Origin of the sequence: Marinobacter sp. ST-43 (assembly GCF_030541085.1) — a bacterium.
GTDB lineage: Bacteria > Pseudomonadota > Gammaproteobacteria > Pseudomonadales > Oleiphilaceae > Marinobacter > Marinobacter nauticus.
On the sequence record NZ_JASSVO010000005.1, the window covers coordinates 1 to 56912 of the forward strand.

At 58.8% G+C, this 56912-nt stretch carries 53 protein-coding genes, 1 tRNA gene and 1 pseudogene (1 of these 55 running past the window's edge); 31 read left to right on the forward strand and 24 right to left on the reverse strand.

The genetic code is table 11. The features are described from left to right. Positions 1 to 119: 119 nt before the first annotated feature. From QPL98_RS08900 to QPL98_RS08910, 3 genes and pseudogenes are all read right to left on the reverse strand, one after another. A pseudogene (locus tag QPL98_RS08900) lies at positions 120 to 398 on the reverse strand (integrase); the annotation flags it as partial. A 166-nt stretch (positions 399 to 564) separates the two neighbouring features. Continuing rightward, positions 565 to 1098, reverse strand: coding sequence for a GNAT family N-acetyltransferase (locus QPL98_RS08905; RefSeq protein WP_200365868.1), 534 nt, complete (start codon positions 1096 to 1098; stop codon positions 565 to 567). Beyond that, positions 1070 to 1372 carry a DUF1778 domain-containing protein gene (locus tag QPL98_RS08910; RefSeq protein WP_200365871.1) on the reverse strand — a complete coding sequence of 101 codons (303 nt, stop codon included), beginning with the start codon at positions 1370 to 1372 and terminating at the stop codon, positions 1070 to 1072. Before QPL98_RS08910 ends, QPL98_RS08905 begins: the two co-directional genes overlap by 29 nt. Positions 1373 to 2093: 721 nt before the next feature. Here QPL98_RS08910 and QPL98_RS08915 point away from each other — a divergent pair. Together QPL98_RS08915 and QPL98_RS08920 are read left to right on the forward strand one after the other, a co-directional pair. Continuing rightward, a complete protein-coding gene (locus tag QPL98_RS08915; RefSeq protein WP_228285573.1) occupies positions 2094 to 2501 on the forward strand; it encodes an HNH endonuclease family protein in 408 nt (135 codons plus the stop codon). A 630-nt stretch (positions 2502 to 3131) separates the two neighbouring features. Further along, positions 3132 to 3371, forward strand: a complete 240-nt coding sequence (locus QPL98_RS08920) for a hypothetical protein (protein ID WP_199453036.1) — start codon at positions 3132 to 3134, stop codon at positions 3369 to 3371. Positions 3372 to 3569: 198 nt separating this feature from the next. On the opposite strand, the gene QPL98_RS08925 is transcribed toward QPL98_RS08920, so the two are convergent. Next, positions 3570 to 3646, reverse strand: a tRNA-Arg gene (locus QPL98_RS08925). Positions 3647 to 3736: 90 nt separating this feature from the next. Next, entirely contained in the window at positions 3737 to 4282 is a 546-nt protein-coding gene (locus QPL98_RS08930; protein WP_303293109.1) for a YaeQ family protein, read from the reverse strand. A 78-nt stretch (positions 4283 to 4360) separates the two neighbouring features. On the opposite strand from QPL98_RS08930, the gene QPL98_RS08935 reads away from it, so the two are divergent. The 12 genes from QPL98_RS08935 (at position 4361) to QPL98_RS08990 (ending at position 15936) form a co-directional block, all read left to right on the forward strand. Continuing rightward, positions 4361 to 4726 carry a CidA/LrgA family protein gene (locus QPL98_RS08935; RefSeq protein ID WP_303293190.1) on the forward strand — a complete coding sequence of 122 codons (366 nt, stop codon included), beginning with the start codon at positions 4361 to 4363 and terminating at the stop codon, positions 4724 to 4726. Beyond that, on the forward strand, positions 4719 to 5441 hold the full coding sequence (locus QPL98_RS08940; protein WP_014420317.1) for an LrgB family protein: 723 nt from the start codon (positions 4719 to 4721) through the stop codon (positions 5439 to 5441). The genes QPL98_RS08935 and QPL98_RS08940 overlap by 8 nt, the downstream gene beginning before the upstream one ends. A 156-nt stretch (positions 5442 to 5597) precedes the next feature. Further along, positions 5598 to 7160: an ABC transporter substrate-binding protein gene (locus QPL98_RS08945; protein WP_011783994.1), complete on the forward strand. Its 1563-nt coding sequence runs from the start codon at positions 5598 to 5600 to the stop codon at positions 7158 to 7160. A gap of 81 nt (positions 7161 to 7241) precedes the next feature. Next, the gene (locus tag QPL98_RS08950; protein WP_011783995.1) at positions 7242 to 8291 is read left to right on the forward strand and encodes an ABC transporter permease; all 1050 of its coding nucleotides are present in this window, start codon (positions 7242 to 7244) and stop codon (positions 8289 to 8291) included. Beyond that, positions 8288 to 9220 carry an ABC transporter permease gene (locus QPL98_RS08955; RefSeq protein WP_011783996.1) on the forward strand — a complete coding sequence of 311 codons (933 nt, stop codon included), beginning with the start codon at positions 8288 to 8290 and terminating at the stop codon, positions 9218 to 9220. The genes QPL98_RS08950 and QPL98_RS08955 overlap by 4 nt, the downstream gene beginning before the upstream one ends. Positions 9221 to 9224: 4 nt before the next feature. Next, entirely contained in the window at positions 9225 to 10223 is a 999-nt protein-coding gene (locus QPL98_RS08960; RefSeq protein WP_023008397.1) for an ABC transporter ATP-binding protein, read from the forward strand. Then, positions 10220 to 11230 carry an ABC transporter ATP-binding protein gene (locus QPL98_RS08965; protein ID WP_303293110.1) on the forward strand — a complete coding sequence of 337 codons (1011 nt, stop codon included), beginning with the start codon at positions 10220 to 10222 and terminating at the stop codon, positions 11228 to 11230. Before QPL98_RS08960 ends, QPL98_RS08965 begins: the two co-directional genes overlap by 4 nt. 75 nt (positions 11231 to 11305) lie before the next feature. Then, a complete protein-coding gene (locus tag QPL98_RS08970; RefSeq protein ID WP_303293111.1) occupies positions 11306 to 12211 on the forward strand; it encodes a LysR family transcriptional regulator in 906 nt (301 codons plus the stop codon). 1 nt (position 12212) lies between these two features. Next, positions 12213 to 13502, forward strand: coding sequence for a Xaa-Pro dipeptidase (pepQ, locus tag QPL98_RS08975; protein WP_303293112.1), 1290 nt, complete (start codon positions 12213 to 12215; stop codon positions 13500 to 13502). 99 nt (positions 13503 to 13601) lie between these two features. Beyond that, a complete protein-coding gene (locus QPL98_RS08980; RefSeq protein ID WP_303293113.1) occupies positions 13602 to 13808 on the forward strand; it encodes a bacterioferritin-associated ferredoxin in 207 nt (68 codons plus the stop codon). A 116-nt stretch (positions 13809 to 13924) separates the two neighbouring features. Further along, complete coding sequence (bfr, locus tag QPL98_RS08985; protein ID WP_011784002.1) at positions 13925 to 14401, forward strand: bacterioferritin; 477 nt, start codon at positions 13925 to 13927, stop codon at positions 14399 to 14401. Between the two features lie 179 nt (positions 14402 to 14580). Next, entirely contained in the window at positions 14581 to 15936 is a 1356-nt protein-coding gene (locus QPL98_RS08990; RefSeq protein WP_303293114.1) for a phosphomannomutase, read from the forward strand. A gap of 175 nt (positions 15937 to 16111) precedes the next feature. Here QPL98_RS08990 and QPL98_RS08995 read toward each other — a convergent pair whose 3' ends face one another. Beyond that, positions 16112 to 17209 (reverse strand): phospholipase A, encoded by a 1098-nt coding sequence (locus QPL98_RS08995; RefSeq protein ID WP_303293115.1) that lies wholly within the window; start codon positions 17207 to 17209, stop codon positions 16112 to 16114. A 9-nt stretch (positions 17210 to 17218) separates the two neighbouring features. Next, the gene (locus tag QPL98_RS09000; protein ID WP_011784005.1) at positions 17219 to 17560 is read right to left on the reverse strand and encodes a hypothetical protein; all 342 of its coding nucleotides are present in this window, start codon (positions 17558 to 17560) and stop codon (positions 17219 to 17221) included. 197 nt (positions 17561 to 17757) lie between these two features. On the opposite strand from QPL98_RS09000, the gene QPL98_RS09005 reads away from it, so the two are divergent. Then, a complete protein-coding gene (locus tag QPL98_RS09005; protein WP_041654495.1) occupies positions 17758 to 18171 on the forward strand; it encodes a cytochrome c5 family protein in 414 nt (137 codons plus the stop codon). A gap of 50 nt (positions 18172 to 18221) precedes the next feature. Here QPL98_RS09005 and rep read toward each other — a convergent pair whose 3' ends face one another. Continuing rightward, positions 18222 to 20240, reverse strand: a complete 2019-nt coding sequence (gene rep, locus QPL98_RS09010) for a DNA helicase Rep (protein ID WP_011784007.1) — start codon at positions 20238 to 20240, stop codon at positions 18222 to 18224. A gap of 146 nt (positions 20241 to 20386) precedes the next feature. Here rep and QPL98_RS09015 point away from each other — a divergent pair, with 146 nt between their 5' ends. The 4 genes from QPL98_RS09015 (at position 20387) to QPL98_RS09030 (ending at position 26446) form a co-directional block, all read left to right on the forward strand. Beyond that, positions 20387 to 22120: an EAL domain-containing protein gene (locus QPL98_RS09015; protein ID WP_303293116.1), complete on the forward strand. Its 1734-nt coding sequence runs from the start codon at positions 20387 to 20389 to the stop codon at positions 22118 to 22120. Between the two features lie 52 nt (positions 22121 to 22172). After that, a complete protein-coding gene (locus tag QPL98_RS09020; protein WP_303293117.1) occupies positions 22173 to 24497 on the forward strand; it encodes a Tex family protein in 2325 nt (774 codons plus the stop codon). Between the two features lie 65 nt (positions 24498 to 24562). Beyond that, positions 24563 to 26119 (forward strand): glutamate--cysteine ligase, encoded by a 1557-nt coding sequence (gene gshA / locus QPL98_RS09025; protein ID WP_303293118.1) that lies wholly within the window; start codon positions 24563 to 24565, stop codon positions 26117 to 26119. Positions 26120 to 26230: 111 nt separating this feature from the next. Continuing rightward, entirely contained in the window at positions 26231 to 26446 is a 216-nt protein-coding gene (locus QPL98_RS09030) for a ribosome modulation factor (protein WP_222197665.1), read from the forward strand. A 30-nt stretch (positions 26447 to 26476) separates the two neighbouring features. On the opposite strand, the gene QPL98_RS09035 is transcribed toward QPL98_RS09030, so the two are convergent. Beyond that, a complete protein-coding gene (locus QPL98_RS09035; RefSeq protein WP_011784012.1) occupies positions 26477 to 26932 on the reverse strand; it encodes a flagellar basal body-associated protein FliL in 456 nt (151 codons plus the stop codon). Between the two features lie 102 nt (positions 26933 to 27034). Between QPL98_RS09035 and QPL98_RS09040 the strand changes: the two genes are divergently transcribed. Together QPL98_RS09040 and QPL98_RS09045 are read left to right on the forward strand one after the other, a co-directional pair. Next, positions 27035 to 27541, forward strand: coding sequence for a disulfide bond formation protein B (locus QPL98_RS09040; protein WP_011784013.1), 507 nt, complete (start codon positions 27035 to 27037; stop codon positions 27539 to 27541). A 105-nt stretch (positions 27542 to 27646) separates the two neighbouring features. Continuing rightward, positions 27647 to 28126 (forward strand): Rsd/AlgQ family anti-sigma factor, encoded by a 480-nt coding sequence (locus QPL98_RS09045; protein WP_014420335.1) that lies wholly within the window; start codon positions 27647 to 27649, stop codon positions 28124 to 28126. 92 nt (positions 28127 to 28218) lie between these two features. Here the strand turns inward: QPL98_RS09045 and QPL98_RS09050 are convergent, their stop codons facing one another. The 3 genes from QPL98_RS09050 to QPL98_RS09060 all read right to left on the reverse strand — a co-directional run bounded on the left by QPL98_RS09050 (position 28219) and on the right by QPL98_RS09060 (position 30000). After that, positions 28219 to 28950: an FKBP-type peptidyl-prolyl cis-trans isomerase gene (locus QPL98_RS09050; RefSeq protein ID WP_022992112.1), complete on the reverse strand. Its 732-nt coding sequence runs from the start codon at positions 28948 to 28950 to the stop codon at positions 28219 to 28221. Positions 28951 to 29086: 136 nt separating this feature from the next. After that, the gene (locus QPL98_RS09055; RefSeq protein ID WP_023011771.1) at positions 29087 to 29467 is read right to left on the reverse strand and encodes a hypothetical protein; all 381 of its coding nucleotides are present in this window, start codon (positions 29465 to 29467) and stop codon (positions 29087 to 29089) included. After that, complete coding sequence (locus tag QPL98_RS09060) at positions 29458 to 30000, reverse strand: DUF2390 domain-containing protein (RefSeq protein ID WP_011784017.1); 543 nt, start codon at positions 29998 to 30000, stop codon at positions 29458 to 29460. Before QPL98_RS09060 ends, QPL98_RS09055 begins: the two co-directional genes overlap by 10 nt. A 42-nt stretch (positions 30001 to 30042) precedes the next feature. Here QPL98_RS09060 and QPL98_RS09065 point away from each other — a divergent pair, with 42 nt between their 5' ends. Further along, on the forward strand, positions 30043 to 31989 hold the full coding sequence (locus QPL98_RS09065) for an ATP-binding cassette domain-containing protein (RefSeq protein WP_199453048.1): 1947 nt from the start codon (positions 30043 to 30045) through the stop codon (positions 31987 to 31989). Positions 31990 to 32001: 12 nt separating this feature from the next. Here the strand turns inward: QPL98_RS09065 and ppx are convergent, their stop codons facing one another. Then, a complete protein-coding gene (gene ppx, locus QPL98_RS09070) occupies positions 32002 to 33483 on the reverse strand; it encodes an exopolyphosphatase (RefSeq protein ID WP_199453128.1) in 1482 nt (493 codons plus the stop codon). A 318-nt stretch (positions 33484 to 33801) separates the two neighbouring features. Between ppx and trxA the strand changes: the two genes are divergently transcribed. Together trxA and mobA are read left to right on the forward strand one after the other, a co-directional pair. Continuing rightward, entirely contained in the window at positions 33802 to 34128 is a 327-nt protein-coding gene (trxA, locus tag QPL98_RS09075; RefSeq protein ID WP_014420340.1) for a thioredoxin TrxA, read from the forward strand. A gap of 57 nt (positions 34129 to 34185) precedes the next feature. Continuing rightward, complete coding sequence (mobA, locus tag QPL98_RS09080; RefSeq protein ID WP_303293119.1) at positions 34186 to 34776, forward strand: molybdenum cofactor guanylyltransferase MobA; 591 nt, start codon at positions 34186 to 34188, stop codon at positions 34774 to 34776. 171 nt (positions 34777 to 34947) lie between these two features. On the opposite strand, the gene QPL98_RS09085 is transcribed toward mobA, so the two are convergent. Genes QPL98_RS09085 through moaB form a run of 4 tightly spaced genes read right to left on the reverse strand, consistent with a single transcriptional unit; the run spans position 34948 to position 37458 of the window. Next, positions 34948 to 35394: a molybdenum cofactor biosynthesis protein MoaE gene (locus QPL98_RS09085; RefSeq protein ID WP_303293120.1), complete on the reverse strand. Its 447-nt coding sequence runs from the start codon at positions 35392 to 35394 to the stop codon at positions 34948 to 34950. Between the two features lies 1 nt (position 35395). Further along, complete coding sequence (gene moaD, locus QPL98_RS09090) at positions 35396 to 35656, reverse strand: molybdopterin converting factor subunit 1 (protein ID WP_303293121.1); 261 nt, start codon at positions 35654 to 35656, stop codon at positions 35396 to 35398. Between the two features lie 2 nt (positions 35657 to 35658). Further along, positions 35659 to 36873, reverse strand: coding sequence for a gephyrin-like molybdotransferase Glp (glp, locus tag QPL98_RS09095; RefSeq protein ID WP_022992120.1), 1215 nt, complete (start codon positions 36871 to 36873; stop codon positions 35659 to 35661). Positions 36874 to 36885: 12 nt separating this feature from the next. After that, entirely contained in the window at positions 36886 to 37458 is a 573-nt protein-coding gene (gene moaB, locus QPL98_RS09100) for a molybdenum cofactor biosynthesis protein B (RefSeq protein ID WP_011784025.1), read from the reverse strand. A 355-nt stretch (positions 37459 to 37813) separates the two neighbouring features. On the opposite strand from moaB, the gene rho reads away from it, so the two are divergent. From rho to QPL98_RS09115, 3 genes are all read left to right on the forward strand, one after another. Further along, the gene (rho, locus tag QPL98_RS09105; RefSeq protein ID WP_023011768.1) at positions 37814 to 39076 is read left to right on the forward strand and encodes a transcription termination factor Rho; all 1263 of its coding nucleotides are present in this window, start codon (positions 37814 to 37816) and stop codon (positions 39074 to 39076) included. 165 nt (positions 39077 to 39241) lie between these two features. Further along, positions 39242 to 40729 (forward strand): 4-hydroxy-3-polyprenylbenzoate decarboxylase, encoded by a 1488-nt coding sequence (gene ubiD, locus QPL98_RS09110; RefSeq protein ID WP_011784027.1) that lies wholly within the window; start codon positions 39242 to 39244, stop codon positions 40727 to 40729. A gap of 14 nt (positions 40730 to 40743) precedes the next feature. After that, complete coding sequence (locus QPL98_RS09115) at positions 40744 to 41736, forward strand: CDP-6-deoxy-delta-3,4-glucoseen reductase (RefSeq protein WP_023008379.1); 993 nt, start codon at positions 40744 to 40746, stop codon at positions 41734 to 41736. Between the two features lie 79 nt (positions 41737 to 41815). On the opposite strand, the gene QPL98_RS09120 is transcribed toward QPL98_RS09115, so the two are convergent. The 6 genes from QPL98_RS09120 to QPL98_RS09145 all read right to left on the reverse strand — a co-directional run bounded on the left by QPL98_RS09120 (position 41816) and on the right by QPL98_RS09145 (position 47873). Then, positions 41816 to 43057: a heme biosynthesis HemY N-terminal domain-containing protein gene (locus tag QPL98_RS09120; RefSeq protein WP_023008378.1), complete on the reverse strand. Its 1242-nt coding sequence runs from the start codon at positions 43055 to 43057 to the stop codon at positions 41816 to 41818. Beyond that, positions 43054 to 44169 (reverse strand): uroporphyrinogen-III C-methyltransferase, encoded by a 1116-nt coding sequence (locus tag QPL98_RS09125; RefSeq protein WP_206769614.1) that lies wholly within the window; start codon positions 44167 to 44169, stop codon positions 43054 to 43056. Before QPL98_RS09125 ends, QPL98_RS09120 begins: the two co-directional genes overlap by 4 nt. 10 nt (positions 44170 to 44179) lie before the next feature. Next, positions 44180 to 44992 (reverse strand): uroporphyrinogen-III synthase, encoded by an 813-nt coding sequence (locus tag QPL98_RS09130; RefSeq protein WP_041654503.1) that lies wholly within the window; start codon positions 44990 to 44992, stop codon positions 44180 to 44182. Next, a complete protein-coding gene (hemC, locus tag QPL98_RS09135) occupies positions 44973 to 45914 on the reverse strand; it encodes a hydroxymethylbilane synthase (protein ID WP_011784032.1) in 942 nt (313 codons plus the stop codon). The genes QPL98_RS09130 and hemC overlap by 20 nt, the downstream gene beginning before the upstream one ends. An 85-nt stretch (positions 45915 to 45999) precedes the next feature. Continuing rightward, on the reverse strand, positions 46000 to 46758 hold the full coding sequence (locus QPL98_RS09140) for a LytTR family DNA-binding domain-containing protein (RefSeq protein ID WP_303293122.1): 759 nt from the start codon (positions 46756 to 46758) through the stop codon (positions 46000 to 46002). Next, positions 46755 to 47873: a sensor histidine kinase gene (locus tag QPL98_RS09145; RefSeq protein ID WP_303293123.1), complete on the reverse strand. Its 1119-nt coding sequence runs from the start codon at positions 47871 to 47873 to the stop codon at positions 46755 to 46757. The genes QPL98_RS09140 and QPL98_RS09145 overlap by 4 nt, the downstream gene beginning before the upstream one ends. A 59-nt stretch (positions 47874 to 47932) precedes the next feature. On the opposite strand from QPL98_RS09145, the gene argH reads away from it, so the two are divergent. The 3 genes from argH to QPL98_RS09160 all read left to right on the forward strand — a co-directional run bounded on the left by argH (position 47933) and on the right by QPL98_RS09160 (position 52191). Then, positions 47933 to 49342 (forward strand): argininosuccinate lyase, encoded by a 1410-nt coding sequence (gene argH / locus QPL98_RS09150; protein ID WP_023008375.1) that lies wholly within the window; start codon positions 47933 to 47935, stop codon positions 49340 to 49342. A gap of 357 nt (positions 49343 to 49699) precedes the next feature. Beyond that, positions 49700 to 51589, forward strand: coding sequence for a DUF2235 domain-containing protein (locus tag QPL98_RS09155; protein ID WP_226610040.1), 1890 nt, complete (start codon positions 49700 to 49702; stop codon positions 51587 to 51589). After that, positions 51589 to 52191 (forward strand): DUF2931 family protein, encoded by a 603-nt coding sequence (locus tag QPL98_RS09160; protein ID WP_014420357.1) that lies wholly within the window; start codon positions 51589 to 51591, stop codon positions 52189 to 52191. Before QPL98_RS09155 ends, QPL98_RS09160 begins: the two co-directional genes overlap by 1 nt. A 72-nt stretch (positions 52192 to 52263) precedes the next feature. Here the strand turns inward: QPL98_RS09160 and QPL98_RS09165 are convergent, their stop codons facing one another. Beyond that, positions 52264 to 54708, reverse strand: a complete 2445-nt coding sequence (locus QPL98_RS09165; RefSeq protein WP_303293124.1) for an EAL domain-containing protein — start codon at positions 54706 to 54708, stop codon at positions 52264 to 52266. Positions 54709 to 54835: 127 nt separating this feature from the next. Here QPL98_RS09165 and QPL98_RS09170 point away from each other — a divergent pair, with 127 nt between their 5' ends. Then, positions 54836 to 56912: the 5' portion of a class I adenylate cyclase gene (locus QPL98_RS09170; RefSeq protein ID WP_303293125.1), read on the forward strand. It continues 773 nt past the right edge of the window; the window shows 2077 of its 2850 coding nt (coding positions 1-2077); the start codon lies at positions 54836 to 54838; its stop codon lies beyond the right edge, outside the window.

Genomic DNA, 56912 nt, shown 5'->3' on the forward strand with positions numbered 1-56912 from the left:
TGAGACTTCGGAGTAAGAAGAGAAACCCCGCGTCGCTACGCTCCGATGGGTGGCAGCCTTGCTCCGGTCCGGGTGGCAGGCTTCACGTGGAATGGGTGGCAACCTTCAGCGGTTTACGCAGTTATCTCAAACTGGACAGGCTGACTGGTTTTTTGCTGGATGACTTGCGCCCGATCCATAACCTCACCGTTTCTGGAAATATCTCGAACCAGAAGCTTCACCATATCGCAGGATCGGAGTTTGCAATCAATCGCCATGTTGAACATCGCCAGCTGGCGAATGTTCTTTGCAATCTCTAACCGAATGCGGATAGCCCATATTTGTTCGAGTTTGAGCGGTAACTTCTGGCCAACGAGCTTTCCCTTGTTCCAGGGAGCTTTGCTGATAGGAAATGTCATGACGTGGCCCTCTTGGAGGGTAAGGGCCTTTAAGTATGGCTCAGAAGATTGCTCTCTGCTGGCCAACCTGGTCGCAAAGCGGACATTCAGGCGGATAGGCCAATACTTGCCCGAGAGAAACTCCGTCTCTTTTCGGCAAGATCCACAGTAACAGGGCGGAACCCGGCTACTGTTCACCACCTGCGAGTGAGAGTTCAACTGCTTCCAAACATTGTTCAAAAGGTAGCCAAAGAGCTAAAGAGTCACCCTCAACGGCATCAATAGCAACGAACCCAAACTTTTCGTAGAATCCTTTCGAGTCGGCGTCCTTGGCATCTACCGCGCAGCCTATACCTCCAACTGAAATCGACGCATCAACAACTCGCCTCAGGCACTCGATCAAAAGGTATGCGCCTAATCCATATCCTTTCACAGAGTTATCAACCGCAAGCCGTGCCAGCCGGTAAACCGGCGGATCCGACGGAAATCGCTTTTGCAGGGGATGCCCTTGCGGGAAGACAAGGGTGCTGGGAAGAAGAGTGTAATAACCCAGAATCTCCGTCGGGTCGGCCTCATCTTCAATCAGCACATAAGTCCGTGTCGCCCTCTTCTGGCTGCTTTGCCGCGCAATTTTCTTCAAGAACTCGTTGAGTGCAGGTTTACCGCAGTCAAACTCTCGCCGATTGTGCTTTTTACTGATCTCTTCGGTTCTTAAAGTCACCAGCCAACTTCCTGTGGTTGAGTGCAGCTTCCCGAAGCTTTGGGTTAATCGGCTCAGGGTTATCCAGCAGCTCCAGCATAAGATCAGCACTTTGCCGGGAAACCTGGATTTGTAGCGCCTGACGCTCGGCCTCTTGTGCTTCTTTCTTTGCAGCGTAGATCAGGAACTGACTCAAGCTGCGGCCCGTTAACTCTGCTGCATGAGCAATAAGTCTCTGCGTTTCTTCATCGACACGGGCAACCAAGCGCGTGTCTTTACCTAGTGTGTTCATCATATACTTCACCGATGGTGGGATAGGATCGACTGGAACCCAAGAAAACCCTCTTCCTTGATAATAGTTATTCAAAGGACTCAATCCATGTGTGCCAGTCTGGCACACTTAACCACCTCGATCAACTTAGTATGCCAATTTGGCAAGTGGAATTTATCAGGTTCTCAGCTGCTGTGTTTTTCAAGATAGACGGCTTTGATTAGCTTGGAGTCTATGAGGGAAAAGCCCTGACCCAAATGTCCGCTTTTGTTTAATAGGAACTCTTTCATCCACCGACAGCTAGGTCATCTACGCTACGCATACTCTTACGTTACGGCAGACCTACGTTTTAAGTCGTGTCGGTGCGCCCGGTCGAAAGCCCCGCTCAACCCTGTGAAGCCAATCAGGCAGCGACTCTGGCACGTTCAGAATGGGTTGTAGCTGTTAATCTACGAAGACTTCTAGTGGCTCTGGGTTGCAAAATCGATCCAAGTCAGGCATTTAAACGCACGTATAGGTACCCCCGCCCTTTAGACCAGTCGGATTTATGAAAAGCGTTGTTGTATTTTCTTATATCGTCGTCTTCTTCGCCGTTTTCTCACTTGCTAACGACACTGCGGCTGCTAGCACCATAAAGCAGTCAACCAGTGGCCTGTGCCATCCGCCGCAAAGCAGCTGGTATGACCGGACTCGGACCTACAAGCCCTTCGATACCGTTGAGGCGTGCCTAGATGCTGGAGGGCGATTGCCCAAGGGGATCTCGTTAGCATCCCTGGATCAAGCCAAACGCTCCGATGACGCCTCCTCAGGCGCTATGGCGAGGTACCAGCGGTCGGCCTTTGGTCACGGTTGGGACGACGCGGATGGTGACTGCCGAAATAGTCGAGCAGAGGCTCTGATCGCCAGTTCTACCACTCAAGTTCACTTTGCGACAGATCGTGGGTGTCGGGTGGTTGCCGGTCGCTGGGTGAGCGCCTTCACTGGTAACGTCATCCAAAACGCCTCGAATATCGACATTGATCACGTGGTGCCACTTGCCTGGTCCTGGGATCGCGGAGCTCGCGAGTGGCCCGGAGAGACGCGATTGCGGTTTGCTAATGATCCTGTGAACTTGCTGCCGGTTGAGGCTTGCCTGAATCTGCAAGGGCGCTAAAGGGCCGGACGAATGGCTGCCACCGGCGGGTCAGTGTGGCTATGTGGCCCGGTTTGTTCGGGTGGTGAAGCTGTATGATCTCAAACCCTCGACAGCGGAGTCGGCCTGGTTTCAAGAGTTTCTCAAGGAGTGTAGCCGTTGAATCAGTCGCTCAGCATCACAAACCTCCACGGAATCGCGGGGCCACTGTCTCTATCCAACCAGGCTATTTTTCTGGTGCCGAACTTGCGCATCTGCTGGGCGTCGCTTGGATGACTATGAGCGACTGGTTAGCGAACATTCAAAGTAGTGTCGGTCACAGCCCGGAGTTACCTGGGTCCGTGATTGAATGGATTGGCCTGCTTCTGGGGCTCCATAAAGCCTTGGAGCGCCTGACACCGATGGATCATACAGAGATGGCGAAAGAGTGGTTCTTGAAAGCCGTCAATCTTTGGGGCCTCAACGGCACCCGGGTCATGCCCTTGCCTGAGCCAGTGCCATTCGTACATTCATCGGGCTGGGGCAGAGATTTGGGTAGCGCTAGAGCCACAGGTGATTCATCAGCTTGCTTACGAGCCTACATCTGAGCCCCCGTCTTCAAACAAAGAGTTCCGTTCCGGTGATTCGGACATATGGTCGAACGACCCTGAGATGACCAGCATGACCGCAGTGCCATACGCGAGGGACGGTTCATTTTTTTGTCGTAAAGGATCTTGTATTCCTGGTAAATACATCGTTCAAGGGAAACAGGATACTCAGGAGTTTTCCGACTATGACGAGGCACTCGATTATCTTCGAAATATGGCGGTCGCTCGCTGGGGTAGACCTTTATCTGCCAACCAATATGAAATCGTGAGTGCTGTCGAATGGAGAGCTCTCATCGAAGATTAGTAAAGTGACTTACGACTATCCGAGGAGGGTGTTTTCAAAAGTTTCCTGTGTCCGTGGTCGAACATAACTTTTTCAGTGCAAAGGTCAGAATTATCGCGCTCAGAATAATTCCCTCAAAACCGTAGACACACCATGGACACCATTTGGACACAGACAAATAAAAAAGGCCTGCGTTTTCACGCAAGCCTTTGAAAAGTATGGCGCGCCCGATAGGATTCGAACCTATGACCTTTGCCTCCGGAGGGCAACGCTCTATCCAGCTGAGCTACGGGCGCATTCGAAATAACGAGTGCTCGTCAATTTCGAGTGCGCAATCTTACGTGTGCCGGCGGCTTCTGTCCAGCCCCGGCCATCAAGCGTTTCGTTCAAATTCGAGGTAGCCGCTGGTCTGGCGTCAGGTTGACCAGATTTTGCTCGTTGCTGATGGTCACTTCGCCATCCTGGATGCTTACCTGCAAGGTCATGGACCGTTCTGCCAGGGCCGCCAGTGCGGCTGTTCCTTCTGCGGGAAGGTCGACAATAGTAAGGTTGCTAAATCTTTCCAGCTTGTTATGGTGCTTGTCCCACCACACCGGCACCGCACGCCCGCCGTAGGTATAGAGAATGACCTGGTTGGCCTTGTTGCAGGCCTTGCGCAGGCGGTCTTCCTCGGGCAGGCCCAGTTCCACCCAGAGTTCGATGTCTCCGGTCAGGGATTTTTGCCAGAGTTCCGGCTCGTCGTCTGTGCTCAGGCCTTTGGTAAATTCCAGGTTATCGTCGGCGTTGAGGGCGAAGGCCAGCAGCCGGATCATCATCCGCTCGTCAGTTTCAGAGGGATGGCGGGCAACGGTCAGATGGTGGTCGGCGTAGTAGTGCCGGTCCATATCGGCGATATGGTGGGTGGCTTTGAAGATGGTGGCTTTCAGTGCCATTGAATGAATAGTCCTGTGGTCTTTGGGCGGATCAGGGCGTTAGTGTAGAGCATATTGAGCGTGGCGGGGCATAGCAGCATGGTGTTGTTGCGGGGTTTTCTGGTTCTGGTGGTGTTTTTTCTGCTGGGTGAGGCACTGCGGGTGCTGGTCGGCCTGCCCATCAGTGGTGGCGTGCTGGGGATGGTGATGGTCACGGCCACTCTGATGCTGCGGGGGCGGGTCAGTGATCAGTTGGCGGAAGCCAGTCGCGGGCTGATCTCGGTGCTGGTGCTGCTGATTTCACCGGGGGTTGTGGGGGTGTTCTTTATTGCCGATCGCTTTGCGGGCCACTGGTTTTCCGTTGCAGTGGCTTTGGTTGCGGGTACCTTGCTGAGTTCCGTGACCACGCTGTGGCTGATGAAGAAAACAGCGGGAGATCTCACCCGGGGGCACAGTCATGACTGAGTTCAACGGACGAATGCAGGAATTGCTGTTGGTCTGGACCACAGGCCCGATGCTTTCCATTGCCCTGACGCTGGCGGCGTTTATGGCGGCAAACTGGTTGTTCGCGAAGGTGGGACGCCCCCTGTGGATGCCGCCGGTATTGATGGCGGCGGTGATTCTGGCGGCGGCGGTGGCGGCCAGTGGTATTGGCTATGAAACCTATCAGCAGGGGGCGCGCTGGTTAACGGTATTGTTGGGCCCGGCGACGGTGGCCCTGGGTGTGCCTTTGTATCAGCAGATGCACCATATTCGCGCGCTCTGGCGGCCAATTCTGTGCACCTTGCCACTGGCGGCCAGTCTGGCGGCTGTCTATGCGGTGGGTATTGCCTGGCTAATGGACGCTCCGCTTTCCATACTGGCGTCGCTGGCGCCGAAGTCGGTTACCGCGCCCATTGCCATGGGTATTGCGGAACAGCTGGGTGGCTCGGTTGCACTCACCCTCGGCGGTCTGCTGATTACCGGCGTACTGGCCTCGGTATTTGTGGACTGGGGTGCCAAATGGATGAAGATTTCCGATGACCGGATGGTGGGTTTTGCCCTGGGGCTTAATGGTCATGCCATTGGCACTGCCCGGGCGTTTGAGATCAGCCCCACGGCGGGCGCTTTTGCCTCCCTGGGGATGGGATTGACGGGTGTGTTTACGGCGCTGTTTTTGCCTTTTGTCTTTCCGTTCTGAGGCTGCTGCTTTTTGGGTCATTCACCATACGAATAGGTCCATGTTGCAATTTCGATTGCCGTAAGGGTTTTCCGAGACTAGCTTGTTTGCCAGGCAATCGGTGCCGTCCTGCACCGATGTTCCGTGAAAATTCCTAAAACAGCGACGGAAAACGCGATGAAAAAAATACTGGCAGCTTTTGTTGGCTCCATGGCCCTGGCGTCTGCGCCTCTGGCCCTGGCAGCCGATGCGACCAAAGAACTGAAAATGGCGTACGACGCCGATCCAGTTACCCTCGATATTCATGAGCAGTTGTCTGGCGGCATTCTGCAGTTGTCTCACATGACCTTTGATCCGCTGTTGCGCTGGACCAAAGATCTGGGTTTCGAGCCCCGCCTGGCAGAAAGCTGGGAGCGTGTGGACGACAAGACCATGCGCTTCAAGCTGCGCGAGGGTGTGAAGTTCCATTCCGGTAACGAACTGACCACGGCCGACGTGAAGTTCACCTTTGAGCGACTGAAGGAAAGCCAGGACTTCAAGGCGATTTTCAAACCCTTCAGCGCCATCAACGTGATCGACGATTACACCTTCGAGCTGGTCACCAGCGAGCCTTACCCTCTGCTGCTGAACACCGCCACCTACATTTTCCCGCTGGACAGTGAGTTCTATTCCGGCCAGACCGAAGATGGCAAAGACAAGGACGCCATCCTCAAGCACGGCAACTCCTTCGCTTCCGAGAACCTGTCCGGCACCGGTCCTTACACGGTAACCGAGCGTAAACAGGGCGTGCGTGTCGAGTTCGAGCGTTTCGATGATTACTGGGATACTGAGTCTCCGGGCAACGTGGGCAAGATCGTGCTGACTCCGATCAAGGAAAACGCTACCCGGGTATCCGCTCTGCTCTCCGGTGGTGTCGACTTCATCGCTCCGGTTCCGCCCAATGATCTGGACCGCATCAAGCGCGACCGCAACAGCGAACTGGTGACCATGAGCGGCACCCGTATCATCCTGTTCCATATGAATCAGGAGCGGGTTGAAGCCTTCAAGAATCCGAAAGTTCGCCAGGCGATCGCCTACGCCATCAACCAGGAAGGCATTGCTGCCAAGATCATGAAAGGCTTTGCCACGCCGGCAGCACAGATGTCGCCAGCGGGTTACCAGGGCCATAACGAAAACCTGAAGCCTCGCTTCGATGTTGAGAAAGCCAAGCAGCTGATGAAAGAAGCCGGCTATGAGGATGGCTTTACCATCACCATGATGGCCCCCAACAACCGCTACGTGAACGACGACAAGATCGCGCAGGCAGCGGCGGCCATGCTGGCGCGCATCAACATCAAGGTGGACCTGAAAACCCTGCCGAAAGCCCAGTACTGGCCGGAGTATGATAACCGTGCCGCCGATATGATGCTGATTGGCTGGCACGCAGACACCGAGGATTCGGCCAACTTCTATGAATTCCTCACCTTCTGCCCGGATGCTGACAGCGGTGATGGCCAGTACAACGCCGGCAACTACTGCAACCCGGAAATCGATGCCCTGGTGGAAAAAGCCAACGTGGAGACCGACCTGGACAAGCGTGCGGCCATGCTGCAGGAAGTGGAACAGCGTCTGTACGACGACGCAGCCTTCGTACCGCTGCACTGGCAGGACCTGGCCTGGGCCTCCCGCAAGGGAGTGAACATCGAGCCGGTGCTCAATGTCATGAACTTCCCCTACCTGGGCGATCTGGTTATCGAATAAGGGGAGCGTGCTCCCTGAGACCCAACCTCTCTCCCGGTGCGGGAGAGAGGCTTTCACGTATTCATCAACGGTAAATCCTTCATGCTAGCGTTTTTGGTTCAGCGGATATCCCAGGCGCTGCTGGTCATGTTTGTGATCAGCATCATCGCCTTTGCCATTCAGGATGGCCTCGGGGACCCGCTTCAGGAAATGGTGGGCATGTCCGTCTCTGCCGAAGAGCGGGAAGCCATTCGCGAGGAGCTGGGGCTGAACGACCCCTTCCTGGTCCAGTACCTGCGGTTTGCGGGTAATGCCATACAGGGCGACCTGGGCAATTCCTATTTTTACAGCAAGCCGGCGCTGGAAGTGATTGCCGAACATCTGCCAGCGACCCTGGAGCTGGTGATCGGCGCCAGCCTGATCATCATCTTCCTGTCGGTACCCATTGGCGTGTATGCCGCCATCCGACCCCAGGCCTGGCTGTCCAAATTCTTCATGGGCGTGAGTACGGTCGGTATTTCCATACCGGTGTTTCTCACGGCCATTGTTCTGATTCAGTTGTTCTCCATTGGTGTAACGGTCAACTGGTTTCCGGCCGATACCGGTTGGGGCCAGTGGCTCAACGATTTCTTTACCACCGAAGGTGGGCTGCCGTCCTATGGCCGTGGTGATGACCTGGTGCACCTGTTCGGCACCTGGGAATCCGGTCTGTTTACCAGCGAAGGCCTGGCCCATCTGGTGCTGCCTTGCGTGTCGCTGGCATCCATCATGTTGCCGCTGTTTATCCGCCTGATCCGGGCGGAGATGATGGAGGTTCTGCAAAGCGATTACATCCGCTATGCCCGGGCCAAGGGTTTGAGTGCGGGCCGTATCAATTTCCTGCATGCCCTGAAGAACACCATGCTGCCGGTGATTACCGTGGGCGGCGTACAGATCGGCATCATGGTGGCCTACACCATCCTGACCGAGACGGTGTTTCAGTGGCCGGGTCTGGGCCTGATGTTCCTGGAGGCCATCACCCGCAGCGATATTCCCCTGATTGTGGCTTACCTGATGGTAGTGGGCCTGATCTTTGTGGTGACCAACACACTGGTGGACCTGATCTACGGACTGGTCAATCCCACCGTCAAACTGACAGGTAAGAAAGCATGACAACGGCAACGGTTTCCCGCTGGGACCGCTTCCGCGAGTCCTTTTTCTGGTACAGCTTCAAACGCGACAAGGTAGCGATTGCGAGCTTTCTGGTGCTGCTGGCCATGGTGCTGGCTGCGGTGTTTGCGCCCTGGCTGGCGCCCGCCGATCCCTATGATCTGGCGCAGATCAACATCATGAACTCCGAGCTTCCACCGGTGGGCCTGGACGGCGCTGATCCCGCGTTCCCGCTGGGAACGGATGCCCAGGGCCGGGATCTGCTCTCCACCATACTTTACGGCACCCGGGTGTCGCTGATGATTGGCTTTGGTGCCGTGGTGTTGCAGGCGGCGCTGGGTATCCTGTTTGGCCTGCTGGCCGGCTATCTGGGCGGTAAGGTCGATGCCATCCTGATGCGCATTGCCGACGTGCAGCTGTCGTTCTCTACCCTGATGGTGGCGATCATTGTCGGTGCGGTGTTCAAGGCCAGTTTTGGCAACCTGATGTTCGGTGAGATTGCCATCTACATGCTGATCTTCATCATCGGCGTGGCGGAATGGCCGCAGATTGCCCGTACCGTGCGGGCCTCGGTGCTGGCGGAGAAGAAAAAGGAGTATGTGGACGCGGCCAAGGTCATGGGATTTGGTACGCCGCGCATCATGTTCCGGCACATACTGCCCAATACCCTGTCGCCTATTTTTGTGATTGCCACGGTACAGATTGCCAATGCCATTATCTCCGAAGCGGCACTGTCGTTCCTCGGCCTTGGCATGCCGGAAACCCAGCCGTCACTGGGTTCGTTGATCAAATCCGGTTTTGACTACATCCAGAGCGGTTCCTGGTGGATCACCCTGATCCCCGGCCTGGTGCTGGTGGTGCTCGTGCTGGTCATCAATCTGTTGGGTGACTGGTTGCGGGATGTGATGAACCCACGGCTGTACAAGGGGTAACACCATGGCACTGTTGGAAGTGAAAAACCTGGATGTACGTTTCGCGGTGCGCGGTGGCGATCTGACCGCCCTGCGTCGTATCAGTTTCAGCCTGGACAAGGGCGAGCGGCTGGGCCTGGTGGGTGAATCCGGTGCCGGCAAATCAGTGGCGGCCTTCTCTATCCTGAACCTGATTGCCAAGCCCGGTTATATCGCCGGTGGCCAGATTCTGTTTGAAGGCAAAGACCTGGCCGCCATGAGCGAGCGGGAGCTGCGCAAAATTCGTGGCAACCGCATCGCCATGATTTTCCAGGATCCGATGATGACCCTGAACCCGGTGCTCACCATCGGCACCCAGATGGTGGAGGCGATCCTGGCACACCGGAAGATCAGCAAGAAAGAGGCGAGGGCCATTGCTCTGGATCGCCTGCAGAAAGTGCAGATTCCCTCGCCGGAAAAGCGGCTGGACCAGTATCCCCATGAATTGTCAGGGGGCATGCGCCAGCGGGTGATCATTGCCATCGCCCTGCTGTTGGACCCGGAAATCATTATTGCCGATGAACCCACGACCGCCCTGGATGTGACCATCCAGGCCGAGATCATGGACCTGCTGCTGAACCTGTGTGAGCAGGAAAACGTGGCGCTGATGCTGATCACCCACGATCTCGGTGTGGTCTCGCAGGTAACCCAGCGCATGCTGGTCATGTACTCCGGCCGGATCATCGAACAGGGCCCGACCCGGGAAATCATCAACGATGCCCAGCATCCCTACACCCAGGGGCTGATCAACGCGCTGCCCCAGATGGGTGAACCGGGAGCGCGGCTGTTCCAGATACCGGGCTCCATGCCATCCCTGAAGAATGTGCCTTCGGGTTGCCCGTTCCATCCCCGCTGCAACTTCGCCACCGACCAGTGCAAGCGCGCCATGCCGGAATATGTGCGTTCCGGCAACGTTGATGTCGCCTGTTACGAAGTTGCCAACCTGATTGAGCAGGAGAAACGCATGCAGGAGGCCGAATCATGACCTCCCCTCTGGTAAGTATCCGCGGTCTGGAAAAACGTTTTGACCTCTCTGGCAGCTTCCTTGAACAGCTCCGGTTTGAAGGTGGGCGTTTGCGCCGCAAACAGGAAGCGGTGCATGCCATCAACGGCGTGAACCTGGATGTGAACAAGGGCGAGGCCCTGTGCGTGGTGGGGGAGTCCGGCTGCGGAAAATCCACCGTGGCCCGCACGGTGATGGGGCTGATTTCCCCCAGTGCCGGCGAGATTCACTACGACGGTCAACGCATCGACAACCTGGACGGCAAGGCGGCATTGCCATACCGGCGCAAGATGCAGATGATTTTCCAGAACCCCTATGCGTCCCTGAACCCGCGGATGACGATTCAGCAGACCCTGGAAGAACCGATCCGTTTTCACCATCCGGACTGGTCTCCAACCCAGGTGCGGGACAAGATCCACGAGGTGATGCACTCGGTGGGTATCGACCCGGACTGGGGCAGTCGCTTTGGCCACGAGTTTTCCGGTGGTCAGCGCCAGCGGATTGCCATTGCCCGCGCCCTGGCGGTGGACCCGGAATTTATCGTTGCCGATGAGCCCATCTCGGCCCTGGATGTGTCTATCCAGGCCCAGGTGCTGAATCTGTTGATGGATGCCCAGGAAAGCCGTGGTCTGACCTACCTGTTCATTACCCACGATCTCGCGGTGGTAGAACACTTCGGTACCCGGGTGGCCGTCATGTACCTGGGCCGGGTGTGTGAGCTGGCAGACACCAAAACCCTGTTCGCCATGCCCCGGCATCCCTATACCCAGGCGTTGCTGTCGGCCATCCCGAAACTCGAGGATGACCGGCCCAATCACATTCGCCTTCAGGGCGAGGTGCCCACGCCGGTGAATCTGCCCTCGGGGTGCGTGTTCCACGGCCGCTGCCCCTACGCCAATGAGCGTTGCCGGCAGGAAGTTCCACAGCTGATCGCCACCGACGGCGGGGCGCAGGTGGCCTGTCACGCCGTTGAGGAAGGGCGTTTGTAACGGCCGGGCGCGCATAGGCTATCATGCCTGCAGCAACGTACCGGTTGTGATCATTGCCAAACCTCAGGGGTTCCCATGGAAATACGCTGGCTGGAAGACTTTCTGGCGCTTGCCCGCACGCGCCACTTCTCACGGGCTGCCGAACAGCAGCACGTGAGCCAGCCTACGTTCAGCCGGCGCATCAAGCTGCTGGAGGAATCCATGGGCACCACCCTGATCAATCGCCAGACTCTGCCATTGTCCCTGACCTCGGCCGGAGAAGTGTTTCAGGAGCTGTGTGAACGCATCACCCGGGATGTCCGGGATACCCGGGACCGGATAGCCGCTCTGGATGCGGAAGCGTCTGCCCGCATCAGCGTTGGTTCTACCCAGGGGCTGTTTTCGCATTTCTATCAGGGTTGGGCGACGGAAATGGGTATTGCCGAGCGCCTGCAACTGAACCTGACCGCCACCAATTGGGTGGGGGAGCAGTTTCTGGATGCCCTGGAAAGCGGCGAATGCGATCTGGTGTTGTGTTACTGGCACCCGGATTTGCCCTGGGGAGATCGCCTGGCCAGTGACAAGTTTCACTGGCAGACCATTGGCAAAGAAGCGCTGGTGCCCGTCAGTATCGCCAATGAGCGAGGCGAGCCCCGCTATCGGTTGCCAGGTACCGATGAGCAGCCGGTGCCCCTGATTGCCTACCACAGCCGTGGTTTTTTGCAGTTGGCGATCGAGGGTCACCTTCAGCGGGTCAAGCTGCCGGCGAATCTTTTACCACTGAACGAGAATACCCAGTCCGCGAGCATCAAGGCCCTGGTGAAACAGGGCTTCGGCATGGGCTGGTTGCCCAAGCGGATGACAGAAAAAAGCGAACAGTTCGGGCGCCTGGTACGGGCTGGTGATGAGCGCTGGGACGTACCGCTGGAAATACGTTTGATCCGCCTGAGCAACGCCCGTTCAGACGACATACTGAATCTCTGGAAACAACTGGAAACCTGATATGCCAAATCAAGACATCCTCGACCTGCAGCCTGCCCACATCCGTGAGCTGCAGAACCGGTACGAACGGGCCATGGCTGATCACGGTTACGATAGCCTGCTGATTGCCTCGGGTGCGGCGCCTTACCGGTATCGGGATGATCAGGCCTATGTATTCCAGGGCTTCGGCCCGTTTTTGCACTGGACCGGGCTGGCTGGCCAGGAGCACAGCTGGCTGTTGGTTCGGCCTGGCCAGAAACCGGTGCTCTGGCTATACCAGCCGGTGGACTTCTGGCACGCCAACCCGGTGATGGCTGAAGAACCCTGGCTAGAGATTGTAGACGTTCGCAGCCGGCAGCAGTCTGGTGCCCCGGAGCTCGATAGCCCGGGTCGGCTGGCGGTCATCGGTGATCCGCTGGTGCTGGACGGCGTGCCGGGAGAGCATAACCCGGCGGCGCTGGTGGCCGCCGTGGAAGAAGCCCGCGTGAGCAAAACTCCGTACGAAATTGAATGCCTGGCACACGCTAACCGGATCGCCCTGGCTGGTCACAGGGCGGCCAGAGAGGCGTTTCTGGCCGGCGACAGCGAATTCGGTATCAGTCTCGCCTACCAGCAGGCCACCGGCCAGCGGGAAGTGGAGGCGCCTTATCACAGCATCATCGGATTGAACGAACATGCAGGCACACTGCACTACCAGTACTACGACCTGAAGCCTCCCCGCCGGCCCCGCAGTCTGCTGATTGATGCCGGGGTGCGCTACCGTGGCTACTGTTCGGATATAACCCGCACCACCGCCGGGCCGGATGAACCGAGATTCACCGCGCTGGTTCACGGGCTGGAGACACTGCAATTGCGGCTCTGCGAGATGGTGTCTCCCGGCGTCGATTACCTGGACATTCACCGCAAGGCCCACCAAGGCATTGCGGCCCTGCTGTTAGCCTCGGGGCTGGTGTCCGGTTTGACGGATGAAGCCATGGTGGAGCAGGGCATTACCCGGGCGTTTTTTCCCCATGGTATCGGGCATTTTCTGGGCATTCAGGTGCACGATGTCGCCGGCAAACCGACACCACCCCCGGAAGATGCGCCGTTCCTGCGCCTGACCCGCGCCCTGGAAGACGGCATGGTGGTCACCATCGAACCGGGGCTCTATTTCATTTCGTCGCTGCTGGACCCTTTGCTGAACGGGCCCGAAGCCCAGTATCTGAACCGGGAGCTGATTAATGAACTGAAGAGCTGCGGTGGAATCCGGATTGAAGATAATGTGGTGGTGACCGCATCCGGGGCGCGAAACTTAACGCGAGAATGCGAGTAGTCACTTTTTGCTACAAAAACTGACTGCAAAAGGGTTGCAATCCTGTTTGTTAATAACAATAATTATCACTAAATTTAGTGCTGTTAGTGAGAGCGCCCTATGTACGTTTGCCTGTGTTACGGGGTAACAGACAGAGAAATCCGCGAAGCCGCCGACAATGGCGTCAGCTCCATGCGCCAGCTGGGTAAGGAGTTGGGTGTCGGTCGCCAGTGTGGTCGGTGCGCCTGCACTGCCCGGGAAATTCTGAAAGAGTCCCGGTCACCGGATTATATGGCGCTCGCCAACATGCTGGCGCAACCCGCCTGACCGGGCGGGCATGTCCACATATTGCAATTGCACCTCTTTCACATCCGTGATTTTTTATTGCCGTTAAACCGACTATCCTTGTGAATTAACGCTTTCGCGACACAAGGAATCCGGTTATGAAAGGCGACAAAAAAGTCATCCAGCATCTGAACAAGGTCCTCGCCAACGAGCTGACGGCCATTAACCAGTACTTCCTGCATTCGAGAATGTACAAAGACTGGGGTATCACCAAGCTCGCGGCGAAAGAATACGAAGAATCCATCGATGAAATGAAACACGCCGATCAGCTGATCGAGCGAATTCTCTTCCTTGAGGGCCTGCCCAATCTGCAGGATCTGAACAAATTGCTGATTGGCGAGAATGTTCAGGAAATGATCGAGTGCGACCTCAAACTTGAGCACACCGCACACACAGACCTGAAAGAAGCCATCATCTACTGCGAGCAGGTTCAGGACTTTGCCAGCCGTGAATTGTTCCGGAGCATCCTCGACAGCGAGGAAGAGCACATTGACTGGCTCGAAACCCAGCTGGAGATGATCTCCCAGATGGGTATCCAGAACTACATCCAGCTGCAGTCCGCCGCTGCCGAGTAAACTCCCCGGCTTTCAGTCACCGGCTCGCTGCCCGGGCCGGTGACGCCCTACACGCTCCGCTTCCCTCAGCGTTTTCTCCGGGTGCTTCACCGATTGTCTCTCGAAACAGGTAGAATGGCCGTCTAGATTGGCCAGATATGCTGGCCCAACGCGGTTAATAAACCACTCCGGAGACTGAAATGGACCTGTCCTGCTTCAAAGCCTACGACCTGCGTGGCCGAGTACCTGACCAGCTAAACCCAATCCTGGCTGAGAAAATCGGCCGTGCCTACGTTGAAATCACCGGCGCCAGAAAAGTCATCGTCGGTTACGACATCCGCCTGTCCAGCCCGGAAATCGCCGAGGCGCTCAGCTCCGGCCTGATGGCCGCCGGTGCCGATGTGTTCGACATCGGCCTGTGTGGCACCGAACAGGTGTACTTCGCTACCAGCCACTACGGCATGGACGGCGGCATCATGGTCACCGCCAGCCACAATCCCAAAGACCACAACGGCATGAAAATGGTCGGCCCCGAGTCCCGGCCCATCAGCTCTGACAACGGCCTGAACGACATCCGGGACCGGGTGCGTGAGCCCTTCTTTGACGCCGCAGAGCAGGGCAAATACGAAACCCTGGAAGTAATGAGCGCGTACGTTGACCATCTGCTGGGCTACATTGATGCAGGCTCACTGAAGCCCATGACTATCGTCTGTAATGCCGGCAACGGTGGCGCCGGCCTGGTGATTGACGAACTCGAGCAGCACCTGCCGTTCGAGTTCATCAAAGTTCACCACCAGCCGGACGGACACTTCCCCAATGGCGTACCCAACCCCATCCTGCCGGAAAACCGCTCCGCCACCGCCGATGCCGTACTCCAGAATGGCGCCGCCATGGGCATTGCCTGGGACGGCGACTACGACCGCTGCTTCTTCTTCGACGAAACCGGCCGCTTCATCGAAGGCTACTACATCGTCGGCCTGCTGGCGGACCAGTTCCTGCGCAAGACCGGCGGCGGCAAAGTCATCCACGACCCCCGCCTGACCTGGAACACCCAGGACCTGGTAGAAGCCGCTGGCGGCGAAGCCATCGAAAGCAAAACCGGCCACGCCTTCATCAAACAGAGAATGCGCGACGAAGACGCCGTCTATGGGGGCGAAATGAGCGCCCACCACTACTTCCGCGACTTCGCCTACTGCGACAGCGGCATGATCCCCTGGCTGCTCGTAGCCGAGCGCCTGTGCCAAAGCGGCCAGCCCCTGTCATCCCTCATCGACGCCCGCATCGAAGCCTACCCGGCCAGCGGCGAAATCAACCGCACCATCAGCGACCCCCCGAAAGTTATCGCCGCCATCGAAGCCAAGTACGGCGTGGGCGCCAAATCCGTCAGCCATGTCGACGGCCTCAGCGTGGAATTCGACAACTGGCGCTTCAACCTGCGCATGTCCAACACTGAACCGGTGGTTCGCTTGAACGTGGAAGCGCGGGGCGACAAGGCTTTGATGGAAAAGAAAACCGAAGAACTGCTGGCGGAAATGGAGCGCTTGAATGCTCAGTGATGAATCCTCGACCAAGGCCGAATGACCGGCTGGGGGTAAGCCCTTCTGAAACTGTGCGGAGCCATGGATGGCGGAGCCCAAGCGTCACAAGGACGTGCCGCAAGGAGCGTGTTTCAGAAGGGCTTACCCCCAGACGGGCAATGCTCCGCTGCCAAAAGGAGGTTGAGCGCCCGGCTCAAAGCCAGTCATTCAGCATAATGCCAAATCCGACCCGCTCAATTCGCTCGTTATAGTCAATCAGGCTCTCCCCATACCCGTTGTAATACTGGAAGAACCCCTTCAGCGTATCCCCCATGGGAAAACTGTACCCGAACTCCACCGACGTCCGGTTATCCGACCTCAGATTATTCAGCAGCTTCAAAGAAAACGTCCGATCTTCCGTCAGCTTGTAAACCGCGTGATAACTGGCGTGGCCCAGATAGCTCTCTATGTCTTCGTTGTCGTCGCTGCTGCTGTTTTCCGGCAAGCGATACCAGGGCTGAACCATAAACAGCCAGCGATCCACACTATAGGCAACGGAACCCATAATCCGGTTCCAGCTCCGGGACCGGGGGTCAGGCTGTCCGTTTGACTGGTGATTAAAGCCCACCGACACCGCACTGAGCGTGCCGGGACCGAGATCCCAGTTCAGGGCGTGCCTGAAAAACAGCTCCGGCTCATAGTTGGTCTCCCGGAAAGGCGCCGATTCATCCTGGTTGTAGACCTGCCAGAAGGATTTCTGAGTGTAGCCAAACCAGAAGGTTGTGCGGTCGTCGAAAATGCCGGTCAGCAACGGAACCTTGAAGCTGATCTGGTATTTGGCTTCCTCGTTTTCCAGGTTGTAATCATAATCAATAGCCCCCAGTCGCGGGCTTGAGGGCAAGGCATTGGGGTCGTCCACCCAGGTAATCGGCAGAATGTAATTGGGCCGATGGGTCACGAAACTGCCGGTGAACGAAAAGATTGCCCGCTCGGCAGAAAGATAGTTATCCACCAGCGCGGCCATCACCCCGTCATCAGGATCGTCTTCCAGGGCATTACCCACGATCTTCTCCCGGGTTTTCTTGTCGGCCACCAGTTCCTCTGCATCCGCCTCGGCTTCTTCCAGCTGTTCCTCGCTGGCCTGGTCACGCTCGGCCTGAGGGTTGTACTTGGCGTCATAGCAGGCCAGCCGTTGCACACCTTTCTTGATCAGCGCGCAGTTAACATCGGGTTCCTCTGGCCGATCCTGGGCAACAACCAGATTGGCCGTGCCCAACAGAATCAGGGGTAGCAGCTTGAGGCTGGGGGTCATGGGGGCTCCTTATTGGGCGGTACTCAGGCTTATCCAGGTGTTGGCAATGCCGTAAATCCAGACCCCAAGCAGGGTGAGGGTCAGCAGGGCGAAGATCGCGCGATGGCGGGGGCGGCGCTGGTCGTTCGCCGAGGCGACCCAGCGTAGATACATCAACCCGATAAAACTCAGAAAAACGCCCAGGCTGGCAAACGCCGGAATCAGCAGCCAGCCGGCAGAAAGTGGGGTGCCATCGCTTGACTGGTTGCTGAACCAGGCCATCGAGATCAGCAGTACCGCCAGGCTGGAAAACTCCAGGATCAGTAAGGTTTTTCGGCGCTTGTCCGGGGTCGTCTGTTGCTGTTGGTTCATACGGCGACTCTGGGTTTGAGTGAATGAACGCTATGGTAACCGGAATCCATGGCAAAGGAGCTACAATCTACGAAACTGTCATTAAAATGGTTGAAATCAAATTCTGATTTTGCTCTCTGGTTTTTTTGCGGGGGCTCAATCGCTATAATGCGGCGACCGAAAGATTATAACGCTCAAATGCGAGGTGCATTGTGAAGATGAAGAGAGTCCTGGCTGTTGTTCTGCTTGGTTTTGGCCTGGCTGCCGGCGCCGCAGTGGCAAGTGTTGAAGACGAAATCCGCGAGCGCATCAAGCCGGTGGGTGAAGTGTGTCTGCAGGGTGAAGAGTGTGGCGAGGCTGCTGCACCTGCTGAAACAGCCAGCTCCGGCCCGCGTTCTGGCAGCGAAGTCTACGACGCCGTGTGCATGGCGTGTCATACCACCGGCGCAGCCGGCGCTCCGGTCATTGGCGATGCCGCTGCCTGGGCTCCGCGCATTGAGAAGGGTATCGATACCCTGATTGATCACGCTATCAATGGCTTCAACGCCATGCCGGCCAAAGGTGGCTGTGCCAACTGCCCGGATGAGGAAATCACCGCTGCCGTTGAGCATATGGTTGAGCAGAGCAAGTAAGCAATCTGTAACGACCGGACAAACCCCGCCCCGAGCGGGGTTTGTTGTTTCTACAGGCCCAGATCGCCAATCAGGGCGCTGAGAGTCGCCTTGCCCTTTTTCTGGTTCGCTTCTTTGTCCTGGTCGCCCAGTCCCTCCCATTTCACATCCTCTTCCGGCAACTCATCCAGAAAGCGGCTGGGAATGGTCTCCAGTTTTTCCCCGTACTGTTTTCGGGAGGCGGCGTAAGTCAGCGCCAGAGTTTCCCTGGCCCGGGTAATGCCTACGTACATCAGGCGGCGCTCTTCCTCAATGTTGCCTTCCTCGATGCTGCTGCGGTGCGGCAGAATCTCTTCCTCCAGGCCCATAATGAACACATGGGGAAACTCCAGCCCCTTGGAAGCGTGCAGAGTCAGCAACTGAACCTTGTCGCTGTCGTCTTCCTCTTCCCGTTGCTCCATCATATCGCGCAGTACCAGCTTGGCGATGGCGTCCTCAATGCCGATTTCGTCGGCGGTGCCCTTGCCGTCGTCCAGCATGCGCTGGATCGACTCCACCAGGTACCAGATGTTCTCCATCCGGCGTTCGGCCTGTTTCGGGCTACCGGAATGCTGGTGCAGCCACTCTTCGTACTCGATGTCTGTGAATAACTGTTTGATGACCGGGATCGGGTCTTCCGAGAACAGGCGCTCGCAGGTTTTGTCGACCCAGTGGGCGAACCGTCTCAGTCGGTCCAGACCTTTCTCGGTGACGTGGGTTTCCGCCCCCATATCCCCCAGGGCCTTGAACAGGCTGACATTGCGCGAGCGGGCATAGTGACTGAGCTGTTCCAGGGTGCGCGGGCCAATCTCCCGGCGCGGCACGTTCACCACCCGCAGGAAGGCCGCATCGTCGTCCGGGTTGATCATCAGCCGCAGGTACGACATCGCATCCTTGATCTCGTTCTTGGAGAAAAACGACTGACCACCGGAGATGCGGTAGGGAATCTGGTAGGCCTGTAGCTTCATTTCCAGCAGCCGGGCCTGGTGGTTGCCCCGGTAAAGGACCGCGAAGTCCCTGAAGTCGAGGCCGTTCTTCAACTTCTGGTCGAGGATTTCGGTGGCCACCCGCTCGGTTTCCGCGTCTTCGTTGCGGCAGCGGATGATGCGGATTTCCTCGCCAATGGTGTGGTCACTCCAAAGGGCCTTCTCGAACACGTGGGGGTTGTTGGCAATCACCGTGTTGGCGCAGCGCAGGATGCGGCTGGTGGAGCGGTAGTTCTGCTCCAGCTTGACGATTTTCAGGCTCGGGAAGTCGTCCTTCAACTGGGCCAGGTTCTCCGGACGGGCGCCGCGCCAGGCGTAGATGGACTGGTCATCATCACCCACCACGGTAAACGCTGCGCGTTCGGCCACCAGCTGTTTCACCAGCTCGTACTGGCACACGTTGGTGTCCTGGTACTCATCCACCAGCATGTAGCGGATTTTCCGGCGCCACTTGGCCAGCACCTCCGGGTTGTCCCGGAACAGCTGCACCGGCAGCAGGATCAGGTCGTCAAAATCCACCGCGTTGTAGGCTTTCAGGTATTCGTTGTAGTGCTTGTAGACGATGGCAATGCGCTGCTCACGCTCGTCTGCCGCCTTGCTGTAGGCCTCCGCGGGGCTGCGCATGGCGTTTTTCCAGGACGAGATGGTCATCTGCACATCGTTCAGCTCGTCGCCGGCCTCGGCGCTGGCTTCGCGCATCATCAGATCCTGCAGCAGCGCCTTGGCATCTTCGGCGTCGAAAATGGAGAAGCCTGGGTGGTAGCCCAGGTGGGTGTGCTCCTCCCGGATCATGTTCAGGCCAAGATTGTGAAATGTTGATACGATCAGGCCCCGGGTTTTGCCCCGGTCGACAATGCGGCCCACACGCTCTTTCATCTCCCGGGCGGCTTTGTTGGTAAAGGTGACGGCGGCAATGTGTCGCCCCGGGATGCCCAGTTCCTCAATCAGATAGGCAATCTTGCGGGTAATCACGCTGGTTTTGCCGCTGCCGGCACCGGCCAGCACCAGCAGGGGGCCGTCGGCGTAGCGTACCGCTTCATGTTGTCTGGGATTGAGCTTGTTCACAGTGTTGGTGCCAAAGGGGAACGGGGCATGGGTTTTTAGCGTCTGGCTATTCTACACCAGGCCGGCATGCTGTACCTTGCCGATCTATCAGCTATTCTTTATGTAATGGACTACGCTGTTCTGTACCGATATATGGATCTCGCCAGATGACACTGCCCACCGACACCAGGCCTGATTGTTTGCGCCTTCTGGTGCTGACACCGGAATACGCCGACTATCTCTGGTTCAGCGCCATGCTCGCGGATGATTCCGAAATCTGCAGTGACGCCACCTGGTGCCCGGATCTGGTGGACTGTGATGATCTTATTTCCAACGCCAGCTTCGATGTGATCGTGTGGGACTGCGTGTTCCATGGCGGCTCGGAAGCGTCGTTTCTGCAATATCTGTCGGTATCCAGTGAGGACATACCCATTCTGGCCATGAGCGCCGAATCCTGCGGAGAAAAAGCCCGGTACCTGGTTGAAAATGGTGCATCGGACTATCTGAGCCGCCGTGAGTTAGATCCCTGGAATTTCCGGCGCTCCATTAAATGCCTGTGGTACCGCTCCCAGCTCACGCAGTCGGCAAATGGCCAGCTTGGCCGTGAAGTGGCCACCGGCTTCATCAACCGGGACCTGTTCTTCGATCGGTTGCAGCAGGCGGTGCTGAGGGCTGAGCGGGCGAATCATCGCCTGGCTCTGTTGCACCTGAATATCGATGATTTCCGTAATATCAACGAATCCTTTGGTTACCAGAAGAGTGATCAGCTCATGCTTCGGCTGGCGGAGCGGCTCCGGCAGACGTTGCGACGGGTGGACTCGTTGATGCGCATCGGTGGTGACGAACTGGCCATCATCGTCGAGAAAGTGGAAGACTCGCTGGATATCACCCAGATCATTCGCAAGGTGGTCTCGGCGCTGGATGAGCCGGTGATGGTGGATGGCCAGAATGTGGTGGTCAGCGCCAGCCTGGGCGTGGCCACCTATCCGGAGGCCGGTGACAGCCCGGAAGAACTGCTCCGGCGGGCTAACCGTGCGATGTTCGAAGCCAAACGCGATCCGGGTACCAGTTACCGGTTTTACGACCGGCAGCTGCACATTTCCGCAGGCTATCAGCTCCGGCTCGAAGCCGACCTTCGCAATGCCCTGCGGGGCAAGGAACTGGAGCTGTATTATCAGCCACGGATTGACCTCGCGACCGAGGAGGTGCGAGGGGTCGAGTGCCTGTTGCGCTGGAATCACCCGGAGCGCGGCCTGGTGGGTCCCGATGAGTTTATCCCGGTGGCCGAGCGCAGTGGTCTGATTGTGCCCATCGGCTACTGGGTTATCGAGCAGGCCTGCAAGCGCTTGCAGGAATCCACCGAGCTGGGCTTTCCCGGACTGGTGTTTGCGGTCAACCTGTCGTTCCGGCAGTTCCACGATCGCAAGATGACCGAAACCATCTTTCGTATCATCTTCAATGCCAACGTCGATACCAGCCTGCTGGAACTGGAGCTGACCGAAAGCGCCATGATGCACGACCCGGAATACGCCCAGCGCTGCCTGCGGGAGCTCAATCAGTTGGGCATCAGTTTTGCGCTGGACGATTTCGGTACTGGCTTTTCCTCCCTGAGCAATCTGCAGCACCTGCCAATCTCGCTGGTGAAGATCGACAAGTCCTTTGTCCAGGAACTGGGCCAGTCTGCCGATGCCGAGCATATTATCCGGGCCATTATCAGTCTGGCTCACAGCCTGCAGATCAGCGTGGTGGCCGAAGGGGTGGAAACCGAAGGCCAGCTGGAATTCCTGCGCCAGCAACACTGCGACGAAATCCAGGGCTACTATTACGCCCGCCCGATGCCCTGGAACGATCTGGTGCAATTCATGAACCGCCAGAACCAGTCCGCTTGCCTGCAGAAGTAAGCCGCTGTACCTTTGCGCATTAATTCCGAATGCGATACCAGATCGAGGCAGCATGAACAGTATTTCCCGGCGCATTGCCGAAGAGCTCGGCGTACGTGAACAGCAGGTTAATGCCACCGTTACCCTTCTTGATGAAGGCGCTACCGTTCCCTTTATTGCACGCTACCGAAAAGAAGTAACGGGTTCCCTGGACGACAGCCAGCTGCGGACTCTGGAAGAGCGGTTGCGCTATCTGCGTGAGCTGGAAGACCGCCGGGGCACCATCCTCAACAGCATTGAGGAACAGGGCAAGCTGACCGACGAGCTGCGGGCCTCCATCGAAGCTGCCGACACCAAGAACCGCCTGGAAGACCTTTACCTGCCCTACAAACCCAAGCGCCGCACCAAGGCGCAGATTGCCCGGGAAGCAGGCTTGGAGCCGCTGGCCGATACCCTCTACGACGATCCCACCCAGGATCCGGAAACCGTCGCTGCCGGTTACCTCAATCCGGAAGCCGGCGTTGAGGATGTCAAAGCCGCTCTGGACGGTGCCCGCTACATTCTGATGGAGCGTTTTGCCGAAGATGCCGAGCTGCTTGGCGCCCTGCGCGATTTCGTCTGGCAGGAAGGCCAGCTGAAAGTCACTGTGGTGGAAGGCAAGGAAAACGAAGGCGCCAAGTTCCGGGATTACTTCGACCACGTTGAACCGCTGAGAAAGATTCCGTCGCACCGGGCGCTGGCCATTCTTCGGGGCCGCAATGAGGGCATTCTGGCCTATTCGATTGTTATGGGCGATGCTGAGGAGGATCGCCGTCAGCCCCATCCCGCCGAGCAGCGAATTGCCGCCCACTGGCGCATCCGGGATAACGGCCGGGCCGCCGACAAATGGTTGTCGGATGTGGTGCGCTGGACCTGGCGCGTGAAGTTGTCGACACAGATTGAAACCGATCTGATGGCCCAGGTGCGTGAAGCGGCTGAAACCGAAGCCATCAACGTTTTTGCTGCCAACCTGAAAGATCTGCTCCTGCTCGCTCCGGCAGGTCCGCGGCCAACGCTGGGGCTTGATCCCGGCCTGCGTACCGGGGTCAAGGTGGCGGTAATCGACGGCACCGGCCAGGTAGTGGATCACGGCGCCATTTTTCCCCATGCGCCCCAGAACAAATGGGATCAGTCCATTGCCCAGATGGCAGCCTGGTGTCAGAAGTACAAAATTGAACTGGTGGCTATCGGCAACGGTACCGCCTCCCGGGAAACCGAGAAACTGGTGGGCGACCTCTGCAAACGTTACCCCGAACTGAAGCTGGCCCGCATTGTGGTGAATGAGTCCGGGGCATCAATCTATTCCGCCTCGGAATTTGCCTCCCGGGAACTGCCGGATCTGGATGTCACCATTCGTGGTGCGGTGTCCATTGCCCGCCGTTTGCAGGATCCGCTGGCCGAGCTGGTGAAAATCGAGCCCAAGTCTATCGGCGTGGGGCAGTACCAGCACGATGTGTCCCAGGTACAGCTGTCCCGTAGCCTGGATGCGGTCGTTGAGGACTGTGTAAACGGCGTGGGCGTGGATCTGAATACCGCGTCGGTACCGCTGCTCACCCGGGTGTCTGGCCTGAATCCGAGCATTGCCCAGAACATCGTGGATTTCCGGAACCAGAACGGCAAGTTCACCAGTCGCAAACAGCTGCTGAAGGTGTCTCGATTGGGTGATCGCACCTTTGAACAGGCTGCGGGCTTCCTGCGTATCGCCGGGGGCGAAAACCCTCTGGACCGGTCATCCGTGCATCCGGAAGCCTACGGTGTGGTTGAGGCCATTGCTGAGCGAAATGGCAAGAGGGTGGAGGATATCCTTGGCGATTCCGCGTTCCTGCGCAGTCTTAACCCACAGGACTACGTAACCGAGCAGTTCGGCCTGCCGACCATCAAGGACATTATCTCCGAGCTGGAAAAACCGGGCCGGGACCCGCGACCGGAATTCCGCTTTGCCCATTTCGAGGAAGGGGTGGAAACCCTCAACGACCTCAAACCCGGTATGGTGCTGGAGGGCTCGGTAACCAACGTCACCAACTTCGGTGCCTTTGTGGATATCGGTGTTCACCAGGATGGCCTGGTGCACATCTCGGCCTTGTCCCATACTTTCGTGAAAGATCCGAGAGAAGTGGTCAAGGCCGGTGACATCGTCAAGGTCAAAGTGATGGAAGTGGACATTCCCCGTAAGCGGATTGGCCTGTCCATGCGTATGGATGACCAGCCGGGGGCGGACAACAAGCCAGCCCGGGGCGCAGACCGGAACTCTGGCCGCAGTGCAGGGCGCAAACCTCAGGCCGGCCAGGGCGCACCTCAAGGTGCCATGGCTGGCGCTCTGGCCCAGGCTATGGCCTCTGCCCGTAAGAACGGCCGTTAACCCCTTCCACTGATTCACAGCCGTTACGTCTCACAAGGGCGTAACGGCTGCAACAGGAGCTCAACATGGCACAATCCCGCCACTCCCTGTTCCAACAGTTTGCCGCCAGTGACTGGGACGGTTTCCTCAAAGGGGTCGAAAAGGAAGGCCTGCGCGTCGATGCCAATGGCTTCATTGCCCAGACGCCACATCCGGAAGCCCTGGGCTCCGCGCTGACTCACCCGCGTATCACCACCGACTATTCGGAAGCCCTGCTGGAACTGATTACGCCGGTCTTCGACAATACTGAAGCCATGCTGGCCTCGTTGCGGGATATACATCGGTTCGTCCAGCTGAACCTGGATAACGAAGTGTTCTGGGCCGCGAGCATGCCCTGTGAGATTGATGGCGATGCCAGCATTCCCATTGCCGAGTACGGCAGCTCCAACACTGGCCGGCTCAAGCATGTGTATCGCCAGGGGCTGGCGGTGCGTTATGGCCGGATCATGCAGAGTATTGCAGGCGCCCATTACAATCTTTCCCTGCCGGACAGTTTCTGGCGCAAATGGCAGGAACTGGTGGGCAACAAGGATAGCCTCAGGGATTTCAAATCAGACCAGTACTTCTGGCTGATCCGGAATTTCCGCCGCCGCAGCTGGTTGCTGATGCTGCTGTTTGGCGCCTCGCCGGCACTGGATGCCAGTTTCGTGGCCGGCGTCCGGCACGACCTGGCCCGGTTCGATGATCGCACCTGGTTCGGCCAGCACGCCACGTCTTTGCGCATGGGGGATCTGGGTTACCACAACAATGCCCAGGCCTCGCTGAATATCTGCTTCAATGAGCTGAGCACTTATACCCGGACACTGGATCGCGCCATCCACACCAACTGGCCAGCGTATGAAGCCATTGGCACCCGGCGCAATGGCGAGTTTGTCCAGATCAATACCAATGTGCTTCAGATTGAAAACGAGTACTACAGCGCGGTACGTCCCAAGCGTACCACCGAGAGGGGAGAAAAACCGATCCAGGCTCTGGATGCCCGGGGTGTGGAATACATTGAGGTGCGTTGTCTGGACCTGGATCCATTCTCGCCGGTGGGCGTGAACCGCGAGCAGATCGACTTCCTCGATCTGTTCCTGCTGGATTGCCTGCTTACCGATTCTCCCCGTATTGAAGACGATGAGTGCGAACGGCTTGATGACAACTACAAGGACGTGGTCGCCAGCGGTCGCTTGCATTCACTCAGTCTGTGCCGGGGAGGGCAGCGAGTGCCTGTGGGCGAGGCCGCCGTTGAATGGCTGGAGCGCTTGCAGCCCCTGGCAGAGCTGCTGGATGGCTGGAATGATAGCGATACTTACAGGTCGGCTCTGACGGCTCAACGGTCGAAGCTGGAGGGCAATGATTGGGCGGTGCCTTCTGCTCGAGTGCTTGAGGCCATGGGGCAGTCAGGCCTGGGCCACCGCGACTGGGTACAGGCGATATCCCGTGAACACCAGCAAACTCTGAAGTCGGAGCCACTGGCACCCGAGGTGTTGGCGGACTTCCGTGCCATGAGTGCGCAGTCCCTGGTCGAGCAGAAAGAGCAGGAAGCTGCGGACAGCCAGTCATTTCCGGAGTTTCTGGAAGCCTACCTGAAATCCTGACGCCGCTTGCGTCACGTCCGGAAAGGGACGTGACGCACAGAACCGGTTGTCCGGTTTGCTGGATCTGTTACCTGCTGTTACTTTCTATTACATCAGGTAAGGAGGTGGCCCATGGCAACGGATATCAAGCTCGGCTGGGATGTAGAAGCATTGAACAAGGCCTACCGGCAGGGATACATGGCTGGCGAGATGGGCATGGACAAAACCCGCTGCCCTTACCGCGGTGAGGTCATTATTGCCGCCTGGGAAGCCGGTTGGGACGATGCCGGTCAGGTCCGGAAACAGCGCCCGCAACAGGATGACGATCTGTTCTCACGCATCGCCTGATCCGGTGCCACCGCCCGGTGGATGCCGCAACTAGCGCTGAACCACAAACTCGGTAAACAGCACTCCGGTAATGGTCTCACCGGTTTGCTGCTCCTCCAGCACTCCGTTTATCCGTTTGGTTGCTTCTTCCCGCAGCGCCTGCTGGCCGTCCATGGAAGACAATTGGTCAAGATCCGTCTGCTCACCAAACAGCATCACCAGTTCGTGCCGTAACCTGGGCATGTGCGCTTCTACCGCCGGCCGGGTGGTTTCGCGGGAGGCCCGGATGGTTACGGAGGCTTTGAGATAGGCCACTTTCGCATCCGGTTTGCCGACATGGGTGACGAATGCCGGTTCCATGGCGATATAGTCGGTTACCCCCTTCACTTCGGTTTCTTCATCAGCTTCCTCGGCCATGGTGGGCAGGGAAGGCATCAGTGCGCACAGGGTCAGTAACAGGGCCGGCGTCAGTTTTCTGAGAATGGTCATAGGCTTGGCGTTAGTCATGGGTTAGGATTGGTTCAGTGTTTCATGGCACGCTGGTTTTTCTCTGAGAATATCAGGCCATGGAAGCTTGTGCAGTCCACATCATGATTCCGGGGTAGCGTTTTGACAAGCAGATGGATATTCGGGTTGGTATTTCTGGTGTGCGCCGGGTTGCTGGCGGTGGCCTTTTACATGGAGCACGTGATGGGTCTGGAGCCCTGCCCGTTGTGCTGGTTGCAGCGTTTCGGATTTATGGGTGCGGGGCTGGTCAGTCTGTTGGCGTTTCTGCACGGACCCCGCGGGTTCGGCAACCGGGTCTACGGGCTGTTACTGATTGTTGCCGCTGGCGCTGGTCTGGCGGTGGCGGGGCGTCAGCTATGGTTACAGAGTCTGCCGGCGGACCAGGTGCCTGCCTGTGGCCCTTCGGTTGATTACATGCTCGAGGTACTACCCTGGTTTGAAGTGCTGCAAACCGCATTGAAAGGCACTGGTGATTGCGCCGAAGTGGTCTGGCGTTTTCTCGGTCTGAGTATCCCCGGATGGACCGCGGTCTTTTTCAGCCTGTTGATTGTGCTGGGGCTGTTTGTGATGCTGCGACGCTATTCTCCCCGGGACTGGTTGCAGAGCTGAAACAGTTGCGGCTGACCATGACCATGGGGTAACTTGAATGCCACATAATAATTATCAAGACTAGATCCAGAGAACGGGCGGATTGACCGAGGGGAGACAGGCGTCATGTTGGAGAATTGCCGGAATGCCAGGGAACGTTGGGGTGGTGTCAGCGAGCTGATTGATCGCTGGCTGAAAGAGCGCCAGGAGCTTCTGGTTCAGTATTGCGAGTTGTCTGGAGAAAGCGATTTTTCCCAGACTGATGCCCTCCGCGAAAAATTTGTCCGCCTGTGCGAAGTGCTGGTGGATTATGTTTCGGCCGGTCACTTTGAAGTCTACGAACAGCTGATTCAGGAGGCCCGTGAGTTCAACGACGGCGGCCTCGAACTGGCAGCAAAGCTCTATCCCCGGATCGAGCAAACCACGGAAGTGGCATTGAACTTCAATGATCGTCTGGATGGCCGGGAGCTGTCCGAGGTCGACGTCAGGGAATTGTTCAACGAGCTGTCACGGCTTGGAGAAGTGCTGGAGTCGCGCTTTGAGATGGAAGATTTCCTGATTGAGAATCTGCATAACGCCCATGCGGGCAAGGTGGCTTCGGCCTGATTGCCTCTACCCGGAACCGCATTACCCGCAATAAAAAACCGGCTACAGAAATGGCGCCGGTTTTTATTGCCTGCCGGAGTGCTGGCCAGAGCTTATTCGTCTGAACCAGCGTCGTCCTGCCCCGGATTCACGGCGATCAGCTCGACATCAAATACCAGGGTCTCGTTGGGGCCAATAGCCTGGTTGCCGCCCGGGCCGTAGGCCAGGTCAGACGGGATATAAAGCTTGTAACGAGCACCTTCGCTCATCAGCTGCAGGCCTTCTGTCCAGCCAGGAATCACCTGGTTCAGGCCAAAGGTCACGGTTTGCCCGCGCTCACGGGAGCTGTCGAATACCTCACCGTTGATCAGTTCGCCGGTGTAGTGGACTTCCACCTGATCTTCGGCGGTTGGGCGCTCACCGTTACCTTCTTCAATCACTTCGTACTGGAGACCGGATTCTGTGGTCTCAACGCCTTCACGTTCGGCGTTTTCTGCCAGGAAAGCCTCGCCGGCATCCTTGTTCTTCTGCGCGAGTTCTTCCAGTTGCTGCTCCTGCTTTTGCTGGAGCTCCTGCTGGTAGGCCATCAGCGCTTCCTGGATCTGCTCGCGGGTCAGTCGCTTGCTGTCTTCGTCACCGGCATGGCCATGCTGGATGCCCTGAAGGAACTGGTCCATCTGGAGATCCGGCAAGTCATTGCTCATGCGCTCACCCAGCACCAATCCCATGCCATAGCTGACTTTCTCAGGGGTGGTTTCAAGGGCCGGGTCGTTTGCCGGCTCCTGAGCTGTTGAGCAACCGGCAATCAGGCCGGTAACGGCGATAGCCAAAAGCGTTTTCTTCATCATTTCATCCTTTTCACGTGTTTCTGGGCTCTCTGACCCTGGATTCTGAAAGTGAACAAGGTAACGGGTTCAGCAGCGGGATGCCACTGAACATGTGTTAATCAGAGACTCATTTCGCGGCAATGCGCAACCCGCGTCAGGAACCGCTGGCGGGTGAGCCATTGAGCGAATAGGGGGCCTGGTAGGGGGACTGCCAGTCATCTTCCGGGCTGATGGTCTGCGGCTTCCGGGGCACGGGGTCTGGGCGCTCAATGGCCAAGGCATTCCAGGGGCCCTGGGCCGGGGGCTGATCGGCATAGTGCCAGTTGCCATCGGTGTCCTGCCACTTGAAAACGATATCCGGGCCTTCGGTGGGAATCGGCGATGGCAGCAACCCCTCAAAGGAGGGAATCGTCGTCGCCTGCTCGGTTTTCACCGGTTCCGAGACCTGGTCGGGATCGCCGAGGCCGAAGAAAATCAGCAGCAGCAGAAGGCCGAGCGCTGGAAACGAAAGCCGGATCAGCCATTTCATGAACATGATGGGCCGCCTCTGGTGGTCTGGCCTGCAAGCCGGCTGGCCAGAAGTTCAAGATGAGATTTTACCCGCGTGGGAATGTTGTCGGACGGCGCGGCAGCGACAAGATTCTGCTCGATGATGGTGCCTGATTTCTGCATGTTTCCGCGCTCCGCTTCGGATTCTTTCAACGTTTGCCAGATCAGAGCCAGCTCCAGCTGTTCGGCCAGCAGCTCTGCCTTGGCCAGAGTGTCCCGCAGCTCCACGCCATGATCATTGGCTCGGGGAACAGACTTGCGGGCGGAGCGAAGGCAACCGGTTACACGGCTTCGCCACTCTGTTACCTTAGCGTCCTCAACGCCAGAGAACGACTGACCCTGCGTGGCGAGCCAGCCGGCACAGAGGATGCGACTTACGCTCCATCCCTCGGATTGCAGCTCAAGACAGGCCTCAGCCACCTGTGGATCCTGCCATTGGGCTAGGGCATAACGCCATAACGGATTGTCTGGTTCCATGTGTTCTGGAAGTTCCAGCGGCTCCGCTTGTTGAACGGTCATGTTGGCGCTTCCCTGGCAGTAATCCATGGATAGATTAAATCTATGTTAACGATAACCGATCTCAGTTTACAACGGGGCGGCGTCTGGTTGCTAGAAAACGTGAACCTGACCGTGCAACCGGGGCAGCGCGTTGCCATTGTTGGTGCCAATGGTGCCGGCAAATCCAGTCTTTTCCAGCTCTTGCTGGGGCAGCTTGCACCCGAGCAAGGCAGCGTGGCGTTGCCCGGTGGCTGCCGGATTGCCCATATGGCTCAGGAAGTCGCGGCTTCGTCCAGATCCGCCCGGGATTTTGTGCTGGATGGCGACACCGAGTTGCGGCGAATGGAGCGGGCGCTGGCCGAGGCGGAAGCGGGTGGTGATGACCATGCCATTGCCCGTCTGCACGGGGAGCTGGATATTCACGAAGCCTGGTCCGCACCGCGCCGGGCAGAGACACTGCTCAGGGGCCTGGGCTTCGCCGACAGCGATGCCGGGCGCCCGGTTTCCGCATTTTCCGGTGGCTGGCGTATTCGACTGAACCTGGCCCAGGCACTGATGCGTCCATCCGATCTGCTGTTGCTGGATGAGCCCACCAACCACCTGGACCTGGATGCTTGTCTGTGGCTGGAGAACTGGCTCAGAAAGTATCCGGGTACCTTGCTGTTTATTTCTCACGACCGGGACTTCATGGACCGGGTGGCTACTCATCTGGTGCATTTCGATCAGAAGCAATTGGTGCTGTATACGGGAAATTACTCAGCCTTCGAGCGTCAGCGCGCCGAGCGACTGGCCCAGCAGCAGGCCAGTTTCGAACGCCAGCAAGCCAGAATTGCCGAAATCCAGCGCTTTATTGATCGCTTCAAGGCCAAAGCCACCAAAGCCCGGCAGGCCCAGAGCCGCGTCAAGGCACTGGAACGGATGGAAAAGATTGCGCCGGCGCACGTGGACTCACCCTTCAGTTTCGAGTTCCCGGTCGCGGACAAGGTCTCCAATCCATTGCTGTCCATTCGCCACGGGGTCGCGGGCCATGGGGATGTGCCCATTCTGAAGAACATCAATGTCACCCTGTTGCCCGGCACCCGGGTTGGTTTGCTGGGGCCGAACGGGGCCGGTAAGTCCACCTTTATGGATGCCCTTCGCGGCACCGGAACCCTGCTCAGTGGTGAGCGCACCTGTGGCGAACATCTGGCCATCGGCTATTTCGCCCAGCATCAGCTGGAGTCCCTGGATCTCGACGCCAGCCCGTTCCTGCATCTGCAGCGTCTGGCGCCAACCGCATCGGAGCAGAAAGTCCGGGACTTCCTGGGCGGCTTCGATTTTCACGGCGACGAAGCACTTGCGCCCATTCGCTCGTTTTCGGGCGGTGAGAAGGCCCGGGTTGCGCTTGCCGTTATCGCCTGGCAGAAACCCAATCTGCTGCTGCTGGATGAGCCCACGAACCATCTGGACCTGGAAATGCGACAGGCCCTGACCATGGCGCTCCAGAACTTCGATGGCGCCATCGTGGTGGTATCCCACGACCGCCACTTGCTGCGCAACACGGTGGATGAATTCTGGTTGGTATGCGACGGCGCTGTTGGCGAGTACGAGGGCGACCTGGAGGATTACGAACGCTGGCTGGCGGAACGTCGGAAAGATGAGGAATCGCCACCCCGGCGTGAAGTGGTCGGGGGGCAGGAAAAGTCGGTTAATACCGCCGGACCCGCGACCCTGACGGCGGACGAACGCAAGGCCCGCAAGCGCCAGGAAGCTGAACTGCGACAGAAACTCAGCCCGTGGCGGAAAAAACAGGGAACGCTTGAGGCCCGTATGGAACAGTTGCAGCAACAGCTGGCCACCGTGGAGCAGAATCTTGCCGACCCAGGTCTTTACGATGACCAGCAAAAGGTTCGGCTCAAGGGACTGCTGGCGGAGCAGGCAGAGCTCAAGCGCGAGCTGGAAGGCATTGAAGCCGAGTGGCTGGAGGTGAGCGAAACTGTGGAGAGCCTGGAGGCGGAACTGGCTGGCTGAGGCCGGCCAGTGTTACCGGCCCGAGATCTCCAGGGTAAAGTCCTGGCGTGCCAGATAGTCCCGTTCGTTCTCCAGGTCTGCGAGGGTCAGCGGGCGGTTGTCCAGCCAGCCCTCGGGGAACTCGACTACCAGGCGGTTATCGTGGCCGTGAAGGGTGAAGGCGGGGGGGGCTTCCAGGTTGCGTGGGTGTTGGATCAGCACCGCCAGTCGCACCAGCACGCAAAGGTAGGTCAGGCGGGGTTTGTCCTCGGGCTCGATACCCTCGAAAACCGCCGACGAGAACTTCCGGCGATGGCCCCGGACCAGAGTGGCCAGATCCTTCTGGAACGGCTGACTGAAGCCGGGTAAATCGGAATAACGCAACAGGTAGGCGCCGTGCTTGTGGTACTGGCTGTGGGAAATGGTCAGGCCGATCTCGTGCAGCCGGCAGGCCCAGCGCAGCACGTCTTCATCGGCGGCGGTGCGCAGGCCCCATTGCCCCGCCACCTGTTCCCAGGCGGCAATCGCGGTTTTCTCGACCGCTGCGCCGTGAGCCTGGTCTACGTGGTAACGCTCCTGCAGCGCCGCAATCGTACGTTCACGAACGTCCTCGTGCTGGATGCGTCCGACAATGTCGTACAGCAGGCCTTCACGCAGGGCGCCGTCGGCAAAGGTCATGGTCTGGATGTCGAGTGAACGGAACGCCGCCATCAGAATGGCAAAGCCGGCCGGGAAAATGCTCTGGCGATCTTCCCTTACCCCCAGTTCGGCCAGTTTCTCCACCTTGCCCATGCTCACCAGGCGCTTGCGCAGCTCTTCCATGCCGTCGCGGTTAATGGAGCCGTCGGTAATCTTAAGGGTTGCCAGCACGTTGGCAATCGCCTTGATCGAGCCGGAAGAGCCCACCGCGCTCTGCCAGCCCACCGAGCGATAGTGCTGCCGGATATTCAACAGTTCCTGCTCGGCATGGGTAATGGCCTTGTCCATCTGGCGCCGGGTAATCTTGCCATCGGGAAAGTAGCGGTTGCGGAACGACACGCACCCCATGTGCAGGCTTTCCAGCTCCTGGGGTTCGAAACGCTGCCCGATGATGAATTCCGTGCTGCCGCCGCCAATATCAATCACCAGCCGCCGACCGGAATCGTCCGACAGGGTATGGGAGACACCGAGATAGATTAACCGCGCTTCCTCACGCCCGGCGATGATTTCTACCGGATAGCCCAGCACTTCCTCGGCACGGGCAATGAAATCGTGAGCATTGCGGGCGACCCGGAGGGCATTGGTGCCGACGATCTGGACTGCTTCCCGGGGCATGCCCTGAAGGCGCTGGGCAAACCGGCTCAGACATTCGAGGGCCCGCTGCTGGGTTTCTTCGGTCAGCCGATTATACTGATCCAGCCCCGCGCCAAGCTGGACTTTCTCGCCCATCTTCTCAACTGTGCGGATTTCGCCATGCACCAGACGGGCGACGACCATATGAAAACTGTTGGAGCCCATATCGATGGCTGCCAGCATGTCCGGGGAGGTTTCAGGCTTCTCGGCAGGGGATGCGGCCGTCACGTTGATAGGCGTCCTGTGTGATATGAACTTGGCCGTACTATAAGTGAAACTTCCCGGCCGTGTCAGTAACTCGCTGCGGACATTACTGACACGGATCAACCCGAGGGTAGATACAACCGGCTTCACATCAGGGCCGGCAATCGCGTAAAGTAATAGTCTGTCTTAATCCGGGTGGGCGGCCGGTCCGTAAAGAGAACACCGTCCACTACAGTCAACAGCGACTCCCGAAGGGCCGGAATCCAAGCCCCGGAGCGCCTGAATCAGGAAAAGGTAATGAGCGGAAATATCGTTAATGTCACCGACGCTTCCTTCGAGCAGGATGTACTGAAGTCCGACGTTCCGGTACTGGTAGACTACTGGGCCGAGTGGTGTGGCCCGTGCAAAATGATTGCTCCGGTTCTGGAAGAAATCGCTGACGAATACGAAGGCAAGCTTAAGGTCTGCAAACTCAACATCGACGAAAACGAACAGACCCCGCCCAAGTTCAACATCCGTGGTATCCCGACCCTGATGCTGTTCAAGAACGGCAACGTGGATGCCACCAAAGTAGGCGCGCTGTCCAAATCGCAGCTGGCTGCCTTCCTCGACAGCAACCTCTGATCCGCTGTTGAAGGAAACCGCCCCTGAACAACGCTTCACGGGCGGTTTTTTTATGCCATGACCCGACCCGACAGAATCATCGGCCTGCTCCTGGCAGGCGGCAAAGGCACCCGCATGGGCGGCCAGGACAAAGGCCTCGTACCCTGGCAAGGCAAAGCCATGGCCGAATGGGTGCTGAAGGCCCTTAGGACCATCACCCCGGCCGTCTTCGTCAGCGCCAACCGCTCGCTGCCGGACTACGAACGCCTGGCTCCCGGCCGTATCCTTCAGGATCCTCCTGAACTACGCGACCAGGGCCCTCTGGCCGGCCTGCTCACGGGCCTGAAAGCCGCGGAAGTCCAGGGCGCCGAAGCTGTGCTGGTCTGCCCCTGTGATACCCCGGGAATCACCACGGCAACCCTCAGCGCGCTGGTCACCGCCTGGCAAACCCAACCCGACCGCCCGGCTATTGCCGAACACAACGGCCGCCTGCACCCGTTGCACGGTGTGTATCCGGTAAATGTAATGGTGGAACTTGACCGCTGGCTGGCGTCGGACAACCGCCGGGTGATGGGATTTGCCGAATCGGTGGGGGCGGTGGCGGTAGATTGTCCTGAAACTGACGAAGTGTTCAAGAATCGCAACAATTTTAGGGATTTGGAACGCTAAGCCGATCGCTGCAGGATCAACTGACTGCATACGTAGGGCGCTGGTCTGGTGGGGTCTCCGAAAATGCTCGGAGCCATGGATGGCGGAGAGCAAGCGTACAGGGACGTATTCACAGCGGTTTTCGGAGACCCCACCAGACCAGTGGCCGGGCGGCAAACTCCAATAAGCGCCTCACTCCCAGTTCCGACTCCGGGCAACATCAGACTCTTTCTGCTCCACCCAATGCTCACCCTCGCGGGTAATCTCCTTCTTCCAGAACGGCGCCGACGTCTTCAAAGCATCCATAATGAACTCGCAGGCCGCAAACGCATCGCCCCGGTGGGCACTGCACACCCCCACAAATACAATCTGGTCGGCCAGCGCCAAGCGTCCGATCCGGTGAATCACCCGGGCCCGCTGCACATCCCAGCGCCGGCCCGCCTCATCAATCAGCCCCTGAATCACCTGCTCGGTCATCCCCGGATAATGCTCCAGAAACAGCCCCGTCACCCCGGACAGATCCCCGGAATCCCTCACCAGACCCGAGAAGGTCACAATGGCCCCGGTGCCCGGTCCGGTCCCGCGAAGCGCCTCATATTCTGCACCCGCATCGAAATCGTCGGTCTGGATTGAAATCATCTCAACCTCCGGTGACCGGTGGGAAAAAGGCTACCTCATCCCCTGGCTGTACCGGGCTGGACGGCTTTGCCATGGACTGATTGATGGCCACCATCACCGGTTGGCCACCGGTCAGCTGGGCCCAGGCGCCGCCCCGGCTGGTCAGGTCGGCAAGCAGGTCCGCCACCGTGTGGTGCTCGGAGGCCGGCAGGGTCAGGCTTTCGGTACCCAGCTCTTCTCGCAGTCGCGCGAAAAAACGCACGGTCAGTGTTAGTTCTGTCATCGTTAACTCAGTAATTCGGTGAACGGATAGTATGTAATTAAATCGCCGGCGCGGATTGCCGTATGTTCCGGCACTACAGCCAGGCCGTCGCCCCAACAGGCGGAACTCAGGACGCCGGAGCTCTGGTTGGGGTAGGCGACAACCTCCAGACCCGCTGCTGAACCCTGCTTCCGGGCCCGTACAAACTCGCGGCGGACAGATGTGGAGGTTACGTCAAACCCAGCGGGCAGAGATTCGCCCACGGGAAGGAGGTCCTGCCGGCCCTGGCGTTTGCGAATGTAAGGCATCGCCACCACCAGAAAAGTGACCAGGACCGCTGCCGGATTGCCCGGCAAACCGAGTACCGGTATGCCTGCCACTTCGCCAAACGCCAGTGGTTTGCCGGGCTTGATTGCCATGCGCCAAAGTGACAGCTTGCCGGATTTCTCCAGTACCGCGCGAACGTGGTCCTCCTCACCGACCGATACGCCGCCGCTGGTGATGATCAGGTCGGCCTTGGCAGCAGCAGACTCGAGCGTGCTGCGGGTGGCTTCCCGGGTATCTTCAAGGGTTTCGCACAGAACCAGCTCGCAGCCAGCCTCGGCCAACAGGCCCATGAGGGTAAATCGGTTGGTGTTGTATATCTGGCCAGAATCAAGTGGCTGGCCCGGCTCCACCAGTTCATCACCGGTGGTCAATACCGCGACTCTTAGCCGGCCCATGACCGGAACCTGGCTGATTCCCATGGAGGCCAGCAGGCCCATTTCCTGGGGGCGAATGCGCTTGCCCTTCGCCAGCGCCAGATCGCCCCGGGCAAGATCCTGGCCCTGCCTGCGAATGTTCTGGCCCTCTGAAACCTCGGCCTGGATCAGAATCATGTCGTCGGTGCGTTCCACCCGTTCCTGCATCACGACCGCATCGGCCCCTTCGGGAATCTCGGAGCCGGTAAAAATCCGTGCCGCTGTGCCGGGTGCCAGTGTTCCGGGGGCAACGCCGGCCGGGATTCTGGCGGATACGGACATCGGTTTGCCGGCGGCGACATCGGCCAGACATACCGCATAGCCGTCCACGGCGCTGTTATCCGCTGGCGGCACATCCGCGGGAACATACTGGTTCTCCGCCAGAACCCGGCCGAGGCTGTCCGTTAAGGCAACGGCTTCGGTCCGGGTGATGGCCGGCGCCCGGTCAAGAATATGTTGCAGTGCATCGTCAACCGATGTCAGATCGTTAGCCACCATGTGTCCTCCTGTTTATCGCTCGGCACGCTGGCCAATCACTTCCTGAACCCGCTGGTAGGGGCGGTCCGGCTTGCGCAGGGCCAGAGCAGAGAAGTTACAGGGGCCATGGCGACTGTCCAGTTGGGTTGCTAGAATGCCGTTCCAGCCGGTTCGGCAAGCCCCGGTTGAGCCGGGCAGGCAGAAAATAACCGTATGGTTGGCCAGGCCGCCAAAGGCCCGGGACTGGATGGTGGAGGTGCCGATTTCAGACGCGGACAGTCGCCGGAACTCCTCACCAAATCCGTCGATGGTTTTATCCAGCAGGGGCGCTACCGCCTCCGGCGTACTGTCACGTTCGTGGAAGCCGGTGCCGCCGGTAATAATGGCGGCGTGAATCTCCGGATCAGCAATCCATTGTGACATCAGGGCCCGGACCAGGTAGATGTCATCCGGCAGGATGCGGCGGGCCACCAGCCGGTGACCGGCCTCGACAACACTGTCCTCAAGAAACTGGCCAGACGTGTCTTCATCCGGGCCTCGGGTGTCCGAGACGGTCAGAAGGGCGATGTTCAGGGGCTTCAGTTCGCTGGTGCGATCACTGCTCATGGGGTAGGCTCCGGAAGTCTGTCATCAATCATAGGCTCAGTATCCTGATCTGCTGCGTGGTTGGGAAGGGAGTAACCCATCAGAGGGAGCCCCAGAACGAGTGAACCCCATGCCAAAAACCGGCTTAATTTTGTTCAGGGGCTTGACATTCGCGCTAAAGGTGGCCGATGATGCCGTTGCCCGGCGAACAGTTGTTCCCACTCTCTGGCTTCGGCATTTAATATCCGGCTTCCATCTACACCGGTTGCTCCATCTGCCAGCACCTTTGTTTCATTTTTGATTCGATCAACACGTTCAGGGGCGCCCCTGTCATTCCAACAGTCGTTTACTTCCATTCCTGAAAATCCAACAAACTATGAATCTTACTGAACTCAAGCAGAAATCCGTGCCCGAATTGCTCGATATCGCGCAAGAAATGGGCCTCGACAACCTGGCTCGTTCGCGCAAACAGGATGTGATCTTCACCATCCTGAAAAAACACGCCAAAAGCGGCGAAGACATATACGGTGACGGTGTACTGGAGATTCTGCAGGATGGTTTCGGCTTCCTCCGCTCCGCCGATGCCTCATACCTGGCCGGGCCGGACGATATTTACGTTTCCCCCAGCCAGATCCGCCGGTTCAACCTGCGCACCGGTGACACCATCTCGGGCAAGATCCGGCCCCCGAAAGACGGTGAGCGTTACTTTGCCCTGCTGAAAGTCAACGAGATCAACTTTGACAAGCCGGATAACGCCCGCAACAAGATTCTGTTCGAGAACCTGACGCCGCTGTTCCCGGATGAGCGTCTGACGCTTGAAGCTGGTAACGGCAGCACTGAGGATCTCTCCTCACGGGTTCTGGACCTGGTGGCGCCCATTGGTAAGGGGCAGCGAGGCCTGATCGTATCCCCGCCCAAGGCCGGTAAGACGCTGCTGATGCAGAGCATTGCCCAGTCCATCACCCGTAACAATCCAGAGTGCCATGTAATGGTTCTGCTGATTGACGAGCGGCCAGAGGAAGTGACCGAGATGCAGCGCACTGTGCGCGGCGAAGTCATCGCCTCCACTTTTGACGAGCCGCCGGCCCGTCACGTGCAGGTGGCCGAGATGGTGATCGAAAAGGCCAAGCGCCTGGTCGAGCACAAGAAAGATGTGGTTATTCTGCTGGACTCCATAACCCGTCTGGCCCGTGCCTACAATACGGTCATTCCTTCCTCCGGTAAGGTGTTGACCGGTGGTGTTGATGCCCACGCCCTGGAAAAGCCCAAGCGTTTCTTCGGTGCTGCCCGTAATGTGGAAGAAGGTGGCAGCCTGACCATTCTTGCGACCGCGCTGGTGAATACCGGTTCCAAGATGGACGAGGTGATCTACGAGGAGTTCAAGGGCACCGGCAACATGGAGATCCATCTGGATCGCAAGATTGCCGAAAAACGGACATACCCGGCCATCAACATCCGCAGCTCCGGCACTCGCCGCGAAGACCTGTTGATGTCCGAAGCCGACATCCAGCGTGTGTGGATTCTGCGCAAACTACTGCACTCCATGGACGACGATACCGCCGCCATCGAGTTCCTGCTGGATAAACTCAGGGACACCAAGACCAACGACGAGTTCTTCCAGTCCATGAAGCGTCGGTGATACTGACTCCGATTTCCGACCGGCGGGCATTCTTATGGAATGTCCGGCTGGTCGGGGCGGATTCCCTCCCCAGCATTCAAGCTGCTCAGGCCAATACCTGAACTCAGGTCTGAATCCAGACCAGAAAAAACTCCGTAGTACCGTAGACCAGAAACGGAGCACACCATGAAATACAACGACCTTCGGGACTTTGTCAGCCAGCTGGAAAAGCTGGGTGAGCTCAAGCGCATTACTGCCGAAGTTGACCCCCACCTGGAAATGACCGAAATCTGCGACCGCACCCTGCGTGCCGGTGGTCCGGCGTTGTTGTTCGAGAATCCGAAAGGCTACGATATGCCGGTGTTGGCCAACCTGTTCGGAACACCGAAACGGGTGGCACTGGGCATGGGGCAGGACGATGTGGCAGCGTTGCGGGAGATTGGCAAGCTGCTGGCGTTTCTGAAAGAGCCGGATCCCCCCAAGGGCTTCAAGGACGCCATTGAAAAACTGCCATTATTCCGGCAGGTCATGCGCATGAGCCCCAAGGTGTTGCGCTCGGCACCCTGCCAGGATGTAGTGATTGAAAAAGACAAGGTGGATCTGTACCAGATACCGGTCCAGCACTGCTGGCCGGGTGACGCCGGTCCTCTGGTGACCTGGCCGCTGGTGATTACCCGTGGCCCCAACAAGGAACGTCAGAACCTGGGTATCTACCGGCAGCAGGTGATTGGTCGTAACCGTCTGATTATGCGCTGGCTCAGCCATCGGGGGGGCGCCCTGGATTACCAGGAGTTCCGTAAGGCCAACCCGGACAAGCCCTATCCGGTTGCGGTCGCACTGGGTGCTGATCCGGCCACCATTCTGGGTGCCGTTACCCCGGTGCCGGATACGCTGTCTGAATATGCTTTTGCAGGATTGCTGCGAGGGAGTCGAACGGAACTGGTGAATGCGGGCCTGAGCGATCTTCAGGTACCGGCCAGTGCCGAGATTGTACTGGAAGGCTTTATCTACCCGGACGATATGGCGCCGGAAGGGCCGTTTGGTGATCACACCGGGTATTACAACGAAGTGGATCAGTTCCCGGTGTTTACCGTGGAACGCATTACCCACCGCCGGGATCCGATCTATCACAGCACCTATACTGGCCGGCCACCGGACGAGCCGGCGATTCTCGGAGTGGCGCTGAACGAGGTGTTCATTCCAATCCTGCAGAAGCAGTTTCCGGAAATTGTCGATTTCTATCTGCCGCCGGAAGGCTGTTCCTACCGGCTTGCCGTCGTCACCATGAAGAAGCAGTATCCCGGCCATGCCAAACGGGTGATGATGGGGGTATGGTCATTTCTGCGGCAATTCATGTACACCAAGTTTGTGATTGTCACCGATGACGACGTCAATGCCCGTAACTGGGAAGACGTGATCTGGGCCATTACTACGCGGATGGATCCGGCCCGGGACACCACCCTGGTGGAAAACACCCCGATTGACTATCTGGACTTTGCCTCGCCGGTGTCTGGGCTCGGCTCGAAGATGGGGATGGACGCCACCAACAAGTGGCCCGGAGAGACCGACCGGGAGTGGGGCACTGCCATCGCCATGACCGATGAGGTTAAACAGCGGGTGGATGACATCTGGGACAGCCTGGGGATTGAAATTCCCGGTGCCCGCCCCGACTGACAAGGGGGCAGAGAGTGTTTCGGATACGCCTGCAGCCATCGGGGCTTGGTTATGGTGCGGATCAGGCTGAAGACCTGTTGTCTGCAGCGACCGCAGCCGGAATACGGGTGCCGGCAGCCTGCCGAAACGGCGTGTGCGAAATCTGTGAGGCCCGGTTGCTGAAAGGTCGGGCGCTGAATACCCGAAATCAACATTCTATCGCGGTTGGCGAGCCACTGATGATGTGTCGGACACGGCCGCTCGCCGACCTTGAACTGGAGATACCCGCCGTTATGGCATCAGGAAATTACCAGCCCCGCCAGTACCAGGCGAAGGTAATCGACGTACGTTCCATCAGTCACGATGTGTACCGGGTGGCCTTGCAGCTTCCCCGGCGGAGGGATGTGGCTTTCCATGCCGGGCAGTATCTGTCGGTGATTCTGCCCGGAGCTGACCCCTGCTATTTCTCGATTGCCAGCAGCCCCTCAGCAGAGCAGATCGAACTGCACATCCAGGCTTCGCCCGACTGGATCTCGGCCCAGAAAGTCATCGATGTGCTGACTTCCGGCCAGGATGTGACGGTGGAACTGCCCCATGGCAAGGCCTGCCTGGCCAGTATGCCGGACAAACCCCTGCTGCTGGTGGCGGCGGGTACCGGTTTTGCTCAGATGAAAAGCCTGGTGGATTACCTGCGGGAAACCCGTTACCAGAAGCCAGTCAAACTGTTCTGGGGCGTGCGCAAGCACGAGGACATGTACCTGCGTTCTCTCGCGCAGCAGTGGCAGGAGGAGTGGGCGCCGTTCAGCTTTTTGCCGGTGGTGGGAGACGATGAAGACAATGACTGGGGCGGTCACCACGACCAACTGGTCAGGGCTGTGCTGGCTTCAGGGTTCGATTGGCAGGACGTGGAAGTTCATGCCAGTGGCTCGCCCACCATGGTGTATACCCTGATGGATGCGCTGGTGGAGGCTGGCCTTCCGGAGCAGGCCTTTTTCTCGGATGTTCTGGAGTATGCTCCCCGCAGCTGACAGTTTCAGTGGGCGCTATCAACAAGGGCCGGCAATTTGCCGGCCCTTGTTGTTTGTCTGAATCAAAGACTGCGAAGTCTCAGGCCCGGGGCATGGGCAGGTCGGGCAGGCCATGGTCGGTTTCCAGCCCCTGCATCAGCAGCTTGATGCTGGCTTCTTCCTCGCCCATATGGGCATTCAGCCGGCTCAGCTCCGCGAGGGTTTCACGATTACGGCGTAATTTCAGACTGGTTTCAAAGTACTCCCGTGCTTTTCCCCACAGCTCATTACGCAGGCTGAGCCGGCCCAGTGCCAGCAACAGCTCGGGGTTGTTGGTGCGATGTTTCAGCCACTGTTCGGCAATCAATAGCTGTTCCTCCGGATCCTGACCCTGAATCCGGCCATACAGGTTGATCAGCTCGTCGCTCCAGTGGTTACGCAGTACCTTTCTCAGCAGCGTTTCTGCCTGGGCCTCATCACCCAGTCCCGCCAGCAGTCGGGCGTAGTCGCGGATGGTGTACTCATCCCGGCGCACAAAGCCCGGCAGTTCGTCCCACAGGCGAGTCAGCGGTTCCAGGCTGGCTTCGGGGTTTTCCTTGCGGCTGCGTTGGCATTCCTCGGCGGCCTGTTCCAGCAGGTTTTGCCAGACCTGACGTTCCAGCTCGTTCAGTTCGCTCTCTGGCACCACGCTGCGCTTGCGCAGTTCCGGAATAAGACGGGACAGCTCGCGCCAGTCCTCCAGACGCAGATAGGCGTTCTTCAGCAGCTTGAGGACAAACGGGTGATGTGGAGATTCCTTGCGTAGGCGCAGCAGGGTCGCCAAAGCCTGCTCGGGCCGGTTGCCGGCCAGTTGCAGCTGGGCCTGGGTCAACCCCACCGCCATGCTGGAGCCAGGTGTGCTTTCAAAGGCCTTGCGCAGCAGTTCATCGACCGCTTCATGGTCGCCGGACTCGAACGCGGCCTGGGCCGCCGCGAGATAGTTGATCAGGGGGGTATCGGCATGGCTGGCGGAGCTGGTCAGCAGTTTGCGGGCGCGGGGCCAGTTGCCTTCGGCCAGAGCCAGGAGGCCTCGTGTGGTCCGGCGCCGGGCCCGGCGCTCATTACCGCGGGCAATCCAACCCGCCATCACACCGGTGCCCTGGCGGAAGCGGCGCACCGTGTTGATGAGGGTGACGGTCAGCAGGATGATCACCAGAATCAGCCCCAACCCGACCCAGAAATTGGTTTCAATCAGGTAGTTGCCCAGGCTGATGCGGATATAGCCCAGGTCGTAGGTCAACCCCAGGGAAAGCCCGGTGCCCACCAGAAGGGCAAGCAGCAGGATCAGCAATACGCGGATCATGACTCATCGCCCCCGTTGGCCGCCTTGCTGTCGGCATCGTTGTCGCCTGTGGCCAGGCGCCCCGCCAACCGCTCCTTCAGCAGGCTCAGGGACTGGCTGATATCCGGCAGTTCGGGGTCTACGTTGCGCTCGGCCAGTTCGTTCAGGGTCTCGTTGAGCCCGCGAATGGCCGGGTTGGTGCCGTCATACCAGTCGTTGATGGTGGTGATGGCCTTGTTCAGAGCGCGTTCATACAGTGGCTGATTGCCCCGCAAGACCGCCATTTCAGCTTCTTCCAGCATCAGTTGCAGGTTGAGACGGGCCCAGGCGCTCTGGTCCGGAGACAACAGGGGTTTTACCGGTTCGTCCATCCGGCGGATCACAACGACTTCCTTGAGGGTGCCCAGGAACCGGTTCCAGCCTCTGGTGAACATGTTGCTGCCGTCAGACGGCGCATTCTGGTCTTCGACCATGTCGAATCCCGGCGCCTGATCACTGATCAGGGCCTGGTCGGTGAGATCGTTGACGCTGGCGATGGCAGCCTCCAGTCTCAGGTATAGCCCGGTGCGGTCGACACCCTGAATGCCTCTCAAGGACTGGATTTCCCGTGCCAGTTGCTGGCGTACCGGATAAACCCCGATATCGTCGGATTCCCGCAACACCTCGTCGGCCGATTCCAGGGCGGACAGTGAACCGCGGATGTCTTTTTCAATCAGCAGGCGCTGGTTGGCAATACGCAGCAGATATTCGGCTTCCGCCAGCAGCCAGTCGGTGCGGGTGCGGTTGCCGGCTTCCAGCAATTCGCGGGCGGTGTGATCGATCTGGCGTTGCTGGGTGGCAATCAGCTCCCGCTGTTCCGCCACGCGGTTTTCCAGTGCCTGAAGCCGCTCGCTCTGTTCGCTGCCGCGGTTGCCGTAAAGGCTTTCCAGCTGGTTGGTATCCTGCCGGAGGTCCTGAACCACCTGCAGGGTGGCCTGGTGCTTCTGCCACTGTTGCCAGTTCCAGAGCCCAAGGGCAATCGCCAGAATCAGCGCGAGAACCGCCACAATCCACACTGGCCACAAGCGTGGGCGTTCTGGCCTGGCGGGTTGTACGGGAGCGGGGAGTTGTTTTGTTGTTTCAGTCACGGGCATCCTTACTTGGTTATCCGTTGTCACCGGCCTCCTGCGACAGGCAGGAAGCAACACTGATGACCAGGTCGTCATCGTTCAGGCTACCGGGCACCAGTGGCTTGCGGAAGCCCAGCGCGCGCGCCTGTTCCGCTACACGCTCCGCAGGTACTACGATTATGTCGGGCGTCAGAGCCAATTGGTATCTGTGGCCCAGCTCCACCAGATTGTTCAGGGTTTCGCCGGAAAGCGCAATCACCACCTCGGGGTGGAAGTCGGCAACCAGAGCCTTCACCTGTTTTGCAGAATAGTACGGCAGCACGCGCCGGTACAGGGGCAGGGCGGTAATCCGTGCGCCCCGTTGCGCCAGGGTCTCACGAATCAGTTCCCGGCCATGCTCGCCCCGAGCCAGCAGCACTTTCTCTCCGTCAATGCTCTGCAGTGATGGCAGCGCCAGCAACGCCTCGCTGGTCCAGCCTTCGGCAGGCATTCTCGGTTTCAGGCCATGTTCGCGAAAAACCGCGGCGGTGCCGGCTCCCACGCCGTACCATTGCAGGCCGGCGGGAAGTTGAGGCCACCAGTGGTCGATTTCCTCCATCAGCCGGCGGGCGGCATAGGGGCTGACCGCGATGATGTGGGAAAAGTTGTCCAGCTGCTGCAGGATGCCGCGCTGCTCCGGTGTTTCCGGTAAAGGCTCGCGCGCCATCATCGGCATCACCCGGGCATCGGCACCGGCCTTGCGAAAGGCCTCGGCGAGGCGGCTGGCTTCGGGCTCGGGCCGGCAGATCAATACACGCCGGCCCTGGAGTTCAGACGGTTGCTGAAACTCAGCGTGGGGTGTGGCCATAGATTTCAGCCAGCACCTTGTCGGCCCCCATGGACAGCAGCTGTTCTGCCAGTTCACGGCCCAGGCGTTCACCTTCGGCGCGCGGGGCACGGCCTTCCACCCGAAAAATCTGGGTACCATCGACTGCGCCAACCAGGCCCCGCAGCCACAGGGTGTTATCGTCTTCCAGCAGGGCATAGGCGGCAATGGGCACCTGGCAACCGCCTTCAAGGCGACGGTTCAGCGCCCGCTCAGCGCTGACGCGGTCCCAGGTGTCGGTGTGATTGAGCGGGTCAATCAGCTCCAGAAGTTCCGTGTCACCGACCCGGCATTCGATGCCCAAAGCACCCTGGCCAACGGCTGGCAGGGAAAACGTGTCTGGCAGACAGTAACGGATACGGTCGTGGAAGCCGAGACGCTTCAGGCCGGAGCTGGCCAGTACAATGGCGTCGTATTCACCGGCATCGAGTTTCGCCAACCGGGTATTCACGTTGCCACGCAGTACCTTGATCTGAAGATCCGGGCGGTTGGCCCGCAGCTGGGCTTCCCGACGCAGGCTGGCGGTGCCTACTACCGCGCCCTCAGGCAGCTGGTCGATGTGTTCATACTGATTGCTGACGAAGGCATCGGTGGGGTCTTCACGCTCGCAAATGGCGACCAGCCCCAGGCCCTCGGGGAATTCCATGGGCACGTCTTTCATGGAATGCACGGCCAGATCGGCACGGCCGTCCAGCATGGCTTCTTCGAGCTCCTTCACGAACAGGCCCTTGCCGCCGATCTTGGCCAGGGGGACGTCCAGGATCTTGTCGCCCTGGGTCTTGATCTTGATCAGTTCAACGTCAACGTTGTCATGCAGCCTTTCCAGCTCGGCCTTGATGAATTCCGCCTGCCACAGCGCCAGTGCGCTGCTGCGGGTTGCAATGCGAAGGGTACGTTTGGACATGTCACTCACTGTCGTTCGGGAAAATGTGCCCCAAGGTTACCTTGTGGCAGAAAAAAAGTCCCGCGGTGAACCCCCGCCTACCCCCTCAGGGGGAGGGTTGGTGTTCGTGTAACCATTGGCGGACCGTGCTGGCATGGCGGCGGCTGACCGGCAGCAGGGTGGCATTGCCTTTCAGTGCCAGCTGATTCTGGCCATCGGACGACCGCCGCAGCCCCTGGATAAAGCGCACGCCAACCAGTGTGTGTCGGTGGATGCGCAGAAGGTGATCCGGGTAAGCCTGCTCCAGTTCTTTCAGGGTGTAGTCGCACACTGTCTCGCCGTGGCTGTGGTGCAGAGTCACGTACTTCTGGTCGGCCTCACAGTAGTACAGATCTGCCAGGTCGATCAGTTCGGTACCTCGGTGCGTGCGCACCGCCAGTTGGTCGTTACCGGCATCGGTACTTTGCGCCAGGGCTTGCCTCTGTACCCGGTTCAGCTTGCCGGCCCGGGCCAGAGCATCGGCCAGCGCCTCACGCCGGACCGGTTTGAGCAGATAGGCGACGGCGCGAACCTCGAACGCCTGGATGGCATAGTGGTCATAGGCGGTACAAAAAATCACTGCGGGCGGATTGTGGAGATTGCTGAGCTGGTCGGCTGCTTCCATGCCATCCATGCCGGGCATACGGATGTCCAGCAGCAGGATATCCGGTTCCAGTTCGGCCACTTTGCGCAAGGTGTCGTTGCCATCCACCGCTTCGCCACAAACCCGGTAATCCGGCAGGGCTTCCAGCAGGCGCTGAATGCGCTGGCGGGCGAGGGGTTCGTCATCGGCAATCAGTACGCGTTTGCTGTCTTCGGTATTCATGGCCTGTTTCGTGACTGACGGTTGCTGGTGTTGATGCTGCGCCGGGGCAGGCGAAGGGTGACGGTGTAGGTATTGCCCTGGCGACTGTGTTTGAGCACGGCCGGTTCGCCAAACAGTGCCTGTAGTCTGGCCTGGGTGTTACTCAGCGCGACCCGGTTGCCCTGATGCTGGCGTTCCGTAGATTCCGGCGCGGGATTCTGCACCAGAAGGTAGACAAAGTGATCCTTGGCCGATACTTCGACCCGGACGACACCGCCTTCCGGCCGCGGCTGGATGCCGTGATAGATGGCATTTTCCACCAGCGGCTGCAGTGTCAGGGGTGGTATTACCTGTTGCCCAAGCCCGGGTTGAATATCCCACTCCAGCTGCAGGCGTTCCCCCAGTCTCAGAGACTCAATCGCCAGGTAACGCTGGCACAGTTCCAGCTCACGGTTCAGGGGAATAAGCTGGTCGTCGGTGCGCAGGCTGGCCCGGAACAGTTCCGACAGATCCAGCACCGCTTCTTCCGCCTGCTCCGGATTGGAGGCAATCAGGCTGGCAATGGTGTTCATGCTGTTAAACAGAAAGTGTGGCTGGATCCGGGCCTGCAAGGAGGTCAGCCGGGCCTGCATTTCCGCCTCTCGCTGTTGCTGCCACTGGTGCTGAAGGTAAAAATAACGCAGCACCATCAGGACGATCAGCAATGCCAGTAACAGCTTTTTGGCAATGCCGTGCCAGAGTGCCACGCCTGGCTGCGGGTGCAATACGCTGTCGGCAAACAGGCTGAATGCCAGTACGTCCAGCAAGACAATGGTGACGATGGTCAGTGTGGCGCGGCTGTTGCTCAAACGAGCCAGGCGGGGGCGCAACAGACAGATCAGTGCGGCGCTGGTGAGGGTGGTCCATTGCACGAACAGGGACAGCAGACCGAAGTAGTTCCAGTCGATCCAGCTATTCTGTGCCTGCAGGATGGCCAGCACCAGAACCAGAAGTTCGCTGGTAATCAGTAGCATGAACACAGCCCGCACGCGACACAGATCGGGCACGTAGAAGCTGTCGGTGTCCTTGTGGTTCATGCCTTTGTCGGGTTTCAGGGGAGTCTCCTTAACCGGGGCCGGAATGCTATACTGCCGCAACTTTTAACTTATCCATTGCCGGCATGATGATGCCGGGCTGTCAGCAGGAAAGATAGACCATGACGGATCAGAAAAAGTCTGACCAGACCACATCCTCCGAAAAACCCTGGGGTGGCCGCTTCAGCGAGCCTACCGATGCCTTTGTTGAACGCTTCACCGCCTCGGTGGGCTTCGACCAGCGCCTGTATCATCATGATATTACCGGCTCCATCGCCCATGCCACCATGTTGGCGAAGGTGGGTGTGCTGACGGACGCCGAGCGCGACCAGATCATCGACGGCCTGAAGGGCGTGAAGGAAGACATCGAAGCCGGGCGCTTCGAATGGTCCGTCAGCCTGGAAGATGTGCACATGAACATCGAAGCCCGGCTCACCGATCGCATCGGCATCACTGGCAAGAAACTGCATACCGGCCGCAGCCGGAATGATCAGGTCGCCACCGATATCCGGCTGTACCTGCGCGATGAAATCGACGTGATTGCCGAGGAACTGGCGCGCCTGCAGGCTGGCTTGCTGGACCTGGCCGAGCGCGAGGCAGACACCATTATGCCCGGCTTTACCCACCTGCAGACCGCCCAGCCGGTTACCTTTGGCCACCATTTGCTGGCCTGGTACGAAATGCTGGTGCGCGATGCCGATCGTCTGCAGGATTGCCGCAAGCGGGTGAACGTGATGCCTCTGGGGGCCGCTGCCCTGGCCGGCACCACTTACCCGATTGACCGCAATCTGACCGCCGAACTGCTGGGCTTTGACCGGCCCACTGAAAACAGCCTGGATTCGGTCTCCGACCGGGATTTCGCCATTGAATTCTGCAGTTTCGCCGCGCTGCTGATGACCCACCTGTCCCGGTTCAGTGAAGAGTTGGTGCTCTGGACCTCCGCCCAGTTCGATTTCATCGACCTGCCGGACCGGTTCTGCACCGGTTCCTCGATCATGCCCCAGAAGAAAAACCCGGATGTACCCGAGCTGGTGCGTGGCAAGACCGGCCGGGTAAACGGCCATCTGATCAGCCTGCTGACCCTGATGAAGAGCCAGCCGCTGGCCTACAACAAGGACAATCAGGAAGACAAAGAGCCGCTGTTCGACACGGTCGATACCATCAAGGGCTGCCTGAAGGCCTACGCCGACATGATCCCGGCCATCAGGGCCAAGGCCGACAACATGCGGGTAGCCGCCAAGCGGGGCTTCTCCACCGCCACGGATCTGGCTGATTACCTGGTCAAGAAAGGCGTGCCGTTCCGTGATGCCCATGAGATTGTCGGCAAGTCAGTTGCTTTCGGTGTCGCCGAAGGTCGTGACCTGTCAGACATGACGCTGGAGGAACTTCAACAGTTCTCCGATGTGATCGGCGAAGATGTGTTCGACGTGCTGACCCTGGAAGGTTCCGTGCAGGCCCGTGATCATCTGGGTGGAACTGCGCCAAACCAGGTACGTGCAGCGGTGGCCCGCGCTCGGAAAACTCTGGCATAGTCGATTGGCTGTCATGGGCGAGGCAGTTTAGAAAAAAAGTTTATGACAAAACCGTAAAGTGCGGTTTTGTCATAAATACACAATATCGGCTAGGATTGTCCGACTAACTTTACCTGCTTGCTACCGTCAACAAGGACGCTGACGATGAGCTTTGTGAAACTGGTCAGGCCTTCAGAATTGAAGGTCCTCGACATTCCCTTTGTTGAAACTCCTTTTTTTGCTGCCGACAGGGCCCGCCTCCTGGTTGAGCAGGACAACCATCTTCGTTCAAGCATGCAATCGCTGTTCAGGTATGGCTCTGGTGACCGACGGAACCTAGCGGAAACTGTCCATCGGGCGGTCAGAGACGGCGAGTTGATGTTGGTCTGTTCGGAGTGGAATAAGCCTTTCTCGCCGATGGTGACCTGGCGGCCAGACAACAGTCTGCCTGCCGGTGGCCAGTGGCGGATAGAGGGCAGTTGGCTGAACGTTCCATCTGAGATTGAGTGTGCAGTAGCAGAGCTGAACAACTGTGGCATTACCTGCGAGCAGTTGCGCCAATCCGAATCCTGGGGTGTCGGGTCGCTGGAAGTGAACATGTTCTCAATGAACTACCGGCAGCGTCAGCGCCGGGAGCGGGCGGCTCAAGGTAGCGTGGATGACCATCGGCTGAGCCTGCCCTTAGGGGCTTCCGCACTGGTGGCTCCCGTGTTGATGTCTGCAGCATCCGCAACCGAAGACGCTAAGGCAGACTCCTCTCAGGCACCCGCCCCAAAGATACACCTGGAAGTGGGCCTGTTTACCGATGGCACCATGAACAACGCCGCCAATACCCGGGCCTTCGTTGAGCAGCTGGAGCAGGAGTGCCTGATTCCCTACGAAAATAACACCATCGGCCGGGAAGAGTGTGAGCGGCGGATGGGTCTGATGTTGGGCGACAGTTACGCCAATGCGGCCAGCAATGTGGCGAAGCTGTGGGATTTGTACGTCGAAGACGAAAAAGAGGAGGAGGGTACCAGCACCTACCGGCGTAAAATTTATGCTCCTGGGGCTGGCACCAAGACTGGCGAGGATGATGTGATGTATAGCGCAGCCACCGGCATGGGGGAGGCCGGCGTTATCGCACAGGTGGACTATGCTTTCTCGCAACTGGCCTTGCGGGTGAAAGAAGTCTTGCAGAACCTGCCCGCCGACCGTCTGGACAAACCCATCGACAAACTTACGTTGGACCTGTTCGGCTTCAGCCGGGGCGCGGCGGCTGGCCGCCATACTGCACACGAGATAAATCAGGGGGAGAATGGTCTGCTGGCCCAGATGCTGGCTGACAGCGGTATCCTCTGGCCGAAGACGGTAGAAATTCGCTTCGTGGGGCTGTTCGACTCCGTGGCCGCCATCGTTAACCTCGCTGCTGGTGATGCGTTGGCCCATAACAACCGCAACCACCCGGTGGAGTTGTACCTGGATCCAGGCAAGGTGGGCCAGGCGGTGCACCTGACCGCGGCCCATGAGCACCGCAGGAACTTTGCCCTGAACAGTCTGCGAAGCCGCGACGGCAGCTTGCCGGCCAACTTCCGGGAAATTTCCCTGCCGGGTGTTCATTCCGATATTGGCGGTGGCTACGGCGACAGCCAGCGAGAGGACGTGCTGTTAAGCCTCAGGTTACAGGTGCCTCGCGACCGGCTCAGCAGGCCGGACCAAACCCTCCAATGGGATAACCTGGAGGCCAAGCGGCAACAGATAGAGGCGGCAGGCTGGATTGGCCCATATAATCTGCCGGTACGGCAATCCGAGCAATTGCAGGCATGGCCGAAAGACCAGGGCCCGGAAGGGCCAGCCCGGCTGGACATTGTCACCCTGCGCCACGAGCACCCGGCCCAGGATGGCCGGGTAGAACTGGTGTTGCGGATGCTGCGCCAGGTGCGGGGGGAGTATTCACGGGTGCCTCTTCGGTTGATGCACCGATTGGCGGTAGAACAGGAAGTGCCACTGAGAGAAGTTGATCCCACTGATGAGACCGTGTTGATACAGGGTGAACTTGAACCCATCCTTCAACAAATTCTGGAACAGGTTGTACAAGGGAATGACGCCCCCTCACTGACCACGGAACATGAGAACTTGTTGCTCCAGCGCTATATCCATTACTCGGCGCACTACAACGCTATTGAGACCATGGTGGCGGGCTTGCCTGCGAAGTTGCAGGGGTTTCATCCCAATGCACCAGCACCTTCAGGCGAGCGCCTGGTGTATCCACAGACAGAGGGCGACTAATGATTCAGAAAATACTGGCCATGGGAGTCATGGCCATCGCCCTGTTGGGCAGCGGCTGTTCGGCGTGGTCGAAGGCGGACGACACTCTTTGGATGGTCAGGATAGCGGCGCCACAGCACTACGAAGTGTGGGTGACTGATATGTTCCTGGAGAAGTCGGGTGAGCGGAGCTGGCGCCAGCCGATAGGCACGGTGGGGTGCTGCTGGAAGGGGGCCCGTGGCCCAACCGGGCCTGGGGGCAGAGCTGACCCCTTTCCGGAGCTGATTCTGGTCAACTGGTTTTCCTACGCGGAGCAGAAATATTACACCAAGATCATTCAGGTGCCGGAAGACCTGCTGGACCGAATGCGGGAGCCGGCAACCTATGTTACGCAGGTTGATGTGCGCTCAGGCCCCCGGAACCTCCTGACCATTGGCCTGGCGCCCGGCGGTACCGTGGTGGTCTGGATTTCGAACCAGATTGGCAACGAGATCGAGGTGATGCGCATGCAGGCCACGGAGTTGCCGGGTGACCCTTCCCGGTTCACGGAACGCACAAAAGGCTATCTCGAAAGGAACGGCGATTACCTCAGGGAACACGGAATCCCGACGGAGGGCTGGTAAGCAGCCGCGGAAGCGGTTCTGAAGTGATCCAGTGTGAGGTCGGGGTAGAATGAAGCCTGCCCTCAACATAACTTAGCCGCCGATCCAGCCCGTACTCAGCTCAACCCCTACCGGCTTCAGCTCCGCCAGCGGTCGGGGCCTTGATAACCGGTAACCCTGGCCAAAATGGATGCCCAGGGTACGGACCTTTCTCAGGGTCTCGTCGCTCTCTATAAAGGTGGCAACGGTCTCCTTGCCCGCGGCTTCTGCAATACGATGCAGGGCATCCACCATCACTTGCTGAACCGGATCGTTCTCCAGATGATCCATCACCCGTCTGTCCAGTTTGATGATATCCACCGGCAGGTGGGCGGCCAGGCTGTAGCTTTCCACCGAGGCGCCAGCGCCCTCCAGGGCCACCCGGCAACCGATTCGATGCAGTGCATCGCAGAGCACGGCCACTTCGTCCGGATACTGGGTGGCATGGGCTTCCCGGATCTCCAGGCAGAAGCACTCCGCCCGGAACGGTGAGGGTGCCAGTAGCTGTTCCATGAAATCGGCAAAGGTGTCATCCAGTACCGAGGCCAGAGACAGGTTGAAGCCGCAGTATTTCAGCCTTGGTTCCAGCAGTCGGTGCTGCCCCAGCCAGTCCAGGGCCTGACGAATGACCTGACGGTCCAGCCGTTTGGCCAGGTCAAAGCGCTCGGCCAGGGGCAGGAACTGTCCGGGCAGGAGTGTGGTGTCGTCCGGTCCCTGACCGGGAATGCGACACAGTATTTCAATATGGTCGCCCCAGGTCACACTCGCCACCGGCTTCAGAGCCTGGAACTCAAGGATCAGTTGATGGTGGTCCAGGGCTTGGCGGAGCTGTTCCAGCTGCTTGTTTGTACCAGTATCGCCGGCGGCATCCGGCAGTGCATGGGCGGTGTGGATCCGGTTCCGGCCTGAAGTCTTGGCGGTATGGCACAGGTCCGCAGCCTGGGTGAGCAGCGTGTCGGCCCGTTCCGGCAACTCACTGTCCAGAATCAGCAGACCGCCGCTGGTAGTGGTCTGCAGGGTATGCCCCTGCCATTCAAACTGGAACTGGGCAATCTGTTCGCGGATTTCCTCGGCGATCTTTCGCGCTCTGGGTTCCGGGCAGTTCTCGATGAACAGCGCAAAGGTATCGCCGGCCAGTCGTGCCAGGGCATCGCGCTGTCGCACGCGCAGCCCGAGCATGGCGGCCAGTTCCCGCAGGTAGCGGTCGCAGGTGCCGCTGCCAGCGTCCTCGTTGAACTGTTCGAAGTTGTCCAGATCCAGAAACAGCAGCCCGTCGGTGCTCTGGCGTTTGTGGCGATGGCCCATGGCCCGTTCCAGGTGTTCGATGAAAGAACGGCGATTCATCAGTCCGGTGACCGGATCGTGTCGCATGCGGTAATCGCTGTTGCTGGTGTGCTGGATCCGGTTGCTGATATCGCGTGCGACATGAACGGCCCCGGTGACCTCGCCCCGGTCTCCGCGGATGCTCTGGAAATGAAATTCGTAAATCGGCAGTCCCTCTCCCTGGCGGTTCAGGGGCATTTCTGCCACAAAATGCTCACGGTCGAAGGCCCGTTGCCATAGCCGTTCGATCAGTCTCCGCTCATTGGGGAAGTCCTTCAAAAGGCTGCGCAGGTTGTCTCCGGTCTTTGGCGTCAGGTCAAAGGCGTGTTGAAACTGCTGGCACCAGGGGGTGTTGAAATGCAACAGTCTGAATTCGGTGTCGATGGCTACCACCAGATCAGAGGATGCGGCGGTCGTGGCTTGAAGAATCTGCTGAGCCTGTTGTTTTTCCAGATCGTGGACCATCGCCTCGCTGTGGTTGACCATCACGCCGCCGAGTTTTTGCACCCGGCCGCCGTTCTTCAGAGCACGACCGGCCAGAGTAACCCGTTGTGGCCGTTGCCGGCTGGTGAGAATGGTCAGGTCCATGCTGAACGGCTGGCCGGTGCGCATACAGCGCCTGAACATCGCTCGTACCCGGTTCTGGCCTGTCTGGCAATAAAACAGCGCCTGTTCCGGTGTCAGCTCGCTGCCGGCTTTGAGTTCCAGCAGGCGGTACATACCTTCGGACCAGCTGATCTCGTTGCTGGGCATGTCCAGTTCCCAGAGACCAAAGCCGGCACTCTGTTCCGCCAGTCGTTGAATCCGGCTATCCATGGCATCGCTGTCCCTGAGGGTAATCGAGGCGGTAGCGGCCTGGTCTGAATCCCGGATCTCCATTCGCAGCCCGAGCAGGGCAGTAAAGAAAAAGCCATCCTTGTGGCGGAACGTCACCAGCACTGTCTGGCCATTGTCCAGCCGGTGTCGGTGGGCGGGGGCGAAGGGATCGTCCTGGCGGGAAGCCAGAATATGCTGGACTTTCTGCCCGGTCAGATCGCTGATGTCGTAGCCAAACATGGTTTCTGCATGGCGATCAGCCTGGATGATCCGGCCATCGTCATCCACCCGAAGCAGGGTGGGCCGGATAACGGGGCCCGTCGGATCGGGCCGGTAGCGTTGAATCAGAAACTCTTTCACAGCTCGGGTGCCTCGCTCGGGCTGGCAGCGTGTTCACTGCCTGTGCTTTTATTTTTTTACAGGTTTTGCCACGATTCATTCATCATACTGACTATCTTGCCGAAAATAACCTCTTGCCGGAGCTCTCTTGACCGTTCACGCCGCGCCCATAGTTCTCGATTTCGAGGATGGAATCGACCGAAAGACGCTCAGGCGCCTGCGGGACCGGTTTCTGCTGGTTAACCAGCAGCGCTGGCAGCGGGCGTGCTCGGCACTGACCTACCGGCAGCAGATGGTGCTGGAGTTGTTGCCGCTGGTTTTTCACCGTAACCATCCCGCCTTGCCTGGCTATCTGGATGGTAACTGCCCGGACGGCTTCAGTGGTTACACGCCCGGCCAGGAAGTGCTGGACGCCGCCCGCCGTTACGCCCGTAGCTTTCACTATCGTGACAAGGGCACTCGAAAGCCTGATCTGGACAGTCTTTTCCTGATGGGAAGCCCTGGCACCCTCGGGCACTCGGTGGCTAGTGATCTGGATGTCTGGCTCTGCCACCGTCAGGATTTGCCGGCGTCGGGCATTCGGTGCCTGGAGCGCAAAGCTGAAAAACTGTCGGAATGGGCCGGTGGCCTGGGGGTGGAGCTGCACGTGTTTGTGTTCTCTGCCGCCGATTGGCGGGCCGGGCGCCAGCGCGTGGAAGTTACCGGGGAAAACTGCGGCAGTGCCCAGCACTTTCTGTTGCTGGATGAGTTCTATCGCACCAGCATTCACCTGGCCGGTCAATATCCGTTGTGGTGGCTGATTCCGGTAGACCGGGAGGCCGATTACGACCAATGCCGGCGACAGCTGGTGGAGTGTCGGTTTATCAAGGCCAGCGATTACATCGACTTTGGCGCGGTGCCGGACATTCCTCCCGCAGAACTGCCTGGCGCTGGCATCTGGCAGCTCTACAAAGGAATCGATGCGCCCTGGAAAGCCATCCTCAAGCTACTGTTGATTGAATGTTACGCCACCGACCGGGAGCGACCACTGCTCTCGGCCAGCTTCAAGCAGGCGGTTCACAATGGTGTGATCAGCGCCGATGCCCTGGACCCCTACGTGCTTTTGTATCAGAGACTGGAGCAGTGGTTGCTGGCCAGTGACGGGGCGGACCGGCTGGAGTTGGTGCGCCGGAGCCTGTACCTGAAATCCGGTTTGCCGCTTAGCCGGGCGGGTATGGCGGGCGATCCCTGGCGGGTTGAGTTGTTGCGCAGTCTGGTTGAAGCCTGGGGCTGGTCGACGGAAGATCTTGGCAGGCTGGATGATCGTCAGCGCTGGTGTGCCGAGGAGGTGATGGGGTTGCGCCGGAGCGTGGTTGCCGAGCTTACCCACAGTTACCGTTTGCTGGCCAGATTGGCCCGGGAACAGGGTGCGCAGGCGTCGATCAGCGCCAATGATATCAACTTGCTGGGCCGCAAACTGTATGCCGCCTTCCAGCGCAAGGCCGGCAAGGTCGAGCTGATCAACCCGGGGCTGGTGCCCTCCCTGGCGGAAGAGAACCTGTCGTTTCACCATCGCAGTGAACAGGGCGCAGCCGGAGACGGCTGGCTGCTGTACCGGGATCTCGAAGATCCGTCCGACGCCTTCTGGCAGCCGGTTATTCGCCGCGCCGGCAACCTGGCTGAGTTGCTTGTCTGGTGTTACTGCAACGGTCTGCTCAGTCGCAGTACACGGTTGAATGTGCGGGCCGGCCAGAGTGTGGCTTCGGTCAGCGAGTTGAAGGAAATACTGGATGTGCTGGCCGGCTTCCTACCGGTGCCCATGCCGCCGGCGCCCCGCCAGGCCCTGTCCCGTGCCGTTCGTCCGTTGCGCAATCTGTTGTTGCTGAATGTGGCGGTGGACCCGCAAGCTCATCTGACCGAGCGGGGGCTGCATAAACTCAGCGCCCGCAACGACTCACTCGGGTTCAGTGGAGCCCGGGACAACCTGGTGGTGACCATCGACCAGATTACCCTGAACAGTTGGCACGAAGTCAGTCTGCAGCATTACGCGGCCGGGGACACCCTGATCCAGTGTTTGAAGAATGTGCTCGCTCAGGTGGCGATCAACCCTGCGGAATTGCCGGATATCCGAGTGATGGCGCCCAGCCGGGGGCACGGACAGGCCATTGCCCGGCGTGTGAGTGAGTTGTTTGCCGATGTGCTCCGACAGTTTTTTGCAGGCGGCACCGGCCCCCATCCCTTGCGTT

Bases quoted from the DNA above. Each gene is read 5' to 3' on its own strand.
- QPL98_RS08910 (WP_200365871.1), bottom strand. From the start codon at position 1,372: ATGATGAACACACTAGGTAAAGACACGCGCTTGGTTGCCCGTGTCGAT.
- QPL98_RS08920 (WP_199453036.1), top strand. From the start codon at position 3,132: ATGACCAGCATGACCGCAGTGCCATACGCGAGGGACGGTTCATTTTTT.
- QPL98_RS08930 (WP_303293109.1), bottom strand. From the start codon at position 4,282: ATGGCACTGAAAGCCACCATCTTCAAAGCCACCCACCATATCGCCGAT.
- QPL98_RS08935 (WP_303293190.1), top strand. From the start codon at position 4,361: ATGGTGTTGTTGCGGGGTTTTCTGGTTCTGGTGGTGTTTTTTCTGCTG.
- QPL98_RS08940 (WP_014420317.1), top strand. From the start codon at position 4,719: ATGACTGAGTTCAACGGACGAATGCAGGAATTGCTGTTGGTCTGGACC.
- QPL98_RS08945 (WP_011783994.1), top strand. From the start codon at position 5,598: ATGAAAAAAATACTGGCAGCTTTTGTTGGCTCCATGGCCCTGGCGTCT.
- QPL98_RS08950 (WP_011783995.1), top strand. From the start codon at position 7,242: ATGCTAGCGTTTTTGGTTCAGCGGATATCCCAGGCGCTGCTGGTCATG.
- QPL98_RS08955 (WP_011783996.1), top strand. From the start codon at position 8,288: ATGACAACGGCAACGGTTTCCCGCTGGGACCGCTTCCGCGAGTCCTTT.
- QPL98_RS08960 (WP_023008397.1), top strand. From the start codon at position 9,225: ATGGCACTGTTGGAAGTGAAAAACCTGGATGTACGTTTCGCGGTGCGC.
- QPL98_RS08965 (WP_303293110.1), top strand. From the start codon at position 10,220: ATGACCTCCCCTCTGGTAAGTATCCGCGGTCTGGAAAAACGTTTTGAC.
- QPL98_RS08970 (WP_303293111.1), top strand. From the start codon at position 11,306: ATGGAAATACGCTGGCTGGAAGACTTTCTGGCGCTTGCCCGCACGCGC.
- pepQ (WP_303293112.1), top strand. From the start codon at position 12,213: ATGCCAAATCAAGACATCCTCGACCTGCAGCCTGCCCACATCCGTGAG.
- QPL98_RS08980 (WP_303293113.1), top strand. From the start codon at position 13,602: ATGTACGTTTGCCTGTGTTACGGGGTAACAGACAGAGAAATCCGCGAA.
- bfr (WP_011784002.1), top strand. From the start codon at position 13,925: ATGAAAGGCGACAAAAAAGTCATCCAGCATCTGAACAAGGTCCTCGCC.
- QPL98_RS08990 (WP_303293114.1), top strand. From the start codon at position 14,581: ATGGACCTGTCCTGCTTCAAAGCCTACGACCTGCGTGGCCGAGTACCT.
- QPL98_RS08995 (WP_303293115.1), bottom strand. From the start codon at position 17,209: ATGACCCCCAGCCTCAAGCTGCTACCCCTGATTCTGTTGGGCACGGCC.
- QPL98_RS09000 (WP_011784005.1), bottom strand. From the start codon at position 17,560: ATGAACCAACAGCAACAGACGACCCCGGACAAGCGCCGAAAAACCTTA.
- QPL98_RS09005 (WP_041654495.1), top strand. From the start codon at position 17,758: ATGAAGAGAGTCCTGGCTGTTGTTCTGCTTGGTTTTGGCCTGGCTGCC.
- QPL98_RS09015 (WP_303293116.1), top strand. From the start codon at position 20,387: ATGACACTGCCCACCGACACCAGGCCTGATTGTTTGCGCCTTCTGGTG.
- QPL98_RS09020 (WP_303293117.1), top strand. From the start codon at position 22,173: ATGAACAGTATTTCCCGGCGCATTGCCGAAGAGCTCGGCGTACGTGAA.
- gshA (WP_303293118.1), top strand. From the start codon at position 24,563: ATGGCACAATCCCGCCACTCCCTGTTCCAACAGTTTGCCGCCAGTGAC.
- QPL98_RS09030 (WP_222197665.1), top strand. From the start codon at position 26,231: ATGGCAACGGATATCAAGCTCGGCTGGGATGTAGAAGCATTGAACAAG.
- QPL98_RS09035 (WP_011784012.1), bottom strand. From the start codon at position 26,932: ATGACTAACGCCAAGCCTATGACCATTCTCAGAAAACTGACGCCGGCC.
- QPL98_RS09045 (WP_014420335.1), top strand. From the start codon at position 27,647: ATGTTGGAGAATTGCCGGAATGCCAGGGAACGTTGGGGTGGTGTCAGC.
- QPL98_RS09050 (WP_022992112.1), bottom strand. From the start codon at position 28,950: ATGAAGAAAACGCTTTTGGCTATCGCCGTTACCGGCCTGATTGCCGGT.
- QPL98_RS09055 (WP_023011771.1), bottom strand. From the start codon at position 29,467: ATGTTCATGAAATGGCTGATCCGGCTTTCGTTTCCAGCGCTCGGCCTT.
- QPL98_RS09060 (WP_011784017.1), bottom strand. From the start codon at position 30,000: ATGACCGTTCAACAAGCGGAGCCGCTGGAACTTCCAGAACACATGGAA.
- QPL98_RS09065 (WP_199453048.1), top strand. From the start codon at position 30,043: ATGTTAACGATAACCGATCTCAGTTTACAACGGGGCGGCGTCTGGTTG.
- ppx (WP_199453128.1), bottom strand. From the start codon at position 33,483: ATGCTGGCAGCCATCGATATGGGCTCCAACAGTTTTCATATGGTCGTC.
- trxA (WP_014420340.1), top strand. From the start codon at position 33,802: ATGAGCGGAAATATCGTTAATGTCACCGACGCTTCCTTCGAGCAGGAT.
- mobA (WP_303293119.1), top strand. From the start codon at position 34,186: ATGACCCGACCCGACAGAATCATCGGCCTGCTCCTGGCAGGCGGCAAA.
- QPL98_RS09085 (WP_303293120.1), bottom strand. From the start codon at position 35,394: ATGATTTCAATCCAGACCGACGATTTCGATGCGGGTGCAGAATATGAG.
- moaD (WP_303293121.1), bottom strand. From the start codon at position 35,656: ATGACAGAACTAACACTGACCGTGCGTTTTTTCGCGCGACTGCGAGAA.
- glp (WP_022992120.1), bottom strand. From the start codon at position 36,873: ATGGTGGCTAACGATCTGACATCGGTTGACGATGCACTGCAACATATT.
- moaB (WP_011784025.1), bottom strand. From the start codon at position 37,458: ATGAGCAGTGATCGCACCAGCGAACTGAAGCCCCTGAACATCGCCCTT.
- rho (WP_023011768.1), top strand. From the start codon at position 37,814: ATGAATCTTACTGAACTCAAGCAGAAATCCGTGCCCGAATTGCTCGAT.
- ubiD (WP_011784027.1), top strand. From the start codon at position 39,242: ATGAAATACAACGACCTTCGGGACTTTGTCAGCCAGCTGGAAAAGCTG.
- QPL98_RS09120 (WP_023008378.1), bottom strand. From the start codon at position 43,057: ATGATCCGCGTATTGCTGATCCTGCTGCTTGCCCTTCTGGTGGGCACC.
- QPL98_RS09125 (WP_206769614.1), bottom strand. From the start codon at position 44,169: ATGCCCGTGACTGAAACAACAAAACAACTCCCCGCTCCCGTACAACCC.
- QPL98_RS09130 (WP_041654503.1), bottom strand. From the start codon at position 44,992: ATGGCCACACCCCACGCTGAGTTTCAGCAACCGTCTGAACTCCAGGGC.
- hemC (WP_011784032.1), bottom strand. From the start codon at position 45,914: ATGTCCAAACGTACCCTTCGCATTGCAACCCGCAGCAGCGCACTGGCG.
- QPL98_RS09140 (WP_303293122.1), bottom strand. From the start codon at position 46,758: ATGAATACCGAAGACAGCAAACGCGTACTGATTGCCGATGACGAACCC.
- argH (WP_023008375.1), top strand. From the start codon at position 47,933: ATGACGGATCAGAAAAAGTCTGACCAGACCACATCCTCCGAAAAACCC.
- QPL98_RS09155 (WP_226610040.1), top strand. From the start codon at position 49,700: ATGTTGGTCTGTTCGGAGTGGAATAAGCCTTTCTCGCCGATGGTGACC.
- QPL98_RS09160 (WP_014420357.1), top strand. From the start codon at position 51,589: ATGATTCAGAAAATACTGGCCATGGGAGTCATGGCCATCGCCCTGTTG.